General features: G+C 69.6%; 49 protein-coding genes and 1 tRNA gene (2 of these 50 cut by a window edge). 14 read left to right on the forward strand and 36 right to left on the reverse strand.

What is annotated here, in order from left to right; all coding sequences use genetic code 11:
• Positions 1–498 carry the final stretch of a 23S rRNA (cytidine(2498)-2'-O)-methyltransferase RlmM gene (gene rlmM, locus E6O51_RS13400; protein WP_136385502.1) on the forward strand. Its footprint begins 597 nt before the window's first position, so the window shows 498 of its 1,095 coding nt (coding positions 598–1,095); the start codon falls outside the window, past its left edge; it ends in the stop codon at positions 496–498.
• Between the two features lie 12 nt (positions 499–510).
• Here rlmM and E6O51_RS13405 read toward each other — a convergent pair whose 3' ends face one another.
• The 9 genes from E6O51_RS13405 to acs form a co-directional block, all read right to left on the reverse strand.
• The gene (locus E6O51_RS13405) at positions 511–1,179 is read right to left on the reverse strand and encodes an SCO family protein (RefSeq protein WP_136385503.1); all 669 of its coding nucleotides are present in this window, start codon (positions 1,177–1,179) and stop codon (positions 511–513) included.
• A 37-nt stretch (positions 1,180–1,216) separates the two neighbouring features.
• Positions 1,217–2,332 (reverse strand): YncE family protein, encoded by a 1,116-nt coding sequence (locus E6O51_RS13410; RefSeq protein WP_136385504.1) that lies wholly within the window; start codon positions 2,330–2,332, stop codon positions 1,217–1,219.
• A gap of 72 nt (positions 2,333–2,404) precedes the next feature.
• The gene (locus E6O51_RS13415) at positions 2,405–3,373 is read right to left on the reverse strand and encodes an ABC transporter substrate-binding protein (RefSeq protein WP_136385505.1); all 969 of its coding nucleotides are present in this window, start codon (positions 3,371–3,373) and stop codon (positions 2,405–2,407) included.
• Positions 3,374–3,427: 54 nt separating this feature from the next.
• Positions 3,428–4,189, reverse strand: a complete 762-nt coding sequence (locus E6O51_RS13420) for an ABC transporter permease (protein ID WP_136385506.1) — start codon at positions 4,187–4,189, stop codon at positions 3,428–3,430.
• Positions 4,189–5,085: an ABC transporter ATP-binding protein gene (locus E6O51_RS13425; protein WP_136385507.1), complete on the reverse strand. Its 897-nt coding sequence runs from the start codon at positions 5,083–5,085 to the stop codon at positions 4,189–4,191. Before E6O51_RS13425 ends, E6O51_RS13420 begins: the two co-directional genes overlap by 1 nt.
• Before the next feature lie 178 nt (positions 5,086–5,263).
• The gene (locus tag E6O51_RS13430; RefSeq protein WP_330997916.1) at positions 5,264–6,373 is read right to left on the reverse strand and encodes a sigma-54 interaction domain-containing protein; all 1,110 of its coding nucleotides are present in this window, start codon (positions 6,371–6,373) and stop codon (positions 5,264–5,266) included.
• Positions 6,370–7,590, reverse strand: coding sequence for an acyl-CoA dehydrogenase family protein (locus E6O51_RS13435; RefSeq protein ID WP_230976791.1), 1,221 nt, complete (start codon positions 7,588–7,590; stop codon positions 6,370–6,372). Before E6O51_RS13435 ends, E6O51_RS13430 begins: the two co-directional genes overlap by 4 nt.
• A 27-nt stretch (positions 7,591–7,617) precedes the next feature.
• On the reverse strand, positions 7,618–8,130 hold the full coding sequence (locus tag E6O51_RS22270; protein WP_136385509.1) for an OsmC family protein: 513 nt from the start codon (positions 8,128–8,130) through the stop codon (positions 7,618–7,620).
• On the reverse strand, positions 8,127–10,097 hold the full coding sequence (gene acs / locus E6O51_RS13445) for an acetate--CoA ligase (RefSeq protein WP_136385510.1): 1,971 nt from the start codon (positions 10,095–10,097) through the stop codon (positions 8,127–8,129). The genes E6O51_RS22270 and acs overlap by 4 nt, the downstream gene beginning before the upstream one ends.
• Before the next feature lie 233 nt (positions 10,098–10,330).
• On the opposite strand from acs, the gene E6O51_RS13450 reads away from it, so the two are divergent.
• Together E6O51_RS13450 and E6O51_RS22095 are read left to right on the forward strand one after the other, a co-directional pair.
• Entirely contained in the window at positions 10,331–11,782 is a 1,452-nt protein-coding gene (locus tag E6O51_RS13450) for a DEAD/DEAH box helicase (protein ID WP_136385511.1), read from the forward strand.
• 101 nt (positions 11,783–11,883) lie between these two features.
• Complete coding sequence (locus E6O51_RS22095; RefSeq protein WP_230976792.1) at positions 11,884–14,340, forward strand: putative bifunctional diguanylate cyclase/phosphodiesterase; 2,457 nt, start codon at positions 11,884–11,886, stop codon at positions 14,338–14,340.
• 161 nt (positions 14,341–14,501) lie between these two features.
• Here E6O51_RS22095 and E6O51_RS13460 read toward each other — a convergent pair whose 3' ends face one another.
• The 10 genes from E6O51_RS13460 to hyi all read right to left on the reverse strand — a co-directional run bounded on the left by E6O51_RS13460 (position 14,502) and on the right by hyi (position 23,867).
• A complete protein-coding gene (locus E6O51_RS13460) occupies positions 14,502–14,831 on the reverse strand; it encodes a hypothetical protein (RefSeq protein ID WP_136385513.1) in 330 nt (109 codons plus the stop codon).
• A gap of 97 nt (positions 14,832–14,928) precedes the next feature.
• Positions 14,929–16,308 (reverse strand): NAD(P)(+) transhydrogenase (Re/Si-specific) subunit beta, encoded by a 1,380-nt coding sequence (locus tag E6O51_RS13465; protein ID WP_136385514.1) that lies wholly within the window; start codon positions 16,306–16,308, stop codon positions 14,929–14,931.
• Between the two features lies 1 nt (position 16,309).
• Positions 16,310–16,609, reverse strand: a complete 300-nt coding sequence (locus tag E6O51_RS13470) for an NAD(P) transhydrogenase subunit alpha (RefSeq protein WP_136385515.1) — start codon at positions 16,607–16,609, stop codon at positions 16,310–16,312.
• Positions 16,610–16,623: 14 nt separating this feature from the next.
• The gene (locus tag E6O51_RS13475; RefSeq protein WP_136385516.1) at positions 16,624–17,748 is read right to left on the reverse strand and encodes an NAD(P) transhydrogenase subunit alpha; all 1,125 of its coding nucleotides are present in this window, start codon (positions 17,746–17,748) and stop codon (positions 16,624–16,626) included.
• Between the two features lie 214 nt (positions 17,749–17,962).
• On the reverse strand, positions 17,963–18,748 hold the full coding sequence (locus tag E6O51_RS13480) for a PP2C family protein-serine/threonine phosphatase (RefSeq protein WP_136385517.1): 786 nt from the start codon (positions 18,746–18,748) through the stop codon (positions 17,963–17,965).
• A gap of 176 nt (positions 18,749–18,924) precedes the next feature.
• On the reverse strand, positions 18,925–20,169 hold the full coding sequence (gene glcF, locus E6O51_RS13485) for a glycolate oxidase subunit GlcF (protein ID WP_136385518.1): 1,245 nt from the start codon (positions 20,167–20,169) through the stop codon (positions 18,925–18,927).
• 2 nt (positions 20,170–20,171) lie between these two features.
• The gene (glcE, locus tag E6O51_RS13490) at positions 20,172–21,257 is read right to left on the reverse strand and encodes a glycolate oxidase subunit GlcE (RefSeq protein WP_136385519.1); all 1,086 of its coding nucleotides are present in this window, start codon (positions 21,255–21,257) and stop codon (positions 20,172–20,174) included.
• Positions 21,254–21,385 (reverse strand): hypothetical protein, encoded by a 132-nt coding sequence (locus E6O51_RS22395; protein ID WP_269140104.1) that lies wholly within the window; start codon positions 21,383–21,385, stop codon positions 21,254–21,256. The genes glcE and E6O51_RS22395 overlap by 4 nt, the downstream gene beginning before the upstream one ends.
• A gap of 3 nt (positions 21,386–21,388) precedes the next feature.
• A complete protein-coding gene (locus tag E6O51_RS13495; RefSeq protein ID WP_136385520.1) occupies positions 21,389–22,909 on the reverse strand; it encodes an FAD-linked oxidase C-terminal domain-containing protein in 1,521 nt (506 codons plus the stop codon).
• A gap of 136 nt (positions 22,910–23,045) precedes the next feature.
• Complete coding sequence (gene hyi / locus E6O51_RS13500; protein WP_136385521.1) at positions 23,046–23,867, reverse strand: hydroxypyruvate isomerase; 822 nt, start codon at positions 23,865–23,867, stop codon at positions 23,046–23,048.
• A 137-nt stretch (positions 23,868–24,004) separates the two neighbouring features.
• Between hyi and E6O51_RS13505 the strand changes: the two genes are divergently transcribed.
• From E6O51_RS13505 to proB, 5 genes are all read left to right on the forward strand, one after another.
• Positions 24,005–25,711 (forward strand): SulP family inorganic anion transporter, encoded by a 1,707-nt coding sequence (locus E6O51_RS13505; RefSeq protein WP_136385522.1) that lies wholly within the window; start codon positions 24,005–24,007, stop codon positions 25,709–25,711.
• Positions 25,712–25,809: 98 nt separating this feature from the next.
• Complete coding sequence (rplU, locus tag E6O51_RS13510; protein ID WP_136385523.1) at positions 25,810–26,121, forward strand: 50S ribosomal protein L21; 312 nt, start codon at positions 25,810–25,812, stop codon at positions 26,119–26,121.
• A 22-nt stretch (positions 26,122–26,143) separates the two neighbouring features.
• Entirely contained in the window at positions 26,144–26,407 is a 264-nt protein-coding gene (rpmA, locus tag E6O51_RS13515; RefSeq protein WP_136385524.1) for a 50S ribosomal protein L27, read from the forward strand.
• A gap of 74 nt (positions 26,408–26,481) precedes the next feature.
• Positions 26,482–27,669: an Obg family GTPase CgtA gene (gene cgtA, locus E6O51_RS13520; protein ID WP_136385525.1), complete on the forward strand. Its 1,188-nt coding sequence runs from the start codon at positions 26,482–26,484 to the stop codon at positions 27,667–27,669.
• A 17-nt stretch (positions 27,670–27,686) separates the two neighbouring features.
• Positions 27,687–28,802: a glutamate 5-kinase gene (gene proB, locus E6O51_RS13525; protein WP_136385526.1), complete on the forward strand. Its 1,116-nt coding sequence runs from the start codon at positions 27,687–27,689 to the stop codon at positions 28,800–28,802.
• A gap of 72 nt (positions 28,803–28,874) precedes the next feature.
• On the opposite strand, the gene E6O51_RS13530 is transcribed toward proB, so the two are convergent.
• The 3 genes from E6O51_RS13530 to E6O51_RS13540 form a co-directional block, all read right to left on the reverse strand.
• On the reverse strand, positions 28,875–29,741 hold the full coding sequence (locus E6O51_RS13530; protein ID WP_136385527.1) for a PEP-CTERM sorting domain-containing protein: 867 nt from the start codon (positions 29,739–29,741) through the stop codon (positions 28,875–28,877).
• Between the two features lie 170 nt (positions 29,742–29,911).
• Positions 29,912–30,976: a nitroreductase family protein gene (locus E6O51_RS13535; RefSeq protein ID WP_136385528.1), complete on the reverse strand. Its 1,065-nt coding sequence runs from the start codon at positions 30,974–30,976 to the stop codon at positions 29,912–29,914.
• Complete coding sequence (locus E6O51_RS13540; RefSeq protein WP_136385529.1) at positions 30,969–31,856, reverse strand: ThiF family adenylyltransferase; 888 nt, start codon at positions 31,854–31,856, stop codon at positions 30,969–30,971. The genes E6O51_RS13535 and E6O51_RS13540 overlap by 8 nt, the downstream gene beginning before the upstream one ends.
• Positions 31,857–31,939: 83 nt before the next feature.
• Here E6O51_RS13540 and E6O51_RS13545 point away from each other — a divergent pair, with 83 nt between their 5' ends.
• The 3 genes from E6O51_RS13545 to E6O51_RS13555 are packed head-to-tail and all read left to right on the forward strand — an operon-like array spanning position 31,940 to position 35,197.
• On the forward strand, positions 31,940–33,169 hold the full coding sequence (locus tag E6O51_RS13545; protein WP_230976793.1) for an ABC transporter permease: 1,230 nt from the start codon (positions 31,940–31,942) through the stop codon (positions 33,167–33,169).
• Positions 33,170–33,174: 5 nt separating this feature from the next.
• Entirely contained in the window at positions 33,175–34,389 is a 1,215-nt protein-coding gene (locus E6O51_RS13550; protein ID WP_136385530.1) for an ABC transporter permease, read from the forward strand.
• Positions 34,390–34,408: 19 nt separating this feature from the next.
• Positions 34,409–35,197 (forward strand): PEP-CTERM/exosortase system-associated acyltransferase, encoded by a 789-nt coding sequence (locus E6O51_RS13555; protein ID WP_136385531.1) that lies wholly within the window; start codon positions 34,409–34,411, stop codon positions 35,195–35,197.
• A 19-nt stretch (positions 35,198–35,216) separates the two neighbouring features.
• Here E6O51_RS13555 and E6O51_RS13560 read toward each other — a convergent pair whose 3' ends face one another.
• The 5 genes from E6O51_RS13560 to E6O51_RS13580 all read right to left on the reverse strand — a co-directional run bounded on the left by E6O51_RS13560 (position 35,217) and on the right by E6O51_RS13580 (position 42,185).
• Positions 35,217–36,410 (reverse strand): trans-sulfuration enzyme family protein, encoded by a 1,194-nt coding sequence (locus E6O51_RS13560; protein WP_136385532.1) that lies wholly within the window; start codon positions 36,408–36,410, stop codon positions 35,217–35,219.
• Complete coding sequence (locus E6O51_RS13565; protein WP_136385533.1) at positions 36,407–37,780, reverse strand: pyridoxal-phosphate dependent enzyme; 1,374 nt, start codon at positions 37,778–37,780, stop codon at positions 36,407–36,409. The genes E6O51_RS13560 and E6O51_RS13565 overlap by 4 nt, the downstream gene beginning before the upstream one ends.
• A gap of 154 nt (positions 37,781–37,934) precedes the next feature.
• Positions 37,935–39,827: a propionate--CoA ligase gene (locus tag E6O51_RS13570; RefSeq protein ID WP_136385534.1), complete on the reverse strand. Its 1,893-nt coding sequence runs from the start codon at positions 39,825–39,827 to the stop codon at positions 37,935–37,937.
• A 123-nt stretch (positions 39,828–39,950) separates the two neighbouring features.
• Positions 39,951–41,165, reverse strand: a complete 1,215-nt coding sequence (locus E6O51_RS13575; RefSeq protein WP_136385535.1) for a GGDEF domain-containing response regulator — start codon at positions 41,163–41,165, stop codon at positions 39,951–39,953.
• 27 nt (positions 41,166–41,192) lie between these two features.
• Complete coding sequence (locus E6O51_RS13580; protein ID WP_136385581.1) at positions 41,193–42,185, reverse strand: oxidoreductase; 993 nt, start codon at positions 42,183–42,185, stop codon at positions 41,193–41,195.
• A gap of 177 nt (positions 42,186–42,362) precedes the next feature.
• Between E6O51_RS13580 and E6O51_RS13585 the strand changes: the two genes are divergently transcribed.
• The 3 genes from E6O51_RS13585 to E6O51_RS13595 are packed head-to-tail and all read left to right on the forward strand — an operon-like array spanning position 42,363 to position 44,758.
• Complete coding sequence (locus tag E6O51_RS13585) at positions 42,363–43,223, forward strand: HDOD domain-containing protein (protein WP_136385536.1); 861 nt, start codon at positions 42,363–42,365, stop codon at positions 43,221–43,223.
• Positions 43,224–43,266: 43 nt separating this feature from the next.
• Positions 43,267–43,842 carry a LemA family protein gene (locus E6O51_RS13590; protein WP_136385537.1) on the forward strand — a complete coding sequence of 192 codons (576 nt, stop codon included), beginning with the start codon at positions 43,267–43,269 and terminating at the stop codon, positions 43,840–43,842.
• Positions 43,843–43,855: 13 nt separating this feature from the next.
• The gene (locus E6O51_RS13595) at positions 43,856–44,758 is read left to right on the forward strand and encodes a hypothetical protein (protein ID WP_136385538.1); all 903 of its coding nucleotides are present in this window, start codon (positions 43,856–43,858) and stop codon (positions 44,756–44,758) included.
• Position 44,759: 1 nt separating this feature from the next.
• On the opposite strand, the gene E6O51_RS13600 is transcribed toward E6O51_RS13595, so the two are convergent.
• The 9 genes from E6O51_RS13600 to E6O51_RS13640 form a co-directional block, all read right to left on the reverse strand.
• The gene (locus E6O51_RS13600) at positions 44,760–46,676 is read right to left on the reverse strand and encodes an ATP-binding cassette domain-containing protein (RefSeq protein WP_136385539.1); all 1,917 of its coding nucleotides are present in this window, start codon (positions 46,674–46,676) and stop codon (positions 44,760–44,762) included.
• A gap of 24 nt (positions 46,677–46,700) precedes the next feature.
• Positions 46,701–46,775 (reverse strand) — tRNA-Arg (locus E6O51_RS13605).
• A 58-nt stretch (positions 46,776–46,833) separates the two neighbouring features.
• Entirely contained in the window at positions 46,834–47,619 is a 786-nt protein-coding gene (locus E6O51_RS13610) for a S1C family serine protease (protein ID WP_136385540.1), read from the reverse strand.
• A 3-nt stretch (positions 47,620–47,622) separates the two neighbouring features.
• Positions 47,623–48,564 carry a transglycosylase SLT domain-containing protein gene (locus E6O51_RS13615; protein ID WP_136385541.1) on the reverse strand — a complete coding sequence of 314 codons (942 nt, stop codon included), beginning with the start codon at positions 48,562–48,564 and terminating at the stop codon, positions 47,623–47,625.
• 90 nt (positions 48,565–48,654) lie between these two features.
• Positions 48,655–49,938 carry a nucleotide sugar dehydrogenase gene (locus tag E6O51_RS13620; RefSeq protein WP_136385542.1) on the reverse strand — a complete coding sequence of 428 codons (1,284 nt, stop codon included), beginning with the start codon at positions 49,936–49,938 and terminating at the stop codon, positions 48,655–48,657.
• A 48-nt stretch (positions 49,939–49,986) separates the two neighbouring features.
• On the reverse strand, positions 49,987–52,794 hold the full coding sequence (gene prsT, locus E6O51_RS13625; protein WP_168735274.1) for an XrtA/PEP-CTERM system TPR-repeat protein PrsT: 2,808 nt from the start codon (positions 52,792–52,794) through the stop codon (positions 49,987–49,989).
• A gap of 2 nt (positions 52,795–52,796) precedes the next feature.
• Positions 52,797–54,155, reverse strand: coding sequence for a PEP-CTERM-box response regulator transcription factor (gene prsR / locus E6O51_RS13630; protein WP_136385544.1), 1,359 nt, complete (start codon positions 54,153–54,155; stop codon positions 52,797–52,799).
• Positions 54,156–54,158: 3 nt separating this feature from the next.
• A complete protein-coding gene (gene prsK / locus E6O51_RS13635; RefSeq protein WP_230976794.1) occupies positions 54,159–56,279 on the reverse strand; it encodes an XrtA/PEP-CTERM system histidine kinase PrsK in 2,121 nt (706 codons plus the stop codon).
• 63 nt (positions 56,280–56,342) lie between these two features.
• A protein-coding gene (locus E6O51_RS13640; protein ID WP_136385545.1) for a TIGR03013 family XrtA/PEP-CTERM system glycosyltransferase crosses the window boundary here: on the reverse strand, positions 56,343–57,176 show its 3' portion. It continues 552 nt past the right edge of the window; only the last 834 of its 1,386 coding nucleotides appear in the window; its start codon lies beyond the right edge, outside the window; it ends in the stop codon at positions 56,343–56,345.

The following is a 57,176-nucleotide window of genomic DNA, read 5'->3' on the forward strand; positions in this document are numbered from 1 at the left end:
CTGAAGCTGGCCGAAGCCTTCATGACCCTGCTCTCCGAAGAGGAGCGCACCGTCACGCTGCGCGCCGGCCTGCGCGCCGTGGACCTGGGCGCCGCGCCCGGCGGCTGGACCTGGCAGCTCGCCAACCGGGGCATGCACGTCACCGCGGTGGACAATGGCCCCATCGCCGAATCCGTGCTGGCGACCGGCATGGTCGAACACCTGCGTGTGGACGGCTTCACCTGGCGCCCGCCGCGCTCCGTGGAATGGCTGGTGTGCGACATGGTGGAGCAGCCCTCCCGCATCGCCGCGCTGGTGGCGGACTGGATCGCCACCGGGCGCTGCAGGCGCAGCATCTTCAACCTCAAGCTGCCCATGAAGCGCCGCCTGGATGCGGTGGCCCAGTGCCGCGCGCTGATCGCCAAGCGCCTGGCCAGCGTCGGCCCCTTCGACCTGCGCATCAAGCACCTGTACCACGACCGCGACGAAGTCACCGCCTATCTGGCGCTGCACCGGTAAGGCGACCCGGCCTCACGGATTCGGCAGATGCGGGCGCACCGCGTCGGCGATGGCGCTCGGCGCCTCGTTGAAGGCGAAGTGCGTGCGGTAGCGGCCGTCGGTGCCGAGCAGGTAGACGAAGCTGGAGTGGTCCACCCGGTAGTCCGTTGCCAGGCCGTGGGCGGCATGGGCCTCATGGCCGCCGTGCGCGCCGTGATCGTGGGCATTGTGGCCGGCATGGGCGCTGGCTGGCGGCTCGCTGTAGTACGCCTTGTAGGCGGCGGCCACGGCGGCGATGCGCTCCGGGCTGCCGGTCAGGCCGACGATGCGCGGATCGAAGTGGGACAGGTAGGCCTTGATCACCTCCGGCGTGTCCCGGGCGGGGTCCACGGTAATCAGCACCGGCACCACCTGGTCGGCCCTGTCGCCGAGCAGTTGCAGGGCCTGGGTGAGGTTGGCGACGGTGATCGGGCACACGTCCGGGCAGTGGGTGAAGCCGAAGAAGACCAGCGCCACCTTGCCCCGCAGGTCGCTGTCGCGCACGGTGCGGCCGTTCTGGTCGGTGAGTTCGAAGTGGCCGCCGATGGCCGGGGCGGCGGCGGGCAGGGCCGGACCTCCGTGGGCGACGGCCTGCGGGGGGACGGCCAGGGCGGCCAGGAGGACGGCGAGCGCCAGGGCCGGCCGGATGGTTTTCTCGTGCATGGTGTGCTCCGTGGATCGGGATGGATGAACGACCGCGTCAGTGGCAGATGCCGAAGGTCACCGCCATCAGCGCGGCGCGCGGCGGTGCGTCGAGGACGATGTACTTGGCCAGGCGGCGCCCTTCCGCGTCGATGACCGCCAGACTGTGCCCGTCGGCGACCGGCAGATAGAACTTGCGTCCGTCCGGCGTCACGGTGCCTCGCCCGCCGACGCCGGAAAGCGGGATGTCGGCGCCGCGTACGGCGTGCTCCTGGTCGAAGACCAGCACCGCGGGCCCCTCCGCGCTGGCGACGAAGGCGACGGTGTCGAACCAGGCCGAATACACGTGCCCCAGGCCGGCGGCCGCGGGCAGCACGGCCTCGGTCCGCAGCGTGAGCGGGGAAACGATGGAAATCCGCCGCCGGGCGCTGTCGGGCAGGAAGAGCCGGGTGCCGGTGGCATTGGTGTAGGCCCGTGCCACGCCCTCCCCGGCCGCGAGGGCGCCCGGGCCGGCGGTACCGGCGGAAGGGTCGAGCGCGACGGAATGGATGGTGCCGTCCGCCGTGCGGGCATACAGGTGGCGCCCGCTGGCGCTCGAGTCCAGCCGCAGGACCGCACCCGCCGGGCCGATGCGTCCGAGGGCCCGGCCCGTGCCGGTATCGAAGCGTTCGATACCTTCCGCATCCGCAATGTGCAGGACCTGCCCGCTTCGGTCGAACAGCAGGTCGTGCAGTTGCGGGTGATGCCGGGTCGGCCCGAGGGGGACGGCGAAGAGCAGATCGACCAGCGCGAACACGCCCTCCTCCGGCGCGATGGCCACAGCCTTCAGGCCGTTGGGGCTGACGACGATGCGCTGCGGGACGAAATCCAGTGCGACGCTGGCGAGCCGGCCGCCGGTCAGCTCGACGAGGTTCACGCGCGGGCTCCGCCCGTCGATGGCGACCAGCTTGGCCAGATCGCCCGAGCCTTCCAGTTGCAGCGGCACCAGGCCGACATCCAGCGTCCCGGCGATGCGGTCGTCGCGCGTGTCGATGACGGTGACGAGGCTGCCGGCCGGATGGCTGACGAACAGGTAGCGCAGCACGTCGCCGAAGTTGCCGGCATGGGCCGGCAGGGCGGCGAACAGAGCCAGGCCGAAGGCACAGCGCCGGATCAGGCGGAAGACGGACGACATGGAAGGAGGAATCCCCACGACGAAACGGCGCGGCGGCGCAAGACCGCTGCGCCGCCGCGAAGGGGCCGCCGCTTACTGCTTGGCGACGTAGTAGGGGTTGAAGCGGTTGGTGTAGACCTCGCTGGCCTTCTGCGAGCCGGCCTTGAGCTGGCCGATGCCCACCAGGTAGTCGATCCACCACTGCACCGGGCCGTCCTGGATCAGGCCGTTCTCGTAGTAGCTCCAGCTCCCCGAGTATTGGGGATCGAGGCCGCGTGCCTTGGCGAAGATCTTGCCGGCTTCGTCGTGGTTCTGGTTGACCCAGTTGGAGGCGCGCACCAGCACTTTGACGAACTTCTTCACCGCCTCCGGGTTTTCCTTGATGAAGTCGTCGTGGGTGAAGTACGGCAGCATGCCCGGCTCGCCCTTGTCCACCGCGTAGTCGCTGAACACCTCGGTGGCGGTGCCGGTGATGACGGCCTTCTCATGGAAGGGCGAATGCAGCACGCCCACGTCGATCAGGCCCTGGGTCAGCGCCTGCTCCATGTTGGGGTCGGGCAGCACGACGAACTCCACGCTGCCGTCCAGGCCGTTGCGGCTCAGGTATTCCTTGAGCACGTATTCCGAGCACGCGCCGAAGCTGTTGATGCCGATCTTCTTGCCCTTGAAGTCCTGGATCGACTTGATGGGGCTGCCGGTCTTGACCAGGTACTTCATGTGCGGGCGCTCGGGCGTGGTCTGGGCGCCGGCGGCGATCAGGGTCAGCTTGGCCCCGCCCTGGCGCGCGGTGAGCACCAGCGGCGTCATGCGGTTGGTGATGTCCACCTTGCGCGAGGCCACCGCGGGCACGAGCTGGGCGGCCGGCACTTCGCCCACCCAGTCGATCTTCAGCCCTTCCTCCGCGAACCAGCCCTTCGCATCGGCGATGTAGACCGGGTCGAACCACTGCACGTTGGCGTACTTGATCGGGAACAGCTCCTTCTTGGCGTCGGCGGCTTGGGCCGGCGCGGCCAGCACGGCGAAAGCCAGGCCGGCGGCGGACAGCAGGGTGGTGAGTCTCATGGTGGTATCGCTCCTTTGATGAAACGTGTGGGTCTTGCGGGTATGGGTGTCGGATCAGCGCCCCGCGGCTGCCGTACGCCACGAGGTCAGGTTGTGCTCCAGCCAGAGCAGGAACTTGTTCAGCACCAGGCCGAAGACGGCCAGGGCGACGATGGCCGCGTACATTTCGGGAATGCGGAAGATCTCCTGCGAGTGCAGCACCAGGAAGCCGAGGCCGGCGTTGGCGCCGATCATCTCGGCCGCCACCAGCACCATGAAGGCGTAGGCCGCGCCGGTGCGGATGCCGGTGAAGATCGCCGGCAGGGCCGCCGGCAGCGTGACCTTGCGGAACAGCACCAGGCCCTTGGCGCCCATGGAGCGGGCCGAGCGTACCAGCACCGGGTCCACGTCGGTGACGCCGGCGGTGGCGTTGAGCAGGATGGGCCACACCGAGGCCCAGAAGATGATCATGACCTTGGACAGCTCACCGATGCCGAAGAACAGGATGAACACCGGGAACAGCGCGATGGCCGACACCTGCCGGCTGGCCTGCAGCGGACCGTCGAAGGCGCCGGCGAACAGGTGCGAGGTGCCGATGAGGATGCCCAGCGGCACGCCGATCAGGATGGACATGCCCAGGCCCAGCGCGGTGCGCTGCAGGCTGATGGACACGTGGCGGACGATCTCGCCCGACGTGACCCAGTGCCACAGGGCGTCCACCACGCTGGAAAAGGGCGGCAGGAAGGTCGGATCGGCCAGCCCGGCGCGGGGTGCGATCTCCCACGCGCCGAGGATCAGCACGGCGACCGAAGCGCGCAGCAGCAGCGTGCGTATCATCAGCCGGCCCTCCGCGAGAAGGCGCCGGCGAGCGTGGACAGCACGCCGGGACTGCGCCGCGGCACCGCCTGCACCGGGCTCTCCAGGCCGTAGCTGCTGGCCTTGTTGACCTCGTCGGCGAGCAGTTCCCACAGGCGATGGCGCACGGCGGCGAATTCCGCGCTGGAGCGCACGTCGTGCTCGTAGCGCGGCGCCGGCAGGTCGATGTCCACCACCGCCTTCAGGCGCCCCGGCCGGGCGCTGATGACGGCCACGCGCTGGGACAGGAAGACCGCCTCGTCCAGGCTGTGGGTGACGAAGACGATGGTCTTGCCGGTGCGCTCCCAGATGCGCAGCAGTTCGCCCTGCAGTATCTCGCGCGTCTGCGCGTCGAGTGCGGCGAAGGGTTCGTCCATCAGCAGCACCTCGGGATCGTAGGCCAGCGCGCGGGCGATCGCCACGCGCTGCTTCATGCCGCCCGAGAGCTGGGCCGGATAGCGGTCCTCGAAACCCCGCAGGCCCACCGCGGCGATGTGGCGGCGGGCGACGTCCTCCCGCTCGGCGGCGGCGACGTGCTTGATTTCCAGGCCGAAGGCGACGTTGTCCAGCACGGTCCGCCACGGGAACAGGGCGTAATCCTGGAACACCACGCCGCGGTCCAGCCCCGGGCCGTCCACCTTGCGGCCATGCACGACGACGTCGCCCTCGGCTTCGGCCAGGCCGGCGATGACGTGCAGCAGCGTGGACTTGCCGCAGCCGCTCGGCCCCAGGATGGACAGGAACTCGCCCCTGGCGACCTTCAGGTCGATGCCGTCGAGCGCGAGCAGGGGTTCCGAGCCGGCATGGGGACGGTAACGCTTGCTGAGCGCGGAAATGGCAATCGAATACTCGTTTGCGCCTTCGGCGGGATGGTTCATATCCTTGATTTGATTATCAAAATAAATGAAATAGGGGTTCGCGCACAGATTCCGTCAATAGAGCAGAAGCCGTGCCAGGGGCGATGTGCCGGCGAATAGGCCGAACGGCATAGTCCGGCCACCTTTCGCTGTTGGTGCAGCAGCACGCTGCTGGTCGACTGCTGCCTGAGCAGCAGCCCTACTTCAGCGCGGCGATCGCACCCATGCGGATCAGCCGCGCGCGCATCACGTTGCGGCTGATGCCCAGCAGACGGGCGGCCTGCACCTGGTTGCGTTCGCTGTACTCGAAGGCGGCGCGGACGATCACGTCTTCCAGGTGCTCGTACAGTCCTTCGCGGTTCTGCTCGAAGTAGGCCGCCAGCGCGGCTTCCAGGCGGGCGCGCGGATCGCCGGCGGCGGCCTCGCCACCGCGCGGCGCGCCCTGCAGCGCGGACAGGTGCAGGTCCTCGGGGCGGATCGTGCCGTCGCGGCAGATCAGCAGGGCGTGGTGGATGACGTTTTCCAGCTCGCGGATGTTGCCCGGCCAGGAATGGGCGAGCAGCTTGGCTTCGGCCTCCGCGTTCAGGGCTATGGCGCCGTAGCCCAGGCGCTGGCGGTATTCGGCGGCGAAGTAGCGCGCCAGCGGCAGGATGTCGCCGGGGCGCCCGCGCAGGGCCGGCAGGTCCAGGGAGACCACGTGCAGGCGGTAATAGAGGTCCTCGCGGAAATGCCCGGCCGCCACAGCTTCTTCCAGGCGCACGTTGGTGGCGGCGATGACCCGCACGTCGATGGGCACCGTGCGCCGCGAGCCCAGGCGCACCACTTCGCGCTCCTGCAGCACGCGCAGCAGCTTCACCTGGATGGACAGCGGCAGGTCGCCGATCTCGTCCAGGAACAGGGTGCCGCCGCTGGCCGCCTCGAACCAGCCGGCCTTGGCGGTGAAGGCGCCGCTGAAGGCCCCCTTCTCGTGGCCGAACAGCTCGCTCTCCACCAGGGTTTCCGGGAAGGCGCCGCAGTTGACGGCGATGAAGGGGCCTCCGGCGCGGTGGCTCAAGGCGTGGACGTGGCGCGCCACCAGTTCCTTACCCGTGCCGGTCTCGCCCATGACCAGCACACTGGCCTCGCTGGGCGCGATCAGGCGGATGCGGGCGAGCAGCTCCATCGAGCGCGGGTCCTCGAAGACCTGCGCCGTGGCGCGGATGGAGGTCGCCAGCGCCTGCGGGTTGGGCAGCGTCCACAGGCGCCCGTCCTGCAGCGCGGGGACGGTCGCCGGGCGGGAGGCGTCGGAGCCGGGCATGGCGGCGCTCACGAGTAGAAGCTCGGCTCGGGATAGTGCCCGGCCAGCGCCCATTCGCCCAGTTCGCGGATCTTGTAGTCGAGGGGATCGTGCAGCGAATGGGTGCGCAGGTTGCGCCAGTAGCGGTCCAGCGCCAGGGCGGAATGGGTGGCGCGCGCCCCGGCCACCTCGAACATGCGCGTGCAGATGTCCAGCCCGCCGCGGCCGGCGACGGTCTTGGAGGCGGCAATGGCCAGGGCCAGGTCGCCGCGCTCCTCGTGGGTCAAGGCCTCGCCCCTGCCCCAGGCGGCGTCCAGCCCGTCGGCGGCGCGCTCGAACAGGGCGCGGGCGCTTTCCAGCGTGAGCCAGAATTCGCCGTAGTGCTGCAGCACGTAGGGGTCGCGCTCGACGCGCTCGACCCCGGCGCGGAACCAGGGATGCGCCTCGGTCAGCGTGTAGCGCCGCGCCTCCTCGAAGGCCCCTTCGGCGATGCCCAGGTAGATGGCGTTCAGGCACAACTGGCCGATCAGCGAGCGCAGGCAGGCGAAGGGCGTGGACAGCGGCCCCGGGTCGGCGAGGATCTCGTCGTCCTCCACGCGCACCTTCTCGAAGGCCACGCTGCCGCTGTCGGTCTGGCGCTGGCCGATGTTGTCCCAGTCCTGCAGCGTCTTCACCCCGCTCCTCTGGGTGGGCAGCGCGGCGACTACGACGGTGGCCGTATTGCGGCGGCGCGCGGAGACGATGAGCATCTCCGAGTCGAGGGCGCCGGAGCAGAAGCTCTTGATGCCGGAGAACTCGTGCCAGCCGTCCCGGGGCGTGGCCACCAGGCGCTCGTCGAGGGGATTGAGGGCGTTGCCCCAGAACCAGTTGCGCTGCGCCGTGTGTTCGAACCAGGGTTCCCACTGGGCGGGGCGGGAGAACAGGCGCACGGTGGCCAGCATCAGGTGCTGGAAGGCGAACAGGTGGGCGATGGAGCTGTCCGCCCGCGCCAGCACGCGCACCGCCTCCAGCGTCTCGCGCCAGGACGCGCCATGGCCGCCGTAGGCGCGCGGGATGCTCATCCGCAGCAGGCCGCTGTCGCGCAGGGCGTCGCGCTCGGCCTTGGGCGTGCCGCCCAGGCGGTCGCGTTCGACCGCGTTCTCGGCGAAGCGCAGCGCCAGCGCGCGGGCGGTGGACAGGGCATCGAAGGACGTGCCGCCGGCCTCGCCGGCGGGGAGCTCGGGTTCTCGCGGCAGCGTCCGGATGCTCAACGGCGGCTCCTCCCCTTGCGTCCGGCCTCAGCCGCCGGCGTTAACCTGCAGGCTCAGCCGCGGCGGCGTGGACAGGGTCTGGAAGACCACGCAGTAGCGTTCGGTGAGCTTCACCAACTGGTCGATGCGCTCCTGGGTTTCGGCCGTCTGCAGCTCGAAGCGCAGGCGGATCTCGCGGAAACCCACCGGCGCCTCCTTGCCCACCCCCAGCGTGCCGCGGAAATCCAGGTCGCCCTCGGCCGACACCCTGCCGCCGGCCAGTTCGAAGCCGATGGCGGTGGCCACCGCCTTCAGCGTCACGCCGGCGCAGGCCACCAGGGCGTCCAGCAGCATGTTGCCGGAGCAGGCGAAGGCGCCCGTGCCGCCGGTGGCCGGGTGCAGGCCGGCCTCCACCAGCGCGCGCCCGGTGTCCACGCGGCACACCACGTCGGCGGCATCCAGTTCGCCGGCCGCCCTCAGGGTGATCAGCGCGGCCTGCGGCTCGGTCTTGTACTTGTCCTTCAGGGGCGCCTGCAACTGGCGCAATTCATCGGCGTTCATGGAGTCTCCCTTGCATTGCTGCCGGCCAGTTCCTGCCGCCGGCGATGGACGATGTCGTCCACCACCCCCGGTTCGGCCACCGTGGAGGTGTCGCCGAAATCCTGGAAGTCGTTGGCCGCCACCTTGGTCAGGATGCGGCGCAGAATCTTGCCGGCGCGGTTCTTGGGCAGGGCCGGCGCCCACTGGACGATGTCCGGGCTGGCGATGGGGCCGATGCGCTCGCGCACCCAGGCGACGATCTCGCGCCGCAGTTCGTCCGACTCGGCGAAGCCTTCCTTCAGCGTGACGTAGGCGAACACGCCGTGCCCCTTCACCTCGTGGGGATAGCCCACTACGGCCGATTCCGCCACCGCCGGGTGCGACGAGATCGCGCTTTCCAGTTCCACCGTGCCCAGACGGTGGCCCGAGACGTTGATGACGTCGTCCACGCGGCCGCTGATGCGGTAGTAGCCGTCCCCGTCGCGCCTGACTCCGTCGCCAGTGAAGAAGTAGCCGGGATAGGGGGCGAAATAGGTGCGCACGAAGCGCTCGTGGTCGTGCAGGATGGTGCGCGCCTGGCCCGGCCAGGAGCCGGCGAAGCACATGTTGCCCTCGCCCGGACCGTCCAGCACCTGGCCCTGGGCGTCGACCACGGCCGGGCGGATGCCGAAGTACGGCTTGGCCGCCATGCCGGGCTTGTTGGGGATCGCGCCGGGGATGGGCACCAGCAGCACGGCGCCGGTCTCGGTCTGCCAGTAGGTGTCCACGATGGGGCAGCGCCCGCCGCCGATCACCGCGTGGTACCAGCGCCAGGCTTCCGGGTTGATGGGTTCGCCCACCGAGCCCAGCACGCGCAGCGAGGACAGATCGTGTTTGGCCACCGGCCCTTCGCCTTCGCGCATCAGCGCGCGCAGCGCGGTGGGCGCGGTGTAGAAGATGCTGACCCGGTGGCGCTCGATGATGGACCACCAGCGCGACGAGTCCGGCCAGGTGGGCACGCCCTCGAACAGCACGCTGGTGGCCCCGTTGAGCAGCGGGCCGTAGATCTTGTAGGTATGCGCGGTGACCCAGCCCACGTCGGCGGTGCACCAGAACACGTCGCCCTCGTGCCAGTCGAAGATGATCCGCCACGAGGTGCCGGCATGCACCAGATAGCCGCCGGTGGTGTGTACCAGGCCCTTGGGCTTGCCGGTGGAGCCCGAGGTGTAGAGGATGAAGAGCGGGTCCTCGGCGCCCACCTCCACCGGCTCGCACCACGGCTCGGCGGCGGCCACGGCCTCGTCGTACCACAGGTCGCGCCCGGGCGAGAACGGCACCTCGGCGCCCGTGCGGCGCACCACCACCACGTGGCGGATGCTGGGCTGGGTGGCCACGGCCCGGTCGGCGTTGTGCTTGAGGGGCACCACGCGGCCGCCGCGCAGCCCCTCGTCGGCGGTGATCAGCACCTTGGCGCCGGCGTCCGCGATGCGGTTTTCCAGCGACTCCGAGGAAAAGCCGGAGAACACCACGGAATGGACGGCGCCGATGCGCACGCAGGCCATCATGGCGACGAAGACCTCCGGGATCACCGGCAGGTAGATGGTCACCACGTCGCCCTTGCCCACGCCCAGGCCCTTCAGCACGTTGGCGAGGCGATTGACCCTGTCGGCCAGTTCGCCCCAGCTCACCGTGCGCGACTCGCCGGCGCGGTCCCCTTCCCACAGGATGGCCGGCTGCGCGGCCTTGGCCGGCAGGTGGCGGTCCACGCAATTGACCGAGGCGTTCAGCGTGCCGTCGGCGAACCACCTGATGCGCAGATCGTCCGGGTCGAAGCGGGTGTCGCTCACCTGCGTGAACGGCTGCAGCCAGTCGATGAAGGCGGCCTGCCCGCGCCAGAAGGCGTCGGGATCGTCGATGGAACTGCGGTACAGCCGCTCGTAGGCGGCCGCGTCCACATGGGCCCTGGCGGCGAAGCCGGGCGGAACCGGATATATTTCGGGAGCGTTCATCTTTCGTCGCGGGGTCGGCCTGATGGGGCCCGTCGGGTCGGGCGGCCGAAAACAGCGCAGCATTGTGCGAGGCCCCGCGGGACGCGCCAACGAATCAATCCTGCGAAGGATATATGCCGGCCTGCGCATGCCCCGTCCCGGCGCCGGTCACCGGCTTGCCATGACGCCGGGTGTATAATGCCGCCTTTCCAACGCGTCCGGCCCCGACGGGCCCCGGAACCAGAAAGGCGCCCATGAGCTTCGCCGACCTCGGCCTCATCCCCGAACTGCTGAACGCCGTAGCCGACGCCGGCTACACCGAACCCACCCCCATCCAGCGCCAGGCCATCCCCATCGTCATCGCCGGACACGACGTCATGGGCGGTGCGCAGACCGGCACCGGCAAGACCGCCGGCTTCACGCTGCCACTCCTGCAACGCCTGGCTCGCCACGCCAACACCAGCACCTCGCCGGCGCGCCACCAGACCCGCGCGCTGATCCTCGCCCCCACCCGCGAGCTGGCGATGCAGGTGTACGAATCGGTCAAGACCTATTCCAGGCACCTGCCCCTGCGCGCCACCTGCATCTATGGTGGGGTGGACATGAACGCGCAGATCCAGGAACTGCGCCGCGGCATCGAGATCGTCATTGCCACGCCGGGGCGGTTGCTGGACCACGTGCAGCAGAAGACCATCAACCTGACCCAGGTCGAAATGCTGGTGCTGGACGAAGCCGACCGCATGCTGGACATGGGCTTCATCCCCGACATCCGCCGCATCCTTTCTCTGCTGCCGGCCAACCGCCAGAGCCTGCTGTTCTCCGCCACCTTCTCGGAGGAGATCAAGAAACTCGCCGACCAGATGCTGAAGAACCCGCAGATGGTCGAAGTGGCCCGCCGCAACATGGTGTCCGAGACCATCACCCACGTGGTGCACCCGGTCTCGTCCGGCATGAAGCGCAACCTGCTCGCCCACCTGCTGCGCCACCAGCCCGACACCCAGGCGCTGGTGTTCGTGGACACCAAGCTGGTGTGCGGCCGCCTCGCCCACTTCCTGGAGCGCCACGGCATCTCCGCCGATTCCATCCACGGCGACAAGAGCCAGCAGCAGCGCACCGAGACCCTGGAAGCCTTCAAGGCCGGCAAGCTGCGCGTGCTGGTGGCCACCGACGTGGCCGCGCGCGGGCTGGACATCGACGAACTGCCCTACGTGATCAACTTCGAACTGCCCCACACCGCCGAGGACTACGTGCACCGCATCGGCCGCACCGGCCGCGCCGGCCACAAGGGCAACGCGGTGTCGCTGGTGTGCGCCGAGGAAAAGCACTGGCTGTCCGAGATCGAGAAGCTGATCAAGTTGCAGATTCCCCAGGAAGTGGTGCCGGGCTTCGAACCGGAGCCGGAATTCTTCGAAGCCGGCAAGGGCGGCCGCGGCCGCCGCAGTGCGGCCGACAGGACCGACAGGGTCGAGAAGACCGAGGGCGCACGCGAGCGCGCCCCGCGTGCAACCCAGCCCGCGGCCGGCGGCAAGCGTCCGCCCCGCCCCACCATCGCACCGGACGGCTTCGATTTCAGCAAACCCTATGAGCCGGCCACGCCTGTACCGGTCGTGGACACCACAACCAGCATCGCCGCCAGGCCGGACGAACCGCCGCGCCGCGGGCAGCGTCCGGTGGCCTTCCTGCTCGGCGGCCTGGGACGGAAATAGGGGCCTTCTGCCCGGCTTATTCCGGTCTGGCGGCGGGATGGCTTCAAGTATCGTGGACCTCAGCCGTTAAGAGGTCCGAACGCTTGGAAATGCCGATCCCGATGAACCTGGCCCCTCGCCCCGAGGACGACCGCAACCCCGACGAGCCCTTCGTGCCCGACTTCTCCGAGGGCGCGGAGACCGGTTTGTACCTGGCCCTGCTCGAACTGCTCGACGAGGGCCTGATCATCACCGGCGACGAGGTCATCCTCGAAGTCAACAGCGCCGCGTGCCGGCTGCTCGGACGCGACTACCGCCAGCTCGCCGGCCAGCCGCTGGCCGACATCTTCCCGTCCGAGCGCGCCTTCCTCAACGCGCGCGCGCGGCTCTTCATCCAGGGCGAGATGCGCGGCTGCCTGCAGGTCGCCACCCCGACCGGCAACCGCAACCTCAAGTTCATCGCCGCCGCGCGCCTGCGCCCCGGCATCCATGCCCTGATCCTGAGCCCGGATCTGGCTGCCGAAGGCTACGCCGAGCCGGCCGCTGACGCCGCCCCGGGCGACACCCTGTGGCCGCGCCTGGCCGCTGCGCTGGAACAACCGGTGCTGGTGGTGGACGACCAGTTGCAGGTCGCCGCCGCCAACGCCGCCGCGCTGCGCACTTTAGGCGTGGAGCGCGGCGCGCTGGTCGGCCGCCCGATTGCCGACTGCATCCCGATCGAGTGGCCGGAGGACGGCGCCACGCCGCTGGCCACGCTGCACCCGGAAGGCGGCGCACCGCTCAGCGCACGCGTGCTGCCCGGCCCCAAACCCGACTGGCGCCTGCTGATCCTGCCGCCGGTGGCGGCCATCAGCGGCCTGCCCGCCGCGCCGGCGACACTGCCCGCAGACGCCCCGCCGCCCGCCTCGCGCCTGCTGCTGCCGGTGGACGTGTTCGACGCCACCAGCCAGGCCATCCTGGTCAGCGACGCGCAGAACCGCATCATCGCAGTCAACAAGGCCTTCACCACGATCACCGGCTACACGCTGGACGAGGTGCACGGCAAGAATCCCGCGGTGCTCAGTGCCGGACAGCGCGACAAGAGCTTCGTCGACGCCCTGTGGACCGGCCTGGCGCAGACCGGCCAGTGGCAGGGCGAAATCTGGAACCGGCGCAAGAACGGCGAAATCTACCCGGAGTGGCTCAGCATCACCGCGGTGCGCGATGCCCGCGGCAAGGTGCTGCACTACATCGGCATGTTCTCGGACCTCACCGCGAAGCGGCAGGCCGAGTCGCGCGCCGACTACATCGCCACCCACGACATCCTCACCGGCCTGCCCAACCGCCGCCTGTTCGAATGCCGCTTCACGGAAGCCGCCGAGCGCGCCCGCGCCTCGCACCGCAGCGTGGGGCTCATGCGCCTCGACCTGGACAACTTCAAGGCGGTCAATCGCGAGTACGGCGACAACACCGGCGACGCCTTCCTGCAGCAGATCGCCCGCCGCCTGCGGATGGCGACCCCGCGCGGCGCAACGGTGGCGCGCGAACGCAGCGACACCCTCCTCGTGCTGCTGCCCGACGTGGACCTGACCAGCGAGATCGGCCGCGCCGCCGAAGCGCTGCTGGCCAGCCTGGCGCAACCGTTCGAGGCCGAAGGCCGGCAGGTGAAGCTCGGCGCCAGCATCGGCATCGCCATCTTTCCCGAGCACGGCACGCAGTTCGACGCCCTCGTCCGCAACGCCAACGCCGCGCTCACCCATGCGCGCCAACTGGGCGGCAACAACCACCAGTACTACGCCGACGAGATGGGCGGCGGCACCCTCGAACACAGTGCCTTCGAACTCAACCTGCGCCATTCGGTGGAGCGCGAGCAACTGGAAGTGCATTTCCAGCCCCTCGTGGACGGCCGCGACGGCAGCCTGCGCGGCGGCGAGGCGCTGCTGCGCTGGCGCCACCCGGACCTCGGCCTGATCCCCTTCCGCCGCTTCCTGACCGCCGCGCGCGAAGGCGGCATGCTCGGCGAACTGGGCGACTGGGTGCTGCACGCCGCCTGCCGCCATGCCGCCGCCTGGCCGGCGCGCGGCGGACATCCGCCGCTGCTGACCATCAACGTGGCCATCGAGCAGATCATGCAGGGCAACCTGGCCGACCGCGTGCAGGACGCCTTGAAGGCCTCTGGCCTGCCGCCCGAACGCCTGGAACTGGACGTGGACGAGATCGTGCTCAAGGAAGAGCACAGCCGCATCCAGAGCGCGCTGGAAAAGCTCGCCGCGCTGGGCGTGCGGCTGGCGGTGGACGACTTCGGCCGCGGCGTGAGTTCCATCCCGCGCCTGAAGCGCTTCCCCCTGCGGGCGATCAAGCTCGACCCGGTGCTGGTGCGGGACGTGGGCGTGCGCGAGGAAGCCGAAGCGGTGGTCGAAGCCATCGCCGCGATGGCCGGTGCGCTCGGCCTGGAAGTGTTCGCCCGCGGCGTGGAAGGGGAAGCCCAGCAGGCCTTCCTGTGCGCGCTGGACTGCTACCTGCAGCAGGGGCCGCTGTTCGGCCGGCCGATGACGGCGGAGGAGTTCGCCGCCTATGTCGCGGGCGGCAAAGCGCCCTGAGGCACCTTGCCCGGTTGAACGCGTACTCCCTCCCCTTCAAGGGGAGGGCCGGGGTGGGGATGGGTTTTTCGCCATGCTGAACCGAAACCCATCCCCCTCCTAACCTCCCCCTTGAAGGGGGAGGAATACACCATCACCGTTCGAGCTGACCCGGGCGACCGTCAATAATCTACCAGCGTCCGGCAATCCTCAGCCCGCCCGGACAGGGCCGCGAAGCGCGCCAGGCGCTCGCGCACGAACTCGTCCGGCACCCGGCGGTCGGCGCAGAAATCCCGCACCTGCATGGCCAGCGCCACCAGTTCCAGGCGCCGCGTGGTGTCGGCCAGGGCGCCGAAGTCGTAGGCGCTGATATCGCGCCAGTCCTTGTCTTCCTCCGCGGCTGCCGCAGGCGGGGCGGCATCGCCCGGCGGCTGGGGTGCCGCGTCCTGCGCCTGCGCGGCCAGGGCGCAGAGCAGGAAGGGCAGGCAGAGAAGGCGGCGGATGGGTTTCATGTCCGGGATGCGGCAGGCGGCGGGTACATCGCCGTCTACGGCAGGCTGCGGACGGGACTTGAGCCGGGAGCGCGGCAGCGCGCCCCCGGCCCCGCGCTCACGCCTCCAGCGCCTTCACGTGGGTGATGACCTCGGCGATCGCCTGCTGCGCGCTGCCGTACAGCATGCGGCAGTTGTCCTTGTAGAACAGCGCGTTCTCGATGCCGGAGTAGCCCGCGCCCTTGCCGCGCTTCACGACGATGACGTTCTGCGCCTGGTCCACGTTGAGGATGGGCATGCCGTAGATGGGGCTGGACTTGTCGGTGCGCGCCACCGGGTTCACCACGTCGTTGGCACCGATCACCAGGGCCACGTCGGCCTGGGCGAAGTCCGCATTGATCTCCTCCAGGTCGAAGATCTTGTCGTAGGGCACGCCGGCTTCCGCGAGCAGCACGTTCATGTGCCCCGGCATGCGCCCGGCCACCGGGTGGATGGCGAAGGCCACCTCCACCCCGCCCTCTTCCAGCAACTGCGCCATCTCCCACACCTTGTGCTGGGCGCCGGCCACCGCCATGCCGTAGCCGGGCACGATGATGACCTTGGCGGCATAGCGCATCACCGAGGCCGCATCGAGGGCGGAGAACTCCTTCATCGTGCCCTCGATGGCCTCGCCCTCGCCGCCCGCGGCCGCGCCGGTGAGCGGAGTGAACAGCACGTTGGAGATGGGCCGGTTCATGGCCTTGGCCATCAACTGCGTCAGCAGCGTGCCCGAGGCCCCCACCACGATGCCGGCCACGATCAGCGCCGGATTGCCGAGCACGTAGCCTTCGAAGCCCACCGCCAGCCCGGTGAAGGCGTTCAGCAGCGAAATCACCACCGGCATGTCGGCGCCGCCGATGGGGCTGGTGAGGATCACCCCGAGGACGAGCGCGAGCACGAAGAACAGCACGATGGCCGCCCCCGCGGGCGCATCCGAGGCGATGATCAAGAGGCCCAGCAGCGCGGTGAGCGCCGCCAGCGCGATGTTGACCACGTTCTGCTGCGGCAGGCGGATGGGCTTCTTCATCAAGCCCTGCAGCTTGGCGAAGGCCACGCAGGAACCGGAGAAGGCCACCGAGCCGATCAGCGCGCCCAGCACCGCCAGCGTAGCCACCACCGTGCCGTGCACCTCGCCGCGGGCGAACTCCAGCGCCGCGATGGCCGCCGCCGCGCCGCCGCCCATGCCGTTGTAGATGGCGACCATCTGCGGCATGTCGGTCATCTTGACGACGCGCCCCGACCACCACGCCAGGGCCCCGCCCAGCACGATGGCGACGATCATCAGCCCGTAGTTCTGCATGCCCGGCGTCTGCAGCGTGACCAGGGTGGCGGCCACCATGGCCCAGCCGGCCCAGACGATGCCCTTGCGCGCGGTGACCGGCGAGCTCATGGCCTTGAGGCCGAGGATGAACACCACGGCCACGGCGAAATAGGAAACCTGGATGAATCCGCTGATCATGTCAGGCCCCTCCCGCCTTCTTGCCGCCCTTGAACATGGCGAGCATGCGTTCGGTGACCACGTAGCCGCCGGCCGCGTTGGCCGCGCCGAGGAAGACCGCGACGAAGCCGATGGCCAGTTGCAGTGGACTGTCCGGGTCGGCGCGGCCGAGCACGACCATGGCGCCCACCAGCACGACGCCGTGGACGAAGTTGGAGCCGCTCATCAGCGGCGTGTGCAGGATCACCGGCACGCGCGAAATCACCTCGTAACCGGTGAACGCGGCCAGCATGAAAACATACAGTGCGGTAATACCGTCCATGTGAGCCTCCCCGATTACAGTCCCAGAACCTGCTTCACGCCGGCATGGCGCAGCTCCCCCGCGTGGGTGAGGCAACAGCCGGCCATCACCTCGTCCTCCCAGTCGAGCGCCAGGGCGCCTTCCTTGATGAAGGGCGAGATGAAGTTGAACAGGTTCTTGGCGTACATCTCCGAGGCATGCACCGGCATGCGGCTGGCGATGTGGGTCGGGCCGATCACCAGCACGTCGTTGATCCACACCTTCTCGCCGGGCACCGTGCCCTCCACGTTGCCGCCGGTTTCGGCGGCCATGTCCACCACCACCGCGCCGGGCTTCATGCGCCCGATCATGTCCGCGGTGATGATCTTCGGTGCGCGCTTGCCGGGGATGGCCGCGGTGGTGATCAGCGCGTCGCACTGCCCCACCGCCTTGGCCAGGCGTTCGGTCTGCTGGGCCTTCTCTTCATCGGTCAGTTCCCGGGCGTAGCCGCCCTTGCCCGCGGCGGACACACCGGTATCCACGAAGCGGGCACCCAGGGACTCGACCTGCTCGCGGGTCTCGGGGCGCACGTCGTAGGCTTCCACCATGGCGCCGATGCGCCGCGCGGTGGCGATGGCCTGCAGGCCCGCCACGCCGGCGCCGATCACCAGCACCTTGGCCGGGCGGATGGTGCCGGCGGCGTAGGTCAGCATGGGGAAGAACTTGGGGCTGTGGTCGGCGGCGATCAGCGCGCATTCGTAACCGGCCACCGCGGCCTGGCTGGAGAGCGCATCCATGGACTGCGAACGGGTGATGCGCGGCAGCAGTTCCAGCGCGAAGGCGGTGATCTGCTTCTCCAGCAGCAGCTTCGCCCGTTCGGCATCGCCCCACGGCTGCAGCATGCCCAGCAGCACGCTGCCGGGTTTCATCGCCGTGAGGAATTCGGCCTTGGGCGGCTGCACACAGAGCAGCACGTCGGCCGCCGCATACAAGGCTTGCGCGTCGGCGGCGAACTCGACGCCGGCAAAGGCTTCGTCGCGGTAATGCGCCGGCAGGCCGGCGCCGGATTCCATCAGCACTTGCGCGCCGAGGCCCTGGTACTTCTTGACCACGTCCGGCACGACGGACAATCGTCGCTCGCCGGGAACGGTCTCCGCAGGCACTCCGAGAATCAGAGGCATAGGACGCTCCTCCCTAGGGAATGGGTGTGAAGGTATGCGCCGTCCCTGCCTTTCTTGTGTCTCCCCTTGCGCCTGCCGAAGCGGCGCGCGTGCGGCGCGCGTCAGATATTACTGATAATCCTGTCATGCGCAACTGCGCATGCCGATTTCCTTGCCGGAGTTTCCCCAGGCCGTGCCCCGCGACGCCCGGCACGACCCATACGCTGCGTGCGCGTCACCAGGCGTTCATGTGCGCGGCCCTGGCGCTGCGCACCGGCGCCTCGACCAGCTTGATGATCGCCACGGAGATGTTGTCGCCATAGCCGTCGGCGCGCTCGCGCGCCCGCGTGACCAGCGTCTGGGCGGCCTCGCGTGTCGGCAGCGCGGCCACCGCACCGCACAGTTCCTCGTCGGAGAAATAGGTCCACAGTCCGTCCGAACACAGCAGGAAGCTGTCGCCGGCCTTCAGCGGCATCTGCCGGCCATGTTCGATGTCGGGTTCGCGCTCGCTGCCGAGACAGGACAGCAGCACGTTGCGCTGGGGGTGGCGCAGGGCGGCCGTCTCATCGATCCTACCTTGGCGCTGCAGTTCGCCGACCAGCGAATGATCCTTCGTGCGCGAGACCAGCTCACCACTACGAAAGTGATAGAGGCGCGAATCGCCGCAATGCACCCAGTCGGCACGGCCGGGCTGGAGCATGAGAACCACTGCGGTGCTGTGCGGGTCCTGTTCGCTGGTGAAACGGGTCAGCTTGATGACCACGTGCGCCTCATTGACCACGCTGTCCAGCAGGTGCTCGGGCGTCTCGGAGCGCGGCGCATAGGCCTCGAAATTCTGCTTGGCCTTGATCAGCACCTGTTCGGCCGCCATCGCGCCGCCGGAGTGCCCGCCCATGCCGTCGGCCAGCACCGCCATCATCGTGCCCGGCAGGGTCGGATGGGCGAACAGCGCCACCCGGTCCTGCTGTTCCTTGCGGTCTCCGGTATGGCGGGCGACGCAGGTTTCGATGGTGAGCGGCATGGAGCGGAGAGCGATGGAAGATGGCGGCTCATCATAGCAATCACGCCCCAGATTGGGCATCTGGAAACCGCGGCCCGTATGCTCCGAACGCGCCTGGGTGTGACAAATATCACACTCGCCCGACCTCCCGCGCCGACGCGCGCGCAGCCTGCCCGGCTTCTATTACGTTCTTCGTATCAGAGCGCAAACCCGTTGAGGCGCGCGTCGATCAGTTCGATCCAGTGCCGGATCGGCACCGCGGTGCCGCCCTGCAGGTGGGAGATGCAGCCGATGTTGGCTGAGGCGATCAGCGTGGCGCCGTGCTCGGTCAGGGCGGCAACCTTGTTCGCGCGCAACTGCTGCGACAGCTCCGGCTGCAGCAGCGAGTACGTGCCGGCCGAACCGCAGCACAGGTGGGCGTCGCGCACCGGCACCAGGCGGAAGCCGGCGGCTTCCAGCAGGCCCTCGACCACGCCGCGCACCTGCTGCCCGTGCTGCAGCGTGCAGGGGGCGTGCCAGGCCACCGTCACGGGCTCCGGCCGGCGCACCTGGAACAGTTGGGCCAGGCGCCCGGCCTCCGCGGCGACCACGGCGCTCACGTCCACCGTCAGCTCGCTGATGTGCCGTGCCCGGTCGGCGTAAATCGGATCGCCCTGCAGCATGTGGCCGTAGTCCCTGACCTGCAGGCCGCAGCCGGACGCGGTCATGACGATGGCCTCGATCTCGCCGCGCTCGATGCGCGGCCACCAGGCATCGATGTTGCGCCGCGCATCCGCCCGCCCGCCTTCCTGGTCGTTGAGGTGGTAGCGCACCGCGCCGCAGCAGCCGGCGCCGGGCTGCTCGACCAGGGAAATCCCCAGCGTATCCAGCACCCGCGCCGCGGCGGCGTTGATGGCCGGCGCCATCGCCGGCTGCACGCAGCCCGCCAGCGCGAACATGCGGCGCGCGTGGCGGGCGCGCGGCCAGGGGCCGGCCGGGTGCGCGGCCGGCACTTTCTCGCGCAGCGGCCCGGGCAGCAGGCCGCGCACCAGGCGGCCGGCCTTCATCGCCGCGCCGAACAGTTCCGTGCGCGGCACGAATTCCCGCAGCACCCAGCGCGCCGCGCGCTCCAGGCCGCGGCGGGGCGCACGGGCTTCCACTAGGTGGCGGCCGATGTCCACCAGGCGGCCATACTGCACGCCGGACGGACAGGTGGATTCGCAGGAACGGCAGGTCAGGCAGCGGTCCAGGTGCACACGGGTCTTTTCCGTGGCCGGCTGGCCTTCCAGCACCTGCTTGATCAGGTAGATGCGCCCGCGCGGGCCGTCCAGCTCGTCGCCGAGCAACTGATAGGTGGGACAGGTGGCGGTGCAGAAACCGCAGTGCACGCATTTGCGCAGGATCTCGTCGGCCTCGCGCCCCTCGTGGGTGTCGCGGATGAAGTCGGCAAGCTGGGTCTGCATGGTCAGAAATCCTGGTGGAGACGGCCGGGGTTGAAGATGTCGGCCGGGTCGAACGCGTCCTTCAGGCGCCGGTGGATGGCCAGCAGCGGCGCGGGCAGCGGGTGGAACACGGCGCCGCTGCGGTCGCCGCCGCGGAACAGGGTGGCGTGCCCGCCGAGCTGGGCGGCGCGTTCGCGGATGCGGCCGGCGGGCTCGGTGCTGCGCAGCCAGCGCTGCGCTCCGCCCCATTCCATGAACCGTTCACCACCGAGCTTGAGGGGCGCCGCCGCGCTGGGCATGGAAAGGCGCCACAGGGCGCCGCCGCCCACGCCCGCGCCGAACCAGGGCAGGGTCTGCTCGCGCACGCCCAGCCAGAAGGCCGCGGCCTCGTCGGCGCCGACGCGCTCCCCGCCCAGGTCGGCGAGCGCCGCCTGCACCGCGGCCTCGGCGCCGGACAGGCGCACGGTCAGGGCGCCGTCGGCCCAGGCGGAAGCGGAAATCGGCAGCGGCCTGCCGCCCCAGGCGTTGAGGCGCCCGATGGCCTCGGCCTCGCCCAGGTCGAAGCGCAGCGTGGCCTCGGCCACCGGGCGCGGCAGCACCTTCAGGGAGACTTCCAGCAGCACGCCCAGCGTGCCCAGGCTGCCGGCCATCAGGCGCGACACGTCGTAGCCGGCCACGTTCTTCATCACCTGCCCGCCGAAACGCAGCACCTCGCCGCGCCCGTCCAGCAGCTTCACCCCGAGCACGAAGTCCCGCAGCGCCCCCGCCGCCGCGCGGCGCGGCCCCGAGAGGCCGGCGGCCACCGCGCCGCCCACGGTGGCGCCGCTGCCGAAGTGCGGCGGCTCGAAGGCGAGCATCTGGCCTTTTGCCGCCAGTTCGGCCTCCAACTCGGCCAGCGGCGTGCCGGCGCGCACGGTGACCACCAGTTCGGTGGGTTCGTAGGCGACGATGCCGCGGTAATCCGTGGTGTCGAAGCGCTCGCCGCGCACGCTGCGGCCGTAAAAGTCCTTGCTGCCGCCGCCGCGCACATGCAGCGCGATGCGGTCGGCGGCCGCGGCGCGGATGCGGTCCGCCCAGGCGGCCACAATGGGGTCGAGGCTGTCACTCATTCGTCTGTCGTCTCGTCGTGCTTGTTCGGGGGAGGCCGCTTCGTCACGCCCTTGAGGGCGAGCCAGGCGCCCACCAGGGAGAGCACCGGCACGGCGACCAGCAGGAACTGCGTCCAAGCCTTGTTCATCGCTCAGAAGCGCGGGATGTCCGGGTAGGGCACGTGGCCCGCGGACACGCGCATGCGGCCGTACTCGGCGCAGCGGTTCAGCGTCGGGATGGCCTTGCCGGGGTTGAGCAGGCCGGGCGGGTCGAAGGCCGCCTTGACGCGGAAGAACTGGCGGATTTCGGCGCTGGCGAACTGGGAACACATCTGCTTGATCTTCTCGATGCCCACGCCGTGCTCGCCGGTCACGGTGCCGCCCAGGGCCACGGACAGTTCCAAGATTTCGCCGCCGAAGGCTTCGGCTCGTTCCGTCTCGCCCGGCCGGTTGGCGTCGAACAGGATCAGCGGATGCAGGTTGCCGTCGCCGGCATGGAACACGTTGATGCAACGCAGGCCGTACTTGCCTTCCATGGCCTGGATGGCTTCCAGCATCTCCCCCAGGCGCTTGCGCGGGATGGTGCCGTCCATGCAGAAGTAATCCGGCGAGATGCGCCCGGCGGCGGGAAAGGCGGCCTTGCGCCCGGCCCAGAACTTCAGCCGTTCGGCCTCCGAGCCGGACACGCGGATCTCGGTGGCGCCGCTGGCTTCAAGCACCGCGCGCACGCGGGCGATCTCCTCGGCCACCTCCTCCGGCGTGCCGTCGGATTCGCACAGCAGGATGGCCTTGGCGCCCAGCGGGTAGCCGGCGTGCACGAACTCCTCCACCGCGGCGGTGGCGGGCTGGTCCATCATCTCCAGCCCGGCCGGGATGATGCCGGCGGCGATGATGGCCGCCACCGCGTCGCCGGCCTTGATGACGTCGTCGAAGGCCGCCAGCACGCACTGGGCGAGCACCGGCTTGGGCGTGAGCTTGACGGTAACCTCGGTGACCACGGCCAGCATGCCCTCGGAGCCGGTCATGAGCGCCAGCAGGTCGTAGCCGGGGCTGTCCAGCGCATGGCTGCCGATCTCGACGATCTCGCCCTCGATGGTGACGCCGCGCACGCGCAGCAGGTTGTGCACGGTGAGGCCGTACTTGAGGCAATGCACGCCGCCGGCGTTCTCCGCCACGTTGCCGCCGATGGTGCAGGCGATCTGCGACGACGGGTCGGGCGCGTAGTACAGGCCGTGGGGCGCGGCGGCTTCCGAGATGGCCAGGTTGCGCACGCCCGGCTGCACCACCGCGGTCCGCGAATGGGGGTCCAGGTGCAGGATGCGGTTGAAGCGGGCGAGCGACAGCAGCACGCCGCGGTCGTGGGGCAGCGCGCCGCCCGACAGGCCGGTGCCCGCCCCGCGCGCCACCACCGGCACGCCCTGCTCGTGACAGGCGCGCAGCACGGCCACCACCTGCTCCTCATCGTGGGGCAGGGCCACGGCCAGGGGCACCTGGCGGTAGGCGGTAAGGCCGTCGCACTCGTAGGGGCGCAGGTCTTCCGGGTCGTACATCAGCGCGCCCACCGGCAGCACGCGGGCCAGCGCCTCGATCAGGCGCGCCTTGTCGATGGCCGCGAAGTCGGCCTCATGTTCGGCGGCGAGCGGTTCGTCGGACTGGACTTGGGTTTCCGGCATGGCTCTCGATTCCGTTGCAGCCGGCAATCGCCGCCGGCCGATTCATCCCGTGGGAGCGGGCTTGCCCGCGATGCGGCGTCGTTTGTACCCGGAACCGCAGTATCGCGGGCAAGCCCGCTCCTACAGGGCAGTGATGCTACGCAGCGCCCTGCCCGGCAGCCATTGGGGCAATCCCGCCATTTTCGGCCACCGCCAGCCAGCCCAGACCGGATTCGGTGTCCGTGCCCAGCGGACGATATTCAGCCCCTACCCAGCCGCCGTAGCCCAGGCGGTCGATCTCGGCGAACAGCCAGGGGAAGTTGATCTCCCCGCTGCCCGGTTCGCCGCGGCCCGGGTTGTCGGCGAACTGGATGTGGCCGATGCGCGGCAGGAAGCGGGCCAGCGTGCGCGCCAGATCGCCTTCCATCACCTGGGCATGGTAGATGTCGTACTGGATATGGAGATTCGCGCGCCCGGCCGCCTCCAGCAGGCGGGCGGCCTGCCCGGTACGGCACAGGAAGAAGCCCGGCGTGTCCACCGTATTGAGCGGCTCGACCAGCACGCGCACGCCGTAGGGCGCGGCCCGGTCGGCGGCGTGGCACAGGTTGTCCGCCAGGGTGGCGCCGGTCTCGTCGGCCGCCGCGCCGTCCGGCGTGATGCCGGCCAGGCAGTTGATCTGCCGGCAGCCCAGCTCGCGGGCGTAGTCGAGGGCGAGCTCGACCCCGGCGCGGAACTCCGCCACCCGGTCCGGCAGACAGGCCAAGCCACGCTCGCCGCCCGCCCAGTCGCCGGCCGGAAAGTTGAACAGCACGACCTCCACCCCCGCCTCCCGCGCCGCCCGTGCCACTTCGGCGGCCGGCCATTCGTACGGGAAATGGAACTCCACGCCGCGAAAGCCGCTGCGCGCGGCGGCGGCGAAACGCTCCAGGAAGGGACGGTCCTGGTACAGGAAGGACAGGTTGGCGCTGAAACGGGGCATGGGGCGGTCCTCGGCGCGGGATACGAGGGCTATCCGACGGGGAGCCGATTCTGCGCCATCCAGCTCCGCTCTGCCACCGCGGCGCAGAGCTGCAACGGGCTGCTAACATGCCGTCTTTTTCCGCCTTGCCGGCACCCATGCCCCCCGCCCCGCTGCTCGAACGCCTGCTCCCCTTCCTCGCCTGGCCGCGACTGTGGTCCGCGGGCGGTCTGCGGAACGACCTGGTGGCGGGCATCACGGTGGCGCTTGTCATGGTGCCGCAATCGCTGGCCTACGCCCAACTCGGCGCCCTGCCGCCCCACATCGGCCTGTACGCGGCGCTGCTGCCGGCCGTGGTCGGTGCCCTGTTCGGCTCCTGCGGGCAGCTCTCCACCGGCCCGGTGGCGCTCACCGCGCTGCTCAGCGGCGCCAGCCTGCTGCCCCTGGCGCGCCCGGACACACCCGAGTTCCTCGCCCTGGCGGTGCTGCTGGCGCTGCTTTCCGGGCTGATCCAACTCGCGCTGGGCGTGCTGCGCCTGGGCTGGCTGCTCAACCTGCTCTCCCATCCGGTGCTGATGGGCTTCATCAACGCCGCAGCGCTGATCATCTGCCTGTCGCAATTGCCGCCGCTGCTCGGCCTGCACCTGTCTAACGGCGAACAGTTCCTCGCCGGCCTGGCCGGCGCGCTCGCCGACCCCGGCCGCATCCATCTGCCTTCGGTACTGTTCGGGCTGGGCGCGCTGGTGGCGCTGACGGCCTTGCGGCGCTTCGTCCCCCGCCTGCCGGGGGTGCTGCTGGTCGCCGCGGCGGCCACCGCGCTGTCCGCGCTCCTCGGCTTCGAGGCCGGCGGCGGCCGCGTGGTCGGCGCGATTCCCGCCGGCCTGCCGGATCTCGTCCTGCCGGCGCCGGATCTGAAGGCGGCCGCGGCCCTGCTGCCGGCCGCCTTCGTCATCGCGCTGGTGAGCTTCATGGAGGCAGCCTCCAGCGCCCGGCTGATCTCCGGCAAGCGGCGCCAGCCGTGGAACCAGAACCAGGAGTTGATCGGCCAGGGCCTGGCCAAGCTGGCCGCCGCGTTCTCCGGCGCCATGCCGGTCAGCGCGTCGTTCTCCCGCTCGGCGCTCAACCACGCCAGCGGCGCGCGCACCGGTTTTTCTTCGCTGGTGACCGCGGCGGTGGTGCTGCTCGCCCTGCTCCATTTCACGCCGCTCTTGTGGCATCTGCCGGTGCCGGTGCTCGCCGCCATCATCCTGCAGGCGGTGGTGGGGCTGATCGACGTCCGCGCCCTGGCCCGCGCCTGGCACGCCAGCCGGGACGACGGCCTGGCCGGTACGCTCACCTTCGCCGCCACGCTGGCCTTCGCGCCCAACATCCAGAACGGCATCCTCACCGGCCTGCTGTTCTCGCTGGCACTGATGCTCTACCGCAGCATGAAGCCGCGCGTGGCGCTGCTGGGCCTGCACCCGGACGGCACCTACCGCGACCTGGAACGCTTCGGGCTCACCCACCCGCACCCCCACGCGGTGATCCTGCGCTTCGACGGCCCGCTCACCTTCGTTACCGCCGCCACCTTCGAGGAGGGCGTCCTGCGCGCCGTGCGCGCCCAGGACGCGGTGCGCGTGGTGCTGGTCTCCGGCGCCGGCATCAACGACATCGACGCCACCGGCCTGCACACGCTGGGCGGCCTGGCCGAGCGCCTGCGCAGCCAGGGCCAGTTCATGGCCTTCTGCGGGCTGAAGAAGCAGGCCATCGACGCGCTGCAGCGCGACGGCCTGTGGGAACACCTGGCACCGCATGCCGCCTACCGCACCGAAGCGCAGGCGCTGGAAGCGCTGCGGCTCGTCCTCGACGGCACCGGAAGCGCCTGATCCGCCAGCGTTTTGTAGGCACCGCGCTATTGACTCGAAAGGCTTTTTTCACTAGAGTGCGCGATTCTTCGCAACAACCCATCAACTGGAGCAACACCATGTACGCGGTGATAAAAACCGGTGGCAAGCAGTATCGCGTCACCACCGGCGAAAAGATCAAGGTAGAACAGATACCGGCCGACGTGGGCTCCGAAATCACCATCGACCAGGTTCTCATGGTCGGCGAGGGCGAGTCGGTCAAGATCGGCACCCCGGTGGTTTCCGGCGCTTCCGTCAAGGCTTCCGTGGTTTCCCACGGCCGCCACGACAAGATCAAGATTTTCAAGATGCGTCGTCGCAAGCACTACCAGAAGCACCAGGGCCATCGCCAGAACTACACCGAGCTTCGCATCGAAGCGATCTCGGCCTAGCAGGACCAGGAGGTAATACGTCATGGCACACAAAAAAGCTGGCGGCAGTTCCCGTAACGGTCGCGACTCAGAATCCAAACGACTCGGCGTCAAGCGCTATGGTGGCCAGCAGGTCCTCGCGGGCAACATCATCGTCCGCCAGCGCGGCACCCAGTACCACCCTGGCGAGAACGTCGGCATCGGCAAGGACCACACCCTGTTCGCGCTGAAGGACGGCACCGTCCAGTTCTCCGTGAAGGGTTCCCAGAAGCGCCGCACCGTCACCATCGTGCCCGCTGCCGCCTGATCCTCTTCAGGCAGTCCGAAAAGCCCTATCCTTGCGATAGGGCTTTTTTGTTTTCGGCCATCACAGGCAACCCCATGAAGTTCTTTGACGAAGCACGCATCGAGGTCATCGCCGGCGACGGCGGGAATGGCATCGCCTCCTTCCGGCGCGAGAAGTTCGTGCCCCGCGGCGGTCCGGACGGCGGCGACGGCGGGCGCGGCGGCAGCGTGTTCGCGGTGGCCGACCGCAACCTCAACACCCTCATCGACTACCGCTACACCCGCATCCACCGCGCCCAGCGCGGCGAGAACGGCGGCAACAAGGACTGCTACGGCAAGAGCGGCGAGGACATCGTGCTGCGCGTGCCGGTGGGCACGGTGATCACCGACCTGGACAGCGGCGAGCTGGTGGCCGACCTGGACGAGGACGGCAAGCAGGCCATGCTGGCCCGCGGCGGCAAGGGCGGCCTGGGCAACATCCACTTCAAGTCCAGCGTCAACCGCGCGCCCCGCAAGCGCACCATGGGCGAGGAAGGCGAGCGCCGCAACCTGCGCCTGGAACTCAAGGTACTGGCCGACGTGGGTCTGCTGGGCATGCCCAACGCCGGCAAGTCCACCTTCATCCGCGCCGTATCCGCCGCCAAACCCAAGGTGGCGGACTACCCCTTCACTACCCTCGCGCCCAACCTGGGCGTGGTGCGCGCGAGCGAATCGAGGAGCTTCGTCATCGCCGACATCCCGGGCCTGATCGAAGGCGCGGCCGAAGGCGCCGGCCTGGGCCACCAGTTCCTGCGCCACCTGGCGCGTACCCAGGTGCTGCTGCACCTGGTGGATCTGGCTCCCTTCGACCCGGAGGCGGACCCGGTGCGCGACGCCCGCGCCATCGTGGACGAACTGCGCAAGTACGACGAAGACCTGTACCGCAAGCCGCGCTGGCTGGCCCTCAACAAGCTCGACCTGATTCCGGAGGAAGAGCGCGAAGCGCGGGTGGCCGCCTTCCTGGCCGCCTACGGTCCGGTGGACCGCCACTTCGAGATTTCCGCCCTCAAGGGCGACGGCTGCCAGGCACTGATCTTCGCGCTGCAGGATTTCATCGACGCCCAGCGGGCGCAGCAGGAGGCCGAACGGGCCGCCCGCCGTGCCGAGCACGAGGCCGCCCAGGCGGCCCTGCTGGCCGAACGCATCCGCCCGCGCGAGATTGGCGAACTGAGCGACGAACTGGACGACGAGGACATCGGGGAAGCGGACGACGACGCGCAAGAGGACACTCCGCCCCGCGACTGAACGACCCGGTACCCACCATGAGAACGAAGATTCGCGATGCCCGCCGGCTGGTGGTCAAGGTCGGCAGCGCCCTGGTGACCAACAACGGCACCGGGCTGGACAAGGAGGCGATGGCCGACTGGGCGCGCCAGATCGCCACGCTGCGCGACGCCGGCAAGCAGGTGGCGCTGGTGTCTTCCGGCGCCATCGCCGCCGGCGTGCAACGCCTGGGGTGGAAGAAACGCCCCCACGAGATGCACCGGCTGCAGGCCGCCGCCGCCGTGGGCCAGATGGGCCTGGTGGAAGCCTACGAGGAAGTCTTCGCGCGCCATGGCCTGCACACCGCGCAGATCCTGCTCACCCACGACGACCTCGCCGACCGCAAGCGTTACCTCAACGCCCGCTCCACCCTCAACACCCTGCTCGATCTCGGCGTGGTGCCCATCATCAACGAGAACGACACCATCGTCACCGACGAGATCAAGTTCGGCGACAACGACACCCTAGGCGCCCTGGTCGCCAACCTGATCGAGGCCGACGCCCTGATCATCCTGACCGACCAGCAGGGCCTGTATACCGCCGACCCCCGCCGCGACCCCGCGGCCGAACTGATTGCCGAGGGCAAGGCGGAAGACCGCCGCTTCGAGGCCATGGCCGGCGGCGCCGGCAGCGGCATCAGCAAGGGCGGCATGATCACCAAGGTGCGCGCCGCCCAGCGCGCCGCCCGCAGCGGCGCCCACACCTGCATCACCAGTGGCCGCGAGGCCGACGCCCTGCTGCGCCTGGCCGCGGGCGACAGCCTGGGCACCCTGCTCTACGCCACCAGCACCCCGCTGCAGGCGCGCAAGCAGTGGCTGGCCGACCACTTGCAACTGGCCGGCAGCCTGGTGCTGGACGCCGGTGCCGTGGCCGCGCTGCGCGCCGGACGCAGCCTGTTGCCGGTGGGCGTGACGGAAGTGCGCGGCGAGTTCGAGCGCGGCGCCGCGGTGTCGCTGCACGACGAAGCCGGCGGGGAACTGGGACGCGGGCTGATCAACTACAACAGCACCGAGGCGCGCCGCATCGCGCGCAAGGCCAGCGGCGAGATCGAGGCGGTGCTGGGCTACCTGGACGAACCGGAACTGATCCACCGCGACAACATGGTGGTGCGCTGACACGGGCAGCGAGCTGCCGGACACAAAAAAAAGACGCCCCGCGGGGCGTCTTTTTCATCGCAGTATGCGATGTCAGGCGGGGGTAAGCCGGCGGCGCAGCGAGGCGCCCAGGCCCAGCAGACCGATGCCGAGCAGGGCCAGGCTCGCCGGTTCCGGAACCAGCAGCAGGTTGGCACTGCCATTGCTGGTCACCAGCAGCGCGGAGCAGTTTTCGAAACCGTAGAGCTGCAGGCAAGCCGCCGGGTCCTGTGGCACCGCAGGGGCGCTGATCTGGTTGTTGGTGCGCACGTCGAAGAACAGGCGGCCTTCCGCGATGTATTCGTCGAGCGCTCCGCCCTCCGAAGGATCACTGAGCAGGCCCGCAAGGCTACCCGTGATCAGGGCCGTCAGCGTCGAAAAGCCGTTCGTGCCACTGGAACCGAAGAAGTTGTTCAACCCACCGCCGGACGGATTGATCAACGACAGGTCGGCAAGGAGAACCTCATCCGGTCCGCCCAGCACCTGGCCGAACAACTGGATCGAACCGACGCCGGCCGCGAACACGTACTCGAGCGCGCCACCCGGCCCGACGGAAGTCACGGAACCGCTGAGCCCGTTGAAGACGATGCTGAGGCTGGCGAAATTATTCAGGAAGGACGGCGACCCAAAATCGTTCGCTCCCTGCACGTTCTCCGGGACATACCCGATCGAGTAGATCGCGCCGAACTCCACGAAATTGGCGCCCACAAAGGGATTGCCCGCCGCATCGGTCTCCTGGATCACGTTGGCGAAACCGCCGGACAGCGACAGATGGCCGATATTCGTCGTCGTGGATGTGCCTTGGGCCGTCGTGTAGGACAGCCCCCAGCCGTCCAGGACCACGGCGGCCTGAGCGGCACCAGTACCCAGCAGCGCGCCGCTGACGGTGGCGGCAAGTGCGAGTTTCTTCAGGTTGATCATGATCGGCTCCAGAAATCCGGTTCAGGTGAAATCGTTCCTGACCGACATAGAGCAGATTGCGTGCCAACAATAAAATAATCAGTTAAATCAAAATCTTAAACACAACCCCAAAACAACTATCGTCATAGATGTAAAGAATCCCGACACCCCACCGGAAACCGGGAAATTCCTCACCTCATCAACTCGGCGAGCACGCGGCGGACGGAGCGAGAGCGGGCGCACCGTCCCTGGCCGACGCGGCCGAAAAACACCGCCTTGCCGTCGGTCCCGAGCATGCGTTCGACCTGGGCCCCGACGCGGGAGATCGCCCCGTTGATCGCCGGATCGGCCGAGACCGCGGGGCGATTGCCGGCGTACCAGCGGAAGATCAGCGGCGTCATCTCCGGCTGCAGGCGCAGATCCAGCGACTCGGCCGTCAGCCACAGGCGCTGCATGGCAATACCGGCACGCACGTAGTCCTCCGCCGATTCCGGCGCCCGCTCCGCACTCACCAGTACGTGCGCGGCGCAGCGCAGGGCGGGCAGCACGTCGAGCTGGATGCGGGGCGCGATGGTGCCGCCCAGGTAGCGGTTGAAGAAATCGACACGTTCCCAGCTCTGCATCACCCAGCGCATCAGGCGTGCGGTGGCGGGATCGACGCCCACGGCCTGCTCCGGGATGCGGTCGGCACTGAAGCGCGCGCCCCACTCGATGACCTTCTTGTGCACCGGATAGGCTTCCGGGCAGGTCAGGCGGATGCCCGCGTTGTCCCACAGCAGACCGGCGATGCGGCGGCGCTCGGCAAAATCCTCGAACAGCCTGACCGTATAGCCCGGCCCCGGCGCCGCCTGCAAGGCCTGGCGCTGCGCGTCGGTGAGCGGCGTGGTCCTCAGCGGCCGGCGCTGCACGCAGCGGGTCTTGATGAAGGGGACGAGCGGATCGGCTGCGAGCGCCGGGTCGTCGGTGAGCTTCACGTCGAACACCGGCGCCGTGTCGGGCGTCCCCGGCCGGCGCACCCAGTCGGCCCGCAGGCCGTGGCCGGTGGCGGCGATGCGCAGCGTCTCCAGCAGCGCACCATGGGCCATGTGGCTGGCGTGGCCGTCGAAGTCGTACAGGCACCAGTCCCGCGTGTCGTGGCCGTGAATGGCGACGTGGTCGGCGGCGACGATCTCGAAACGCCACGGCTGTTCGTTGTCGCCACTGGGGGCCCAGCGGGCGAGGTCGAGGATGTTCAGCAGGGTGTCGCGTTCAGCCACGGGCGGCTCCGGAGGTTTTCATCTTGGCCAGTTGCTTGCGGGCGATCCACAGCCCCAGGCGCTGCACCGGGTTGCGGTTGCCGCCGGGGCGCCAGGTACGCACCAGACGCTGGCGGTAGGCGTCGAACTGGTAGCCGTGGGGCGCGGCGCGCACGCCGCCGCGGCCGAGCAGGATCTTCAGCGCCTCGGTGGCGGTGACGCCGGCGCACAACTGGCAGGCGGCAATGGTGGATGGCCCGCGCCTTTCGGCCAGATTCACCCGCGACGGATCGGCCAGATAGCCCCGCTGCAGCATGCCGGGCGACAGGCCGAGCAGGAAGCGCACCGCCATCTCGTCCTCGTCGCAGCCTTCCAGGCAGAAGTACTCCTCGAAGGACATGCCGCCCGGCATGAACACCAGCACCGCGGTGCCCAGCCCCAGGGGCGCGGCGGTGACGGCCGGGATGCCCAGGCGGTGGCAGGCGGCGAAGGTGGAGCGGCGCGCTTCGAAGGCGAAGAAGTCGAGGCCGTCCACGTAGAGGTCCACGCCGCGCAGGAAGTCGTCCAGGTTGTGCTGGGAGACGCCCTCGGGAAAGCGGCGGATGTCGAGCTGCGGATTGATGTCGGCCGCCATCTCCGCCAGCACGTCCACCTTGGGCCGGCCCAGGGCGGAGACCATGGCGCCGGCCTGGCGGTTGAAGTTCACCACGTCGAAGGTGTCGAAGTCCGAGGTGTTGAACGCGCCGATGCCCAGGCGCGCCAGCGTGAGCAGGTGTACGCCGCCCACGCCCCCCATGCCGGCGATCGCCACCCGCTTGCCGCGCAGTTGCTGCTGTTCGGCCTCGGTCACCCAGCCGATGTTGCGCGAGAAGGCGGCGTCGTAATCGAAAGCGGCGGCCATGGAACAACTCCTTAGTGATCGGCGGACTCGCAGCTATCATAGATAAGTACCCCCGCCCTTGAAACCGCCCGCTGAGGTGAGCATTGTCCGCCGCCCTTGTCCAGACCGTGCGCCTGGCCGCCCGCAACCTGCTGCGCCAGCGCCGCCGCGCCCTCCTCGCGCTGGCCACCGTGGTGGGCGGCGTGGTGGCCTATCTGCTGGCCGGCGGCTTCATCCACTGGATATTCCAGGACATGCGGGAATCCACCATCCATTCCCAGCTCGGCCACATCCAGATCACGCGCCCCGGCTACTTCCGCGAAGGGTTGGGCGACCCCTACCGCTACCTGCTGCCGACCGACACCGGGGCGGCCGGGGCCGCGGGCAGCGGCGGCGTGCGTACCGTGGCGCCGCGGCTTGCCTTCAGCGGGCTGGTGAGCAAGGGGGAGGACACCATCTCCTTCGTCGGCGAGGGCATCGACCCGGCGCTGGAAGCGCCCATCACCCGCGCCATCACCATCGTCGCCGGCCGTGACCTGACCGGGGCGCCGCCCGAATCCGTGCTGCTCGGCGAAGGCCTGGCCGCCAACCTGGGCGCCCAGCCGGGGGACAAGGTGGTGCTGCTGGCCACCACCGCGGACGGCGGCATCAACGCCGTGGAGCTGGAGGTGGCGGGCCTCTTCGCCACCATCACCAAGGCCTACGACGACACCGTGCTGCGCGCGCCCATCGCCGTGGCCCGCCAGTTGATGCGGGTGGAAGGCGCCACGAGCTGGGTGATGCTGCTGGACGACACGGACGCCACCGCGCAGACCGTGTCCGCCCTGGGCACCCGCCTGCCGGCCGACGGCTTCGAGATCATCCCCTGGTCGGACCTGGCGGATTTCTACAACAAGACCGTGGAGCTCTTCTCCCGCCAGGTGGGCGTGGTGCGCCTGCTGATCGCCTTCATCGTGGTGCTGTCCATCTCCAACACCCTGTCCATGGCCGTCATCGAGCGCACCGGCGAGATCGGCACCTCCATGGCCATCGGCGTGCGCCGGCGCGGCATCCTGGCGCTGTTCGTGTCCGAAGGCGTGCTGCTGGGCATCGCCGGCGGCGTCATCGGCGTGCTGGCGGGCTACGCGCTGGGCGCGCTGATCTCGGCCATCGGCATCCCCATGCCGCCGCCGCCCGGCATGGCGCGCGGCTACACGGGGCAGATCGCCATTCCCCCCGCGCTGGCGCTGGACGCCTTCCTTCTCGCCTTCGTCACCACGCTGGCGGCGAGCATCTTCCCGGCCTGGAAGGCCTCGCGCATGAACATCGTCGACGCCCTGCGCCACCAACGGTGACCGCCATGCTCCTCAAGCTCGCCCTGCGCAACGTCTTCCGCCAGAAAGTGCGCACCGCCATGACGCTGGCGGCCATCGTGTTCGGCGTCACCGGCCTGATCCTCTCCGGCGGCTTCGTGCAGGACATCTTCCACCAGCTCGGCGAAGCCATCATCCACTCCCAGACCGGCCACGTGCAGGTGTTCCGCAAGGATTTCATGGAGCGCGGCAGCCGCCAGCCGGACCGCTTCCTGATCGACGAACCGGACGCCCTCGCGCGCCGCGTCGAGGCCCTGCCCCAGGTGGCGGAGGTGGCCGCGCGGCTCAACTTCGCCGGCCTGCTCAACAACGGCCGGCGCGACCTGGCGATCATCGGCGAGGGCGTGGAGCCGGACAAGGAGGCCCGCCTCGGCACCTTCCTGCAGATCATCGCCGGCCGCCAACTGGAGGACGGCGACGCCTTCGGCATCCTGCTCGGCCAGGGCGTGGCCCACTCCATGAGCCTGAAGCCCGGCGACCCGGTGACGCTGGTCATGAACACCGCCGACGGCGCGCTGAACACGCTGGATTTCCAGGTGATCGGCGTGTTCCAGAGCTTTTCCAAGGATTTCGACGCCCGCGCGGTGCGCATTCCGCTGGCCGCGGCCCAGGAGCTGATGTACACCCCCGGCGCCAACGTGCTGGTCGCCACCCTGCACCGCACCGAAGACACGGACGCCGCCCTGGCCGCGATCCGCGCCCAGCTCGACCCGGCGGCGCTGGAAGCGCGCAGTTGGCGGCAGTTGTCGGACTTCTACGACAAGACCCTGCAGCTCTACGACCGCCAGTTCGGCGTGCTGCAGCTCATCATCCTGTTCATGGTGCTGCTGTCGGTGGCCAACAGCGTGAACATGAGCGCCTTCGAGCGCCTGGCCGAATTCGGCACCCTGCAGGCGCTGGGCAACCGCAAGCGCGACGTGTTCCGCCTGATCCTCACCGAGAACTGCCTGCTGGGGCTGATCGGCAGCCTGCTGGGAGTCGTGATCGGCATCACGCTCGCCCTCGCGATCTCCGCCATCGGCATCCCCATGCCGCCGCCACCCAATGCGAACGTCGGCTACACTGCCTTCATACGCATCATCCCGCTCACGGTGCTCACCGCCTTCCTCATCGGTTTCGCGGCCACCCTTCTGGCAGCGATCTTTCCGGCCCGCCGCGTTTCGGCAACGCAGGTCGTGGACGCGCTGAGGCAGGGCACCTGAGCAGCTCGGGGGAACCGCCATGCTGCTCTTCGAACGCTTCAACCTCGGACACGGTTTCCGCAAATACTTCCGCATCGCGCCGGCGGTGGACGACTCCCTGCGCGACCGTGTGTACCGCATCCGGCACGAGGTCTATTGCGAGGAACTCGGCTTCGAACCCGAACGCCCCGACCGCCGCGAGACCGACGAATACGACGCCCAGAGCCTGCATTGCCTGCTGACCACCAATGCCGACCCGGAACAGCCGGTGGGCTGCACGCGGCTGGTGCTGACCTCGCAGGACGACCCGGACGCCCCGCTGCCCTTCGAACACACCTGCGAGGCCACGCTGGACCGGCGCATCATCGATCCGGCGCGGCTGCCGCGCGAGCGCATTGCCGAGGTGTCCCGCCTCGCGGTGCGCGGCACCTACCGCCGCCGCCGCGGCGAGGCGCGCACGGCCGTGGCGATCAACGACGAGGACTTCGGCCAGGGCGACCGGCCGCGCTTCCCCTACATCCCCATCGGTCTCTACCTGGGCGCGGTGGCGCTGGCCTCGCGCAGCGGCATCGACACCCTGTTCGTGCTCACCGAACCGCGCCTGGCCTCGCATTTCGCCAAGCTGGGGGTGGAAATCCGCCAGATCGGCGGCGGCGTGGAGCACCGCGGCCTGCGCGTGCCGTCGGTGATGGACGTGCCGGGCATCGTCAAGAACATGCGCCTGATCATCAAGCCGATCTGGCGCGTGATCCAGGAAGAGATCGAACAGGGCTACGAGCGCAGGGCCGGCGGCGCAGGGCTGTCCGATCCACCGGGCGGGATCGTCTAGCCCCGTCCCGGCCCCGCCCTCAGGCGGCGATGCGGGCCAGCGCCCGCTCGATGTCGCGGCGCAGGTCGTCCACCTCCTCGATGCCCACCGACAGGCGCACCAGCGCGTCGCCGATGCCCAGCGCCCGGCGCTGCTCGGGCGGGATCGTGGCGTGGGTCATGATGGCCGGATGCTCGATCAGGCTTTCCACGCCGCCCAGGCTCTCGGCCAGGGCGAAGATCTCCACTGCCTCCAGGAAGCGCCGCGTGCCGGCCAGGTCGGCGGCCAGTTCCACGGTGATCATGCCGCCGAAGGCGCGCATCTGGCGGCGCGCCAACTCGTGCTGCGGGTGCGAGGCGAGGCCCGGGTAGTGCACGCGGCGCACCTCGGGCCGGCTCTCCAGCCAGGCCGCCAGTTCGGCGGCGTTCTCGCAGTGGCGCTGCATGCGCACGTTGAGCGTCTTCAGGCCGCGCAGGGCGAGGAAGCTGTCGAAGGGGCCGGCAATGGCACCGACGGCGTTCTGCAGGAAACCCAGGCGTTCGCGCCATGGCTGCCGGCGCTCTTCCGCGCCGACGACGGCCACGCCGCCGATGACGTCGGAGTGGCCGTTGAGGTACTTGGTGGTGGAATGCACCACGATGTCGAAGCCCAGGTCCAGCGGGCGCTGTATCCACGGGCTGGCGAAGGTGTTGTCGGCCACCGCGATGATGTTGCGGCGGCGGCAGATGTCCGCCAGCGCGGCCAGATCCACCAGACGCAGCAACGGGTTGGTGGGCGTCTCCACCAGCAGCAGGCGCGTTTCCGGGCGGATCGCGGCCTCCAGCGCAGCCGGATCGGACAGATCCACGAAGCTGAATTCCAGCCCGGCGCTGTGTTTGCGCACCCGCTCCAGCAGGCGGTAGGTGCCGCCGTACAGGTCGTTGCCGGCGATCACGTGAGCACCGGCGTCGAGCAGTTCCAGCACGGTGGCGATGGCCGCCAGGCCGGAGGCGAAGGCGAAGCCCTGGGCGCCGTTCTCCAGGTCGGCCACGCAACGCTCGAAGGCCCAGCGCGTGGGGTTGTGCGAGCGGCCGTAGTCCAGCCCCTTGTGCACGCCGGGGCTGTCCTGCACGTAGGTGGAGTTGGCGTAGATCGGCTGCATGATGGCGCCGGTGGTCGGGTCGGGCGACTGGCCGGCGTGGATGACGCGGGTGCCGAAACCGAAGCGGCGCGCCGTGGGCGTGTCTGAGCTCATGCGATGGTCCTGCGCAGATGGTTGAGGAGGTCGAAGCGGGTGATCAGCCCGTAGAAGCCGCGTTCGTCGGCGACGATGGCCACCAGCCCGCGGTCGAGCACGCGGCGCAGCTCGTCCAGGCCGGCATCCGGCGGCAGGGTTTCGGGCGACGGGGTCATGGCGCCGGCGGCGCTGGCATCGAAATGGGCGGCGTCTTCCTGAACGCGCAGCAGCACGTCCGATTCGTCGATGATGCCCACCACGCGCCCGCCGGCCATGACCGGCAGTTGCGACACGTCAGCATAGCGCATGCGCTGGAAGACGGTCTTCAGCGTATCGTCGGGCGCAGCATTGACCACCGAACCGTCCTCGAAGCGCCGCCCGACGATGTCGCGCAGGTCGCCGAAGCGGCGCCGCTCCAGCAGGCCCTGGTCGATCATCCAGTTGTCGTTGTACACCTTGGAAAGGTAGCGCGTACCGGTGTCGCAGACGAAGGAGACCACGCGCCTGGGCACCGTCTGCTCGCGGCAGAAGCGCAGCGCGGCCGCCAGCAGCGTGCCGGTGGACGAACCGGCGGAGATGCCCTCGGCGCGCAGGAGTTCGCGGGCGGCGGAGAAGCTTTCCGCGTCAGGGATCGAATAGGCGTGGCGCACCGCGGAGAAGTCCGCAATGGCCGGGACGAAGTCCTCCCCTATGCCCTCCACCGCCCAGGAGCCGGCCTCGCCGAAAGTGCCGGTCTTCACGTAGTCCACCAGCACCGAACCGAGCGGGTCGGCGAGCACGAACTCGACCGTGGGGTCGGCGTCGCGGAAGAAGCGCGTGAGCCCGGTCAGCGTGCCGGAGGAACCGACGCCGCAGACGATGGCATCCACCTCGTGCCGGGTCTGGGCCCAGATCTCCGGGCCGGTGGACTGCTGGTGCGCAGCCGGATTGGCCGGGTTGTTGAACTGGTCGGTGAAGTAGGCGCCGGGAATCTCGCGGGTGAGGCGCGCGGCGTAGTCCTGGTAGTAGTCCGGGTGGCCCTTGCCCACGTCCGAGCGGGTGATGTGCACCTCCGCGCCGAGCGCCTTCAGGTGCAGGATCTTCTCGGTGGACATCTTGTCCGGCACCACCAGTACCACGCGGTAGCCCTTGGCCCGCGCCACCAGCGCCAGCCCCAGGCCGGTGTTGCCGGCGGTGGCCTCGACGATGGTGCCGCCCGGTGCGAGCAGGCCGCGGCGTTCGGCGTCCTCGATCATCCACAGGCCGATGCGGTCCTTGATGGAGCCGCCGGGATTCTGGGATTCCAGCTTGAGGAAGAGCCGGCACGGGCCGGTATCGATGCGGGTGACCTCGACGAGCGGCGTGTTGCCGATGAGGTCGAGCACGGCGGGACGGCTGGAATCGGTCATGGTGTCGGCCAGGTCTGTGGGAAGGAAGCGCGGCGGGCCGCCGGCAACCCTTGAAGCTAGCAATGCCGCAGACGACACGGAACGAAGAAAAACAGCTATCCATATGAAAAAGGCCCGCACTCGGGCGGGCCTTGCTGCTGCATGCAGGGGGCGATCAGCCGGCCAGTGCGGCCTTGATCTGCTCCAGCGTGGTCGGATCGTCGATGGTGGTCAGATCGCCCGGATCGCGCCCTTCGGCCAGCGCCTGGATGGAACGGCGCAGCATCTTGCCCGAGCGGGTCTTGGGCAGGCCGGTGATGAAGTGCACGCGGCTGGGACGGGCGATGGCGCCGAGCAGGTTGTCCACCGTCTTCATCACGTCCTTCTCCAGCGCGGCGCGCTTTTCCGGGGTGTCCGCGTCGGCGGCGTTCTTGACCACCGCGAAGGCCATGGGCATCTGGCCCTTGACCTCGTCGGCCACGCCCACCACGGCCACTTCGGCGATGGCCTTGTGCGCCTGCACGGCTTCCTCGATCTCGCGGGTGCCCAGGCGGTGGCCGGCCACGTTGATCACGTCGTCCATGCGGCCCAGGATGGTGTGGTAGCCGTCGGAGTCCTTGATGCCCCAGTCGGACGAGGAATACACCACCGGGTCGGTGAACAGGCTGAAGTAGGTGGACACGAAGCGGTCGTCCTGCCCCCACACGGTGGACAGGCAGCCCGGCGGCAGCGGCGGCACGATGCCGACGATGCCCTTCTCGTCCGGGCCGCACTCGGTGCCGTCCTCGCGGAAGATGCGCAGATCGTAGCCGTAGACCGGGAAGGCGGGCGAACCGAGCTTGATGCGGCTGTCCTCGACGCCGCGGCAGATCGCCAGCATGGGCCAGCCGGTCTCGGTCTGCCAGTAGTTGTCGATGACCGGGATGCCCAGTTCGTCCATGATCCACTTGTGGCTGGTCTCGTCGAGCGGCTCGCCGGCCAGGAACAGGTGCTTGAGGGAGGACAGGTCGTACTTCTTCAGGTAGGCCGGGTCCTGCTTCTTGAGCACGCGCACCGCGGTGGGCGCGGAGAACATCACGTTGACCTTGTGCTTCTCCACGATCTGCCACCAGATGCCGGCGTCCGGACGCAGCGGCGTGCCTTCGTACATCACCGTGGCCATGCCGGCGATCAGCGGGCCGTAGATGATGTAGCTGTGGCCCACGACCCAGCCGATGTCGGAGGTGGAGAACATGGTCTCGCCCTCGAAACCGGTGAAGATGTGCTTCATGGACGCGGCCAGCGCCACGGCGTAGCCGCCGGTGTCGCGCTGCACGCCCTTGGGCTTGCCGGTGGTGCCGGAGGTGTACAGGATGTAGCTGGGCTCGGAGGATTCCAGCCAGACCACCGGCACCTGGGCGTCCAGGTGCTTGGCGCGCAGGGTGGCGTAGTCCACGTCGCGGCCTTCGACCGTGGGGAAGCCCTTGTCCAGGCCGCGGTCGACGATCAGCACCTTCCGGGGCGGGAACTCGGCCAGCTTGCAGGCTTCGTCCACCAGGTGCTTGTAGGGCACCGGCTTGCCGTTGCGCATGCCGGCGTCGGAGCTGACCATCAGCACCGGCTTGGCATCGTCGATGCGGGTGGCGAGCGAGCCGGCCGCGAAGCCGCCGAACACCACCGAGTGGATGGCGCCGATGCGCGCGCAGGCGAGGATGGCGAAGGCCGCCTCGGCGATCATCGGCATGTAGATCAGTACGCGGTCGCCCTTCCTGACCCCGAGTTCCTCGTAGACCGCCGCCATGCGCTCGACTTCGCGCTGCAGTTCGGCGAAGGAATAGACCTTCTCCTCGTTGGTCTCGGTGGAAATGTAGATCAGTGCCCGGTCGTTCGGGCGCTTGGCGGCGTGGCGATCCACCGCGTTGTAGCACAGGTTGGTTTCACCGCCCTTGAACCACTTGACGAACGGCGGGCGCGAGAAGTCGCACACTTGTTCGACGGGCTTGTGCCAATCCACCAGCGCGGCCTGCTCGGCCCAGAAGCCGTCGCGATCCTCTATGGAACGGCGGTGAAATTCCTTGTAGCTGCTCATGAACATCCTCTCCCTTCAACAAGTTTCCCTGCATGCCTGCATGAAATGCGCGGATCAGTGCCCGGGATGGCCCGTCCGCTTCGCTCGCCCGGTCCGGCATGCGCCGCCAGGTCTTCTGATGTCTTATATCGTCGTCCGGGTGAAGTCCGTCTCTTCCCCGCTGCTGGCCGCCTCGCTCGCGTGCTGCCGGAGCGCATCGAGCGGCATGCCGCAGTGAAGCCGCGATTCTACCAATTCGAGCAGCGGAAGCAGCGTGGCGACCACGTCGCCCATGCGCTCGATCACCTCGTCGGTGGCTCCGGCCTTCAACTGGAACAGGGCATGGTCGAGGCTGATCGTCTGGCGGAACACCTTGTCGACGAAATCCTTGCCCACCTCGCCCTGGTCGGCCACCACCTTGTTGCCGCCGGCCTCCCTGCCCTGCTGGGCGCGCTGCACCGCGAGGCCGATCAGGTGGCTCACGGTCTGCATGCCGTCCACGGACGAACACGCCACCCCTGCGGTCACGCTGATGCGGATGCGCTCGTCGCGGTAGGTCATGACGACCTTCTCGATGGCCTTCTGCAGGCGCAGCGCGAAGGCGCAGCAGCCCACCAGGTCGGTGCTGGGCGACAGCACGGCGAACTGGTCGGGTGCGAGCTGTGCCACCGTGTCTTCCTTGCGCACCTTGGTGGACAGAATCTTGGACAGCTTGCGGGTCACCAGTTGGGCGACGTGGGGGCCATGCCACTCCACCAGTTGTTCGTAGTGGTCGATCTCCACCACCATCGCGCTGATGTCGCTCGGCTTTTCCCGTACCTCGCTGCCGTGGCGCTTGGCCAGCGCCAGCTCCTGCTCCGCGTGCCAGGTCAGGTAGGCTTCGCTGGCCAGGCCGGTGGCCGGGTCCACCGGACTCTGCGCGGCCAGCGCGGCGCGGCTTTCCTCCAGCTCGCGGCTGGTCTGCGCCAAACGGGTCAGCGACTCCAGGCGCGCCAGCAGCTCGGTGGCGCCGATGCCCTTGGTGATGAAGTCGTTGGCGCCGAGCTTGTAGGCCTTGTCCCGCGCCTCGCCGTCCTCCTCGCCGGAGATCACCACCACCGGCACGTCGTGCACGCGCGCGAGCTTGGAGCCGCGGATGCGCTCCAGCAGGCCGTAGCCGTCCAGACGCGGCATGCCGATGTCGGTGATCACGAGCTGGATGTCGCGGTCGATGACGAGCGCTTCCCAGCCCGCTTCGCCATCGGTTTCCTCGCGCACCAGGAAGCCGTCCCGCAGGTTCTTGATGATGGACGCGCGCACCATGCGCGAATCGTCGACGATCAGCACCTTGGGCCGTGGTTCCTTCTGTTCTTCACTCATAAGTTCTTTGACCGGCTCCGGAGACTGTCAGGAAATGCGTACCACGGTACGGCCCTTGACCTCGCCCCTGATGTAGGCCGCGAAGGCGGCGGGCAGTTCGTCCAGCGTGATCGTGCGGGTAACGGCCGCCAGGTGGCGCGGCTTGAGGTCGCCCGCCAGGCGGTCCCACACCTTCTGCCGGGTCGGGAAGCCCATGTAGCCGGAATCCACGCCGAGCAGGCTCACGCCGCGCAGGATGAAGGGGAACACCGTGGTGTCGAGGTTGAAACTGGCGGCGTTGCCGATGCTCGCCACGGTGCCGGCCTGCTGCATGGTGGCCAGCACCCAGTGCAGGATCCGGCCGCCCACGTTGTCCACCGCGCCGGCCCAGCGCGCGGTTTCCAGCGGGCGCACCTTGTCGAAGTCGATGGAGGAGCGCAGCAGGATCTCGGCCGCACCCAGTCCGCGCAGGTAGCCGCTTTCCGCTTCCTTGCCGGTGAGCGCCACCACGTGGTAGCCGAGGCGGGCCAGCATGTCGATGGCAAGCCCCCCCACGCCGCCGGTGGCGCCGGTGACCACCACCGGGCCGTTGGCCGGGGCGAGGCCGTTGTCCTCCATGCGCACGATGCCCAGCGCGGCGGTGAAGCCCGCGGTGCCCAGCGCCATGGCTTCGAACAGATCCAGCCCCGCCGGCAGCGGCACCACCCATCCCGCCGGGATGCGGGCGTACTCCGCATAGCCGCCGTGGTGGGAGACGCCGATGTCGAAGCTGGTGGCGATGACCTTGTCGCCCGGCCGGAAGCGCCCGTCGGCGCTTTCCACCACTTCGCCGGAAAGGTCGATGCCGCCCACGCAGGGGAAGCGGCGGATGATCTTGCCTGCGCCGGTGGCCGCCAGGGCGTCCTTGTAGTTGATGCTGGAGTAATGCACGCGGATCAGCACCTCGCCCGCATCGAGCCGGTCCGCGGTCAGGGTCTGGAGGCTGCCGACGGCCTTGCGCTCGTCGTCCTGTTCGATCAGCAGGGCTTTGAAAGGGCCCACCACGACTGTCTCCTGTTATGGTGCGTCCCGGACGCTTGCCCGGGACCGCGGGAATTCGCGAGATTATAGCGAAAACCCCCGCGGCGTCCCGCAGCACGGCATGCCGCGGGGTTTCAGTTCGGCACCGCCGCGCCGATAATCCTGCCAACATCCTGCCGCCCCGCCGGGGACCCGCTCATGGAACTGCTCACCCAGCCGCTCGCATCGGTCGATGCCTACGTCGAATTCTTTACCGCCCAGCCGCTGCCGGTGCTCAAGCGCACCGTGCGCGAACTCGCCGCCCTGCACGGGGAACTCGATACCGTGAGCGGCAAGCGCATCGCCGCCATCGTGCTCGGCGATCCGCTGATGACGATGAGGCTGCTCACCTGGCTGCAGACCCACAGGGGCCAGGCGCAGAACCACGACATCACCACTATCGACCGGGCGATCATGATGATAGGCATGGAGCCCTTCTTCCGCATCTTCGGCGACATGCCCACAGTGGAAGACACGCTGGCCGCCCACCGCGACGCCCTGGTCGGCGTGCTGCGGGTCATCGCCCGCGCGCGCCGCGCCGCACACCACGCGCGCGACTGGGCGGTGGTGCGCCACGACCTGGACGTGGACGAGATCACCGTCGCCGCGCTGCTGGTCGAGGCCAGCGAGATCGTGTGCTGGGTCTTCGCCCCGACGCTCACCGCCAAGGTCTACGCCATGCAGCGCGCGGACCGCAGCCTGCGCAGCGTGGTGGCCCAGCATGCGGTGTTCGGCGCCACCGCGGCGGAGCTGCAGCACGCCCTGGTGCGCGCCTGGCAGTTGCCCGCCCTGCTGGTCCAACTGATGGACGAAAGCCGGCTGGACCATCCGCGCGTGCGCAACGTGCTGCTTGCCACCGATTTCGCCCGCCATGTCGCCCACGGCTGGGAGAACCCCGCGCTGCCGGACGACATCGCCGCCATCGAAGCCCTCACCCACCTGGGGCGCGAACCCCTGCTCGCCCGCCTGGAAGTGCCGCCCGAGGCCATGCCGCGCTTCCTGCCCGCCGAACCGGGCTGACTGGGGATAAGATACCGCCCGCAAACGGGGAGGACATCCACTCATGAGCGTTTCCAACGCACTGGTGCTGGCCGCGGCGGTCGTGCTGCTGGTCTACGGCGTGCTGATCTACAACGGCCTGGTGCGGCTCAAGCACAACGTGGCGCGCGCCTGGTCCAACATCGACGTGCTGCTCAAGCAGCGCCACGACGAACTGCCCAAGCTGGTGGAGGTGTGCCGCCAGTACAAGCTGTTCGAACAGGACACCCTGGTGCGAGTGACCGAGGCGCGCGCCCGCGTCGCCTCCGCGCGGGAAGCCCACGACGTGCCGGCCCTGGGCGCGGCCGAGGACCAGTTGCGCACCGGGCTGGACCGCATCTTCGCGGTGGCCGAGGCCTACCCGGAACTGAAGGCCAACGAACACTTCATGCAGTTGCAGGGCCGCATCACCGCGCTGGAGAATGCCATCGCCGACCGCCGCGAGTGGTACAACGAGTCGGTGAATGTGCACAACATCCGCATCGAGCAGTTCCCGGACATCCTCGTCGCCCGCCTGTTCGGCTACGTCGCCCAGCCGCTGCTGCGCTTTGCCGCCGCGCAGACGGCGGACGTGGACGTGAAGGCGCTGTTCCGCGCCTGAGCGCCGCGCCCGCATGCTCGTCCGCCTGCGCCGCGACCTGGCCAATGCCGGCCTGCCCGCGCTGCAACTCGGGCTGGCCGGTTTCGCCTTCGTGCACGGCCGCGCGCCCGGCACGCTGGCCGCGCTGACCCTGCTGCTCGCCACCGGCCTGTACGGCTGGCTGCGCTCGGTGCGCCATGCGCGGCTGATCCTCGACACCCCCACCGCACGCATCGCCTCCGCCGCCCAGGGCTATGCCGAACTGCGCGGTCGCGGCCGGCCGCTGGACGGCACGCCGCTGCTGTCCCCGATCAACCACCTGCCGGTGCTGTGGTACCGCGTGGTCACCCGCGAGCGCCAGAGCGACGGCAAGTGGCGCCACGTGCGCACGGTGGAGAGCGACGCTTCCTTCCTGCTCGACGACGGCAGCGGTGTCTGCGCGGTCGATCCGGATGGCGCGGAGATGCTGGTGCGCCGACGCGACGTGTTCAAGGCCGGCGACCTGCAGCACACCCAGTGGTCGCTGATCGACCGCGACCCGATCTACGTGCTGGGCGAATTCGCCACGCTGGGCAGCATCTCACCCGCCCTCGACACCTCGCGCCAGGTCGCCGAACTGCTGGCCGAATGGAAGCGCGACCGGGCCGGCCTGCTCGCCCGCTTCGACCTGGACGGCAATGGCGAGATCGACCTGAAGGAATGGGAACTGGCGCGCGCCCAGGCCCACCGGGAGGTCACCCGCCAGCAGCGGGAACTGCTGGCGGCGGCCGAGGCGCACGTGGTGCGCAAGCCTTCCAGCGGACAGTTGTACCTGATCTCCGATCTGGACACCGCGCGCATCGCGCGGCGCTACCGGCTGTGGGCAGCCTTCCACCTGGCGGTGTTCTTCGGTACCGCCGCGGCCATTGCGCTGCTGGGCCACTTCGGCACGTTCTGATTCAGCCGCCCGCGGCGCGGGTTTCCAGCTCTTCCCAGCGCAGCAGCGCGGCTTCCAGTTCGGTTTCCAGCGCCTCCAGGCGCGCCTTGCAGCGGGCGACTTCCTGGGGCGCGTTCTGGTACAGGGCCGGGTCGGCCATGCGCGCGTGCAGCGCGGCCTGCTCGGCTTCGAGGGCAGCGATGCGGTCGGGCAGCGCTTCGAGTTCGCGCTTTTCGTTGAAACTCAGCTTGTTCGCCCGGCTTGCGGCCGGTTTTTCCGCCGGGGCGGACTTGGGCGCGGAGGACGGGACGGGCTTCGTCTCGCGCGCGGCGGCGCCGGCTTCCGCCTCCCTGACCCGCTGCCAGTCGGCGTAGCCGCCGGCGTATTCGCGCCAGCGCCCGTCGCCTTCCGCCGCGATCACCTGAGTCACCACGTTGTCGAGGAAGGCGCGGTCGTGGCTCACCAGGAACAGCGTACCGTCATAGCGGGCGAGCAGTTCCTCCAGCAGGTCCAGGGTTTCGATGTCCAGGTCGTTGGTCGGCTCGTCCAGCACCAGCACGTTGGCCGGGCGGGCGAACAGGCGCGCCAGCAGCAGGCGGTTGCGCTCGCCGCCGGAGAGCGACTTCACCGGCGAGCGCGCACGCTGGGGCGCGAACAGGAAGTCGCCCAGGTAGCCGATGACGTGCTTCTTCTCGCCGCCGATCTCCACGTAGTCCGAACCGGGGCTGATCACCTCGGTCAGCGGCGCTTCCGGGTCGAGCTGGGCGCGCAACTGGTCGAAATAGGCCACCGTCTGGCGGGTGCCGCGGCGTACCGTGCCTTCGTCGGGCTCGATGTCGCCGAGGATGAGCTTGAGCAGCGTGGTCTTGCCGGCGCCGTTGGGGCCGATGAAGCCGATGCGGTCGCCGCGCAGGATGCGGGTGGAGAAGTCGCGCACGACCACCCGCTCGCCGTAGCGCTTGGTGACGTGGGCGAGCTCGGCCACCATCTGGCCGCTCTTCTCGCCCCGGTCCACCGCCAGGCTCACCTCGCCCAGGCGCTCGCGCCGCGCGGCGCGCTCGCGGCGCAGCGCCTCCAGCCGGCGCACGCGGCCTTCGTTGCGGGTGCGGCGCGCCTCCACGCCCTTGCGGATCCACACCTCTTCCTGCGCCAGCAGCTTGTCGAAGCGCGCGCTGGCCTTGTCCTCGGCTTCCAGTTCCTCGGCCTTGCGGCGCTGGTAGTCGGCGAAACGTCCCGGGTAGCTGGCGAGGCGGCCGCGGTCCAGTTCGATGATGCGGGTGGCGACGTTGTCGAGGAAGACCCGGTCGTGGGTGATCACCACCACCGCGCCGCGGAATTCGCGGATCAGCCCTTCCAGCCACAGGATGCCGTCCACGTCGAGATGGTTGGTGGGCTCGTCCAGCAGCAGCAGGTCCGGCTCGCTGACCAGCGCGCGGGCCAGCGCCACGCGCTTGACGCCGCCGCCGGAGAGGCTCGCCACCGCCACGTCGGCCTCCAGCCCCAGGCGGGCCAGCATCTGCTCCACGCGCTGGTTGAGCCGCCAGGCGTCAGCCGCTTCCACGGCGTGCTGCAGTTCGTCCAGGCGGGCGAGCGCCTCCTGCGTGGCGGCTTCGGCCACCGCGTGCATCGCCGCGTGGTAGTCCACCAGCAGGCGGGCCGCGTCGCCCAGGCCATCGGCCACGGTGGCGAACACGTCGCGCTCCAGCGCAAAGTCCGCCTCCTGCGGCACGTAGGCCGCCTTGAGGCCGTCCTGCCGCCACACCGTACCGTCGTCCAGCGCCGCCTGCCCGGCCAGCGCCCGCAGCAGGCTGGACTTGCCCGAGCCGTTGCGCCCGATCAGCGCCACGCGCTCGCCGGCATCGAGCTGGAAGTCGGCATGGGCGAGCAAATCCACGTGGCCGAAGGCCAGGCAGGCGTTCTCGACGGTGAGGAGAGGCATGGAGCCGTCGCAAGTGGGGAGAAATGGTCCCCTCGACAGGAATCGAACCTGTATCTGCCGCTTAGGAGGCGGCCGTTCTATCCATTGAACTACGAGGAGAGGGGCGCATTCTAGCCGTTCGGCGGCCGGTGACCAAGGGCATCCCGCCCCCGCGGGGTCAGCGGATGTCCCGCAGCAGCGTGCGCAGGTAGGTCACCGGGATCGCGTAGCTGATCCCCGACGGGTCGCTGAGCACGCTTTCCTTGGTGCTCTTGACGAACACCATGTTGATCACGCCGACGACTTCGCCGGAAGCCGGGTCGAACACGGGGCTGCCGCTGTTGCCTGGATAGGCGGTGGCGTCGAGCTGGTAGATTTCGAAGCGGTCGCCGGACAGGCGGCGGATCAGCGCCGGATTGAGGTCCCGGGCGCTGGCCTGGGGGATGCCGATGGGCGTGATCGCCGCGACGATGCCGCGGTGGGTGACCGGCGAGAAACCCAGCGCGTTGCCGATGGGAAAGCCGATGAAGGCAATGCTCTGCCCCTCGCGCACGCCGTCGGCGGGTGCCAGCGTGACGGCGGGCAGCGGCGGCCCGTCGATGCGCAGCACGGCCAGGTCCCGCCCCTTGTCGGAGGCCGCCCGCTCGGCGCGGCGCACGGCGCCGCCCTGCCCGCCGGCCACGGCGATGGCCATGCTCTCCATCTGCTGGCTGTCGAGCGTCTCGGGCACCACGTGCGCGTTGGTGGCGATCAGCCGCCCGTCGCCGACCACGAAGCCGGTGCCGAGAAAGCGGAAGGCGGGATTGCGGTTGGGCATGTAGGTGCCGACGGCCACCACCGACGGTTTCACGCGGGGCACGGTATCCACCAGGTCGGCATGGGCATGGGGCCACAGCGCGGCCCCGCCCGCCGCCAGGGCGGCGAACAGGAAGGCGCGGCGCCGCGCCCGGCAGGGGGAATTCATCGGTCAGGATTCTCCCGACGGGCGGGTTGCGGGAGTCGGCGACACGATCGGGCTGGGTTCCGCCAGTGCCGCGTCGTAGGGATGCGTGCGCTGCTGCGCAAGGCCGAGCACGCGATCCACGTACTGGCGCGTTTCGCGGTAGGGCGGCACGCCGCGATGGCGGTCCACCGCCCCTTCGCCGGCGTTGTAGGCCGCCACGGCAAGGGTGACGTCGCCGCGGAAATAGGCGAGCAGCCAGCGCAGATAGCGCAGGCCGCCGCGGATGTTCTGCTCCGGGTCCCAGGGCTGGCGCACGGCGAAGCGCTCGGCGGTGGCGGGGATGAGCTGCATCACGCCCATGGCGTTCCTGGGCGAGCGCGCCCGCGGGTCGAGGGCCGATTCGGTCAGCGCCACCGCCAGCGCCAGGCGCGGGTGGACGCCGTGTTCGGGCGCCAGTTCGGCCACCAGCCGCGCCACCTGGCGCCGTTCGGCGCCGAGCCGGGCGAGGAAGCTGTCCACGTCCCACGGCCCGGCGTACTGGCGCTGGCGCGGCGGGAGCAGGCAGTCGGGCACTTCGCCCAGGTAATCGCCGGTGTAGCGGCGCATGCGCGCCGCGTGCTCGTGGCCGAGGTAGGCCGCCATGGCGAACAGCGTGGCCGCGTGGGCGTCGCTGCGCACCACGCCGCGGCCGTTGGCATACATCCAGCCCAGCGAGTACATGCCTTCCGCATTGCCGAGACGCGCCGCTTCGCAGTACATGGCCGCCGCGCGCACGGCATCGCGCGGCACGCCTTCGCCGTGCTCGTAGGCGACGGCATCGCGGACCAGATGGCGGGCCTGCGCGGCGGCGTTGGAACGATTCACCGTCGCCGCGTCGTGCCCTTGCGCGGACACCGGCGCCGCCAGGCATGCGCCCAGCAGCACGCCGCATATCGTGCCCAGTGCCGTCCGGCCGCTCCGGTTCATCCGCGCCCTCCCCGAGTCCGTCCGGCGCTTGCGCTGCCCGGACGCCTGCCTTGCTTCTTCGCTGCGTCTACTGCGTTCTAGCACCGCTCGTCACAGGCGCCAAACGCGCGCGCCGCCGGCCTCCAGTTCAGCCTGGTCGTAGATGGACTTGACGTCGGCGAACACGCCGCCGTCGGCAAGTTTTTCCAATACCGCGGGCACGCCCTTGCGCTGGTATTCGGCATGAGCGACGGCGGCGACGATGGCCTGGGCCGCCGGCAGCGCGTCCCAGTCGGCGAGCGTCACGCCGTATTCGTGCTGGGCCTCGGCCGGCGCCGCCACCGGGTCATGCACGTGCACGCGGCAGCCGTAGCTCTGCAGTTCACGGATCACGTCGATGACCTTGCTGTTGCGCAGGTCGGGGCAGTTTTCCTTGAAGGTCAGCCCCAGCACGATGACGTCCGCGCCGTTGACGGCGCTGCCGCCGGCGATCATCTGCTTGACCGTCTGCTCGGCCACGTACTTGCCCATGCCGTCGTTGATGCGCCGCCCGGACAGGATGACCTGGGGATGGTGGCCGAGCATCTCCGCCTTGTGGGTCAGGTAGTAGGGATCGACGCCGATGCAGTGCCCGCCCACCAGGCCGGGGCGGAAAGGCAGGAAGTTCCACTTGGTGCCGGCGGCCTGGAGCACTTCCAGGGTGTCGATGCCGAGCTTGTGGAAGATGACCGCCAGCTCGTTCATCAGCGCGATGTTGAGGTCGCGCTGGGTGTTCTCGATGACCTTGGCGGCTTCGGCCACCTTGATCGAACTGGCGCGATGGATGCCGGCGGTGACGATGGCGCCGTACACCCCGGCCACCTTGTCCAGCGTCTGCGGCGTATCGCCCGAGACGACCTTGACGATGCGCGTCAGCGTGCGTTCCTTGTCGCCCGGGTTGATGCGCTCGGGCGAATAGCCGACGAAGAAGTCCTGCTTCCACTTGAGGCCGGATTCGCGCTCCAGGATGGGCACGCAGACTTCCTCCGTCGCCCCCGGATAGACGGTGGATTCGAACACCACCACCGCGCCGCGGCGCAGGTTGCGGCCGACGATCTCGGAGGCGCCCACCAGCGGCGAAAAATCGGGATTGTGGGCCTCGTCCACCGGGGTGGGCACGGCCACCACGACGAAATCCGCGTCGCGGATCGGCGCCGGGTCGGTATGGCAGGACAGGTGGGTGGCCGCGCGCAGGTCCGCGGAGGGGACCTCGCCGGTGGGATCGACGAAATCGCGGTAACTGGCGACCTTGGCCGCGGACAGGTCGAAGCCGATGGTTCTGTATTTCTTGCCGAATTCGACGGCGAGCGGCAGGCCGACGTAGCCAAGTCCGACGACTGCGAGGGTGGTGGTCATGATGATCGTTTCCTGGGATGAAAGTCTGGGATGCGGACCGCGTGCCGTTCAGAGATCGGCACGCAGCGCGCTGGCCTCGCGGTGCGCCGGGGAGTCTTCCGGCACCTGGCCGAGCAGCGTGTCGAGATGCTCGCGGGCTTCGTTCCTGCGGTCGAGCTTGAGGTAGGCGCGCGCCAGGTTCAGGCGCAGCGCCGGCACGGCGGGCGCCAGCGTCACCGCACGGTTCAGGTTGGCGAGCCCCTTCTCGGTTTCGCCGCGCTCGACCTGCAGCATGCCCAGCGTATCGAGGATGGCGGGATTGTCCGGCGTGATCTCCAGCGCCTTTTCCGCATAGGAGATCGCCGCGGGATCGCCGAGCTGGCCCGCGACCCAGGCCAGGTTGTTGAGCACCAGCGCGTTGGTGGGTTCGATGTCGAGCACCTCGCGATACAGGCGCTCGGCGTCCTTCAGGCGCTGCTCGCCGATGGCGCGCTCGGCCAGATAGGCGCGCATCGCCGTGTCGCGCTCTTCGGCGCGCAGCCAGCCGGCCGCCAGGCGGTCGGCTTCGGCCTTGCGGCCGGCCCCCACCAGCGCACCGTGCAGGCGCACGTTCACGGGCGCGTTGCGCGCCTCCGATTTCTCGATGGCACGCCGATAGGCGGTGACGGCGGGTTCCCAGTTGCGCCGCCGGAACTGGATGTCGCCCTCGGCGGCAAAGCCTATGCCGCCCAGCTCGGCCACGCCCTGCATGTCGCGCGCCTGGGCGAGCGCCTCGTCCAGGCGCTCCTGTTCGACCAGCAGCAGCATCAGGCGCTCGCGCGCGACGCGGTTGCCGGGCTGCAGGGCGATGGCGCGGCGCAGGGACTGCTCGGCGCCCTTGAGATCCTTGGCGGCGATCTGGGCGGCGCCCATCTCCACCAGCGGTGCCGCCACGCGCGGCATCAGCGCGGCCAGACGGCCGAAGGAGCGCGCCGCCTGCTCGTGCTGGCCGGCGGCGGACTGGGCGCGCGCGAGCGCCTCCACCGCGGCGGGATCGCTGGCGTTCGCGGCGGCGGCTTCCTGCGCAACGGTCAGGGCGCGGCGCGCATCGCGCTGGCGCAGGTGGTGGCGAACCAGTGCGAGCTTGGGCAGCAGCGCCCCCGGCGCCGCGGCCGCGGCTTTTTCCAGGATGGCCAGCACCTCGGCGGGCGGAGCACCGGTGCTGCTCTTCAGTTCGGCCAGGGCGATGCGCGCATCCACGTTGGCGGGATGGGCGGCCACGAAGGCATCGAGGCGGGCGGCGGCGGCATCGGGCTTGTCGGCGGCCATGTCCAGGCGGGCGAGATTCACCACCGCGGAGAGCAGATCGGGGCGCAGCGCGAGCGCCTTTTCGAAGGCTTCGCGCGCGGCGGGCAGATCCTGGCGGGCCATCAGCACCCCGCCCCGCATGTTGTGCGCCTCGGCGTTGTCGGGATGCCGGTCCACCATGGCATCGGCCGCGGCCAGCGCCTTGTCGTAGTCCCGTGCGCGCAGGTGCGCGAGCACCAGCGCCACGTCGGCCTGGATGCCCTGGTCGTCCATGGTCGCCGCGGCCTGCAGGTCGGCCAGCGCCTGCGCGGACTCGCCGCCCATCAGGCGCGCGACGCCGAGCCGCATGCGCGCCCCGGCATCCTCCGGCGCGGTGGCCGAGGCGCGGGCGAAGTAGTCGGCGGCGGCGGCGAACTCGCCGTTGCCGAGCAGGGTCTGGCCGATCACCAGATTGCTGCGCGCATCCTTGGAGTCGGCGTCGATCAGCGGCTTGACCACTTCCATCGCCCGCGTCGGCTGCGCGGTCGCCAGCAGCGACAGCGCCAGCATCTGCCGTGCCGGCACGTGGCCGGGAATGCGTTCGAGCACCTTGTTGAGGCCGAGCTGGGCCTGGGTGTGGTTGCCGAGGCGGAAGAACACGCTGCCGGAGAGCAGATGCGCCGGGAGGAAATCGGGGGCGCCACGCAGGGCCAGCGCCACTTCGTCGCGCGCTTCGGTGTTGCGCCCGTCGCGGTGGGCGATCAGGGCGGTCAGGTAGTGGGTGGCGGGGCTGTTGGGCGCCGCCTTGCGCATGGCCTCGACCTCGGCCTTGGCCTCGTCGGCACGCTGCAGGCGCAGCAGCAGGGTGATCAGTTCGTAGCGATAGGCCGGCACGTCCGGACGGCTGCGCACCGCCGCGGCCAGGGATTCGACCGCCGCCTCGGGCTGCTTGCGCGCCATCAGTATCTGTGCCTGCAGCAGGTGCGCCTCGGCGAGATCGGGCTCGTCCTGCAGCAGCGCGGCCACGTCGCGCTCGGCGCCTTCCAGGTCGTCGGCGAAGAAGCTCACGCGGGCCATGCCGAGACGCGCGGCGGCGTTTGCCGGCAGGGCCGACGCGGCCGACTGGTAGGCGCTGCGCGCGCGCTCCAGGTCGGCCTTGGCCAGGTAGGCGGTGCCGAGTTCGGCCGACAGACGGCCCTGGGCATCGGCGTCGGCGAGCCGGGTGTCGGCGTACTTGGTGATGACCTTGTCGAACTGGCCCGCACGCACCAGCGCGGCGGCCAGCAGGGGGGCGACCCGCTCCGTGGGATGGCCGAGTTCCTCGGCACGCTGCAGTTCCTTGACCGCCTCGGCCACGTCGCCCAGTTCGAGGCTGACCTGCCCCAGCAGGAAGCGCCCTTCGGCCAGCGAGCCGTCCTTCTGCAGGGCGTTCTTCAACTGGATGCTGGCGGCCCGCAGGTCCTGTCTGGCGATGTATCCGCGCGCGGAATCGAGCAGCTTCTCCGGCGGGTCGCCGCAGCCGCCGAGCAGCGCCGCGGCGCCCAGCGCGAACACCAGCGCGGCGACGGAGCCGCGGCGGACCGGACGGGAACGGGTGGGTTCGGCAGGCACGGTCAGGACTCCTTCTTGAGGCCGAAACGGTTCATCAGGTCGTACAGCGAAGGGCGGCTGATCCCCAGGATTTCGGCGGCGCGGGCGATGTTGCCGTTGGTGCGCGCCAGCACGCGCACCACCGCCTGGCGCTCGGCTTCCTCGCGCACCTGGCGCAGGTTGAAGAAGCCCAGGTCGGCTTCGGCCGTTTCCAGGCCCAGGTCGCCGGCCGTGATGCGGTTGCCTTCGGCCATGATCACGGCGCGCTTCAGGCAGTTTTCCAGCTCGCGCACGTTGCCTGGCCAGCGGTGCGCGGCGATGGCGTCCAGGGCGTCGTCGGCAAGCTGCATGCTGCCGCGGCGGTTTTCCTGGGCGTAGCGCTGCACGAAGGCATGGGCGAGCAGCGCCGCGTCGCCCTCGCGCTCGCGCAGCGGGGGGATGTCCACCACGATCTCCGCCAGGCGGTAGTAGAGGTCCTCGCGGAACAGGCCCTCGGCGATGCGCGCCTTCAGGTCGCGGTGGGTGGCGCACACCACGCGCACGTCCACCGCGATGCCCTCGCGCCCGCCGATGCGCTCGATCACCCGCTCCTGCAGGAAGCGCAGCAGCTTGGCCTGCAGCGCCATGGGCAGGTCGCCGATCTCGTCGAGGAACAGCGTGCCCTTGTGGGCCAGCTCGATCTTGCCCGGGGTCTGCTTGACCGCGCCGGTGAAGGCGCCCTTCTCGTAGCCGAACAACTCGCTTTCGAGCAGGTTTTCCGGAATCGCGGCGCAGTTGATGGCGACGAAGCGCCCGCCGACGCGCGGGCTGAGCGCGTGCAGCCCGCGCGCCAGCACCTCCTTGCCGGTGCCGCTGTCGCCGATCAGCGCCACGGTGACGTTGGCCGAAGCCACCTTCTCGATGGTTCGACAGACCTTGAGCATGCCGGAGTCGCGGGTGATCAGGCCGTCCAGCACGCTGCCCTGCACCGCCTGCAGGCGGCGGTTCTCGGCCTGCAGGTCGTACAGGCGGAAGGCGCGTTCGATGGTCAGCGCCAGCAGCTCGGGCTCGAAGGGTTTGGCAAAGAAATCGTAGGCACCCAGGCCCACCGCCCGCACGGCGTTTTCGCGGTCGTGCTGACCGGTGAGCACGATGACCTTGGTGTCCGGCGCCATGCCCAGCATCTCGCCCAGCAGGCGGAAGCCCTCGCCCACGTCGTCGGGCTCGGGCGGCAGGCCCAGGTCCATGGTGACCACCGCCGGCTCGAAGCGGCGCAACTGGGCAATGGCGCTCTCGCGGTCGCCCGCGACCACGGTTTCGAAGGCGTCGAAGGCCCAGCGCATCTGCTTCTGCAGGGCCGGGTCGTCTTCGACGATGAGCAGGGTGCGGCGCTTTTCCGTCATGGCTCAGGCACGAAGGGATTCGGACGTGTTGGGGGACGCCGCCGCGAGACCCTCGTCCATGGCAGACGCCTCGCGCCGGCAGGCCGGCAGTTTCAGGAGTACCCGGGTACCCCGTCCCTGCTCGCTGTCGTAAGCGATGGTTCCTCCCAGCTCACGGACGTACTGGCTGGTCTCGTACACGCCGAGCCCCATGCCGCCGTCCTTGGTGGTCTGGAAGGGGCGCGACAGGCGTTCGCGGATGAACTCCTGCGTCATGCCGCAGCCGGTGTCCGCCACCTCGAGCGTCCAGAAGCCGTCGTCGCCTCCATTCACTTTCAAGGCCACCTTACCATCCTCGGGCGTGGCGTCGAGGGCATTTTGCACGAGGTGGCCCACGACCCGTTCCAGTCGCTCGGCATGGGCGAGCACGTGCGCGCCACCCTCCTCGGGCACCGCGATCCGGATGGCGGGGCGCTGGGTGCGCTTCACGTTGCGGAGGCGTTCGGCCAGCGCGCCCAGATCCACCGGCCGCGCCGCGTCGATGGAGCGCTTTTCCTGCAGTTGCGCCATCAGCGCGCGCATGCGCGCTTCCACGTGGGCCACGGTCTCCAGCATGTCCTGCTGGAATTCCGGGTTGTCCCGGTGGCGCTCGGCGTTCTTGAGCATCAGCGACAGTTGCGCGACGAGGTTCTTCAGGTCGTGCACCACGAAGGCCGACATGCGGTTGAAGGAATCGAACTTGCGCGCCTCGATCAGCGCCTCGGTCACCTGCATGCGCGCCAGGTAGCTGGCGGCCTGGCTCTGGGCGGTCTTGAGCAGATCGAGCACCTCCCAGTTGATCTCGAAGGGTGCGCGCGGCGCGTGCAGGACGACGAAGCCCACCAGCCGCCCGCCCGACTTGAGCGGGATCACCAGCCAGGCGCCCTCGAGCTGCAGCAACCAGTCGGGCAAGCGCAGGCCCCCGTAGCGCGCCGGCCCCATGCGGAATTCCTCCAGGTTGATCACCCACTCGCGCTCGGCGAGGAAGCCGCACAGCGGGCCGTCCTCCGTCTCCACCGCATCACAGGCGGGCGCGTTCAGGCGCGAATGCTGGGCCAGGCGCCCTTCGCCATTGCGCAGCCACAGGCCGCCGCCGGGGCTTTCCACCAGGTCCGACAGGGCCTTGATCACCGACTGGCCGAGATCCAGTTCGCCGTCGGCCGAGGACAGCGCCTGGGTGAAGCGCAGCCACTCGTTGCGGTAGTCGTAGCGGTAGGGGAAGAGGTGCTTGTTCACCAGCACGCGCAGGCGCGCCCGGCTCGCCCCGGAACCGACGATGAGGCCCAGCATCAGCAGGCCGGCGAACAGCAGCGCCATCTGCAGCGCCCGCCCCCAGTCGCCGCCCAGGTAGCGCACGTAGTAGCCCGCCGCGGCGATCACCAGCAGGTAGGCGCCGGCCACCGCCAGCGCGGTGGAATGGAACACCACCTCGCGCGACATGGAGATGCGCAGCGTCCACGACGGACTGCGGGCGGCCGACAGGGCCACCAGCGGAATCACCATGGCGTGCACCAGGCCGCGCACCGACCACACGTCGGCATCGAGGCGGGCAAACAGGAAGCCGTCGGCGAAGAAATACAGCTCGAACATCCAGCCGGCGGCCAGCCCCAGGCACAACGGCTTGAGCCCCCAGCGCGACTCCCGCGGCAGGCTGCGGAACAGTTGCTCCACCAGCACCAGCCCGAGTACCGCCGCGGCCAGGAAGCTCCCCAGCAGCAGCTTGCCGGCAACCTCCGCACCACCCACCAGCGTATCGACCGGCAGCAACGCCGACGCCAGCATGGACAGCACCGCCACCACCGCCACCACCGGCCAGCGCCGCCACGGCGTGCCCGGCGGATGCAGCAGCACCAGCACGAAGACGTACCAGGCGGCGACCCGCGCCACCTCCAGCAGCGCCGCGCCGCGCATCAGCCATACGCCGGGGGACCACGCCACCAGCGCGGCACTGAGCGCCCACGCGGTGCTCGCCACCGCGGCCACGACCAGCACGCCGCCGGGCGGGCCGCCCCGCCAGGCGCCGAGCAGATACAGGGCGAAGATCGCGTAGGCCGCCGCGGCCAGGCCATAGCCCCAGACGGCGACGACCGAGATTTCAGCAAGCATGGTTGAATCTGCCGGGCATGGACCCGGCTCAACGCCGGCCGCCGGCCGGCGATGCAGGGTCGCTCAATGCGCCCCCTCGCCGGTGAGCACGACGCGCACGGTTTCGAGCAGGATCAGGGTGTCGAGCACCAGCGTGTGGTTCTTCACGTAGTAAAGATCGTACTGCAGCTTGTTGAGCGCATCGTCCACCGACGAACCGTACTTGTAGCGCACCTGCGCCCAGCCGGTCAGCCCCGGCTTGACGCTGTGGCGCACGGCGTAGAACGGGATGTCGAGGGTGAGCTGATGCACGAAGAACGGCCGCTCCGGGCGCGGCCCCACCAGGCTCATGCTCCCGGCCAGCACGTTGAACAACTGGGGCAGTTCGTCGATGCGCAGGCGGCGGATCACGCGGCCGACGTGCGTCGTGCGGTCGTCGTTGCGCGCCGCCCAGCGCGGCGTGCCGTCGCGTTCGGCGTCGCGGCGCATGCTGCGGAACTTGACCACCTTGAACACCCGTCCGCCCTGGCCGACGCGCTCCTGCCGGTAGAACACCGGCGCGCCGTCTTCGAGCAGGATGGCCAGCATGGTCAGCAGCATCACCGGCATGGCCAGGGTCAGCAGCACCGCGGCGGCCAGCAGGTCGAAGGAACGCTTGACGAAGGCCCGCCCCCGCCCCTGGCGGAAACCGTCGCCGTAGATCAGCCAGCTCGCCCTGAGCGAGTCGATGCGGACCTGGCCGCTCACGTGCTCGAAGAATCCCGACAGGTCGTCCACCTTCACGCCGCGCAGCTTGCAGTCGAGCAGATCGCGCAGGGGCAGCACGCCGCCGCGGCGCTCGCGCACCGCCACGATGACCTGTCCGACGCGATGTTCGCGGACCACGTCGATCAGGCTCGCCCCGCGGCCGAGCACGCG

Origin of the sequence: Pseudothauera rhizosphaerae (assembly GCF_004801305.1) — a bacterium.
In the GTDB taxonomy this organism is placed as follows: domain Bacteria; phylum Pseudomonadota; class Gammaproteobacteria; order Burkholderiales; family Rhodocyclaceae; genus Pseudothauera; species Pseudothauera rhizosphaerae.

Coding starts and splice junctions, on each gene's coding strand:
- E6O51_RS13550 (WP_136385530.1), top strand. CDS start 33,175: ATGCTCCTCAAGCTCGCCCTGCGCAACGTCTTCCGCCAGAAAGTGCGC.
- acs (WP_136385510.1), bottom strand. CDS start 10,097: ATGAACGCTCCCGAAATATATCCGGTTCCGCCCGGCTTCGCCGCCAGG.
- E6O51_RS13575 (WP_136385535.1), bottom strand. CDS start 41,165: ATGAGTGAAGAACAGAAGGAACCACGGCCCAAGGTGCTGATCGTCGAC.
- prsK (WP_230976794.1), bottom strand. CDS start 56,279: ATGCTTGCTGAAATCTCGGTCGTCGCCGTCTGGGGCTATGGCCTGGCC.
- E6O51_RS13405 (WP_136385503.1), bottom strand. CDS start 1,179: ATGCACGAGAAAACCATCCGGCCGGCCCTGGCGCTCGCCGTCCTCCTG.
- E6O51_RS13480 (WP_136385517.1), bottom strand. CDS start 18,748: ATGCCGCTCACCATCGAAACCTGCGTCGCCCGCCATACCGGAGACCGC.
- E6O51_RS13460 (WP_136385513.1), bottom strand. CDS start 14,831: ATGAAACCCATCCGCCGCCTTCTCTGCCTGCCCTTCCTGCTCTGCGCC.
- E6O51_RS22395 (WP_269140104.1), bottom strand. CDS start 21,385: ATGAACAAGGCTTGGACGCAGTTCCTGCTGGTCGCCGTGCCGGTGCTC.
- E6O51_RS13555 (WP_136385531.1), top strand. CDS start 34,409: ATGCTGCTCTTCGAACGCTTCAACCTCGGACACGGTTTCCGCAAATAC.
- hyi (WP_136385521.1), bottom strand. CDS start 23,867: ATGCCCCGTTTCAGCGCCAACCTGTCCTTCCTGTACCAGGACCGTCCC.
- E6O51_RS13415 (WP_136385505.1), bottom strand. CDS start 3,373: ATGAGACTCACCACCCTGCTGTCCGCCGCCGGCCTGGCTTTCGCCGTG.
- E6O51_RS13450 (WP_136385511.1), top strand. CDS start 10,331: ATGAGCTTCGCCGACCTCGGCCTCATCCCCGAACTGCTGAACGCCGTA.
- E6O51_RS13610 (WP_136385540.1), bottom strand. CDS start 47,619: ATGAATTCCCCCTGCCGGGCGCGGCGCCGCGCCTTCCTGTTCGCCGCC.
- E6O51_RS13560 (WP_136385532.1), bottom strand. CDS start 36,410: ATGAGCTCAGACACGCCCACGGCGCGCCGCTTCGGTTTCGGCACCCGC.
- E6O51_RS13565 (WP_136385533.1), bottom strand. CDS start 37,780: ATGACCGATTCCAGCCGTCCCGCCGTGCTCGACCTCATCGGCAACACG.
- E6O51_RS13425 (WP_136385507.1), bottom strand. CDS start 5,085: ATGAACCATCCCGCCGAAGGCGCAAACGAGTATTCGATTGCCATTTCC.
- E6O51_RS13590 (WP_136385537.1), top strand. CDS start 43,267: ATGAGCGTTTCCAACGCACTGGTGCTGGCCGCGGCGGTCGTGCTGCTG.
- glcE (WP_136385519.1), bottom strand. CDS start 21,257: ATGAGTGACAGCCTCGACCCCATTGTGGCCGCCTGGGCGGACCGCATC.
- E6O51_RS13470 (WP_136385515.1), bottom strand. CDS start 16,609: ATGGACGGTATTACCGCACTGTATGTTTTCATGCTGGCCGCGTTCACC.
- E6O51_RS13615 (WP_136385541.1), bottom strand. CDS start 48,564: ATGAACCGGAGCGGCCGGACGGCACTGGGCACGATATGCGGCGTGCTG.
- rpmA (WP_136385524.1), top strand. CDS start 26,144: ATGGCACACAAAAAAGCTGGCGGCAGTTCCCGTAACGGTCGCGACTCA.
- E6O51_RS13540 (WP_136385529.1), bottom strand. CDS start 31,856: ATGGCCGCCGCTTTCGATTACGACGCCGCCTTCTCGCGCAACATCGGC.
- E6O51_RS22095 (WP_230976792.1), top strand. CDS start 11,884: ATGAACCTGGCCCCTCGCCCCGAGGACGACCGCAACCCCGACGAGCCC.
- cgtA (WP_136385525.1), top strand. CDS start 26,482: ATGAAGTTCTTTGACGAAGCACGCATCGAGGTCATCGCCGGCGACGGC.
- E6O51_RS13410 (WP_136385504.1), bottom strand. CDS start 2,332: ATGTCGTCCGTCTTCCGCCTGATCCGGCGCTGTGCCTTCGGCCTGGCT.
- E6O51_RS13600 (WP_136385539.1), bottom strand. CDS start 46,676: ATGCCTCTCCTCACCGTCGAGAACGCCTGCCTGGCCTTCGGCCACGTG.
- E6O51_RS13585 (WP_136385536.1), top strand. CDS start 42,363: ATGGAACTGCTCACCCAGCCGCTCGCATCGGTCGATGCCTACGTCGAA.
- E6O51_RS13530 (WP_136385527.1), bottom strand. CDS start 29,741: ATGATCAACCTGAAGAAACTCGCACTTGCCGCCACCGTCAGCGGCGCG.
- E6O51_RS13620 (WP_136385542.1), bottom strand. CDS start 49,938: ATGACCACCACCCTCGCAGTCGTCGGACTTGGCTACGTCGGCCTGCCG.
- E6O51_RS13570 (WP_136385534.1), bottom strand. CDS start 39,827: ATGAGCAGCTACAAGGAATTTCACCGCCGTTCCATAGAGGATCGCGAC.
- E6O51_RS13420 (WP_136385506.1), bottom strand. CDS start 4,189: ATGATACGCACGCTGCTGCTGCGCGCTTCGGTCGCCGTGCTGATCCTC.
- glcF (WP_136385518.1), bottom strand. CDS start 20,169: ATGCAGACCCAGCTTGCCGACTTCATCCGCGACACCCACGAGGGGCGC.
- prsR (WP_136385544.1), bottom strand. CDS start 54,155: ATGACGGAAAAGCGCCGCACCCTGCTCATCGTCGAAGACGACCCGGCC.
- E6O51_RS13475 (WP_136385516.1), bottom strand. CDS start 17,748: ATGCCTCTGATTCTCGGAGTGCCTGCGGAGACCGTTCCCGGCGAGCGA.
- rplU (WP_136385523.1), top strand. CDS start 25,810: ATGTACGCGGTGATAAAAACCGGTGGCAAGCAGTATCGCGTCACCACC.
- proB (WP_136385526.1), top strand. CDS start 27,687: ATGAGAACGAAGATTCGCGATGCCCGCCGGCTGGTGGTCAAGGTCGGC.
- E6O51_RS22270 (WP_136385509.1), bottom strand. CDS start 8,130: ATGAACGCCGATGAATTGCGCCAGTTGCAGGCGCCCCTGAAGGACAAG.
- E6O51_RS13595 (WP_136385538.1), top strand. CDS start 43,856: ATGCTCGTCCGCCTGCGCCGCGACCTGGCCAATGCCGGCCTGCCCGCG.
- E6O51_RS13505 (WP_136385522.1), top strand. CDS start 24,005: ATGCCCCCCGCCCCGCTGCTCGAACGCCTGCTCCCCTTCCTCGCCTGG.
- E6O51_RS13465 (WP_136385514.1), bottom strand. CDS start 16,308: ATGATCAGCGGATTCATCCAGGTTTCCTATTTCGCCGTGGCCGTGGTG.
- E6O51_RS13495 (WP_136385520.1), bottom strand. CDS start 22,909: ATGCCGGAAACCCAAGTCCAGTCCGACGAACCGCTCGCCGCCGAACAT.